Raw genomic sequence first — 54,246 nt, forward strand, 5'->3', positions numbered from 1 at the left:
ATCGGAAGAATGCCGATTCGAATCCTGCCAAACAGTGACACGCCCGCCATGTTCAAGACACTTTCATTCAAGCTGCTGTTCGCGCTGTCGATCGCCGCGCTGCTGAGCGCGTGCGCGCAGCCGGTGCAACGTCCCGACTACACGGCGTTCAAGAAGAGCCAGCCGCGCTCGATCCTCGTGCTGCCGCCGGTCAATGAAACCACCGACGTCGGCGCGACTTACGGCGTGCTGTCGCAAATGACGCTGCCGCTCGCCGAGTCGGGCTACTACGTGGTGCCCGTCGCGGTGATGGACGAGACATTCAAGCAGAACGGCCTGACGAATGCGACCGACATCCAGGCTACGTCGCCGGCGAAGCTGCGCGAGATCTTCGGCGCGGACGCCGTGCTGTATTCGAAGGTCACGCAATACGGCTCCGTCTACCAGCTGGTCGACAGCACGACGACCGTTGCCGCGTCGGCGAAGCTCGTCGACCTGAAGAGCGGCGACGTGCTGTGGCAGGGCGAGGGACGCGCGACCGGCAAGGAAGTCGGCAACAACATGAGCGTCAATGCGTTCGGGATCGTCGGGGCGCTCGTGCAGGCAGCCGTCAAGCAGGTCGCGCATTCGCTGACCGACGAAGCGCATGACGTGGCCGGGCTGACGAGCACGCGGCTGTTGTCGGCGGGCCCGCCGAACGGGCTGCTGTACGGGCCGCGCTCGCCGAAGTACGGTACCGACTGACGCGCGGCGGCTTCTCCCCAATCCTGCCGCCGGACCGAATGGCCGCTCGAACGAGCGGCCGTTCTGCTTTTGCGCGGTGACGCTGCGCGCGCTCAATGCACGCCGAACGCATCCAGCAGCCGATACCAGCTCATCGCGAGCACCAGCGCCGGCGTGCGCAGCGCCGCGCCGCCGGGGAAGTCGCGATGCCGGATCTTGTCGAACAGGTCGAAGCGGCTCGCCTGTCCGTCGATCGCCTCGGCGATCAGCTTGCCCGCGAGCGCGGTCGTGTTCACGCCGTGCCCCGAGAACCCCTGCGCGAAGTACGTGGTCGGCGTGATGCGGCCGAAGTGCGGCGCGCGGTTCATCGTGATGTCGACGAAACCGCCCCACGCGTAGTCGACCTTCACGTCCGCGAGCTGCGGGAACGTCTTCAGCATGTCGGCGCGCATCGCCGCCGCGAGATCGCGCGGCGCGCGCGTCGAATAGCTGACCTTGCCGCCCCACACGAGCCGCGTGTCGGGCGCCGGCCGGAAGTAGTCGAGCACGAAGCGGCTGTCGCAGATCGCCGCGCGGGCAGGCATCAGCGCGGCGGCGCGCGCTTCGCCGAGCGGCTCGGTCGCGATCACGTAGGTGCCGACCGGCATGATCTTCCTCGACAGCGCGGGTGCGAGCGTGCCGACGTAGGTATTGCAGGCGAGCACGACGAAGCGCGTACGCACGTTGCCGCCGCCCGTCTCGACGACGTGGCCGCCGGCCACGTCGCGCACGCGTGTCACGCAGCTGTCCTCGTGGATGCGCACGCCCGCGTCGGTGGCTGCCCGCGCGAGGCCGAGCGTGTAGTTGAGCGGATGGAGATGGCCGCTATCGGGGTCGTACAGGCCGCCGCAATAGCGGGCCGACTGCACGTAGTCGCCGAGTTCGTCGGCTTCGACGAAGTGGAAGCGGTCGTAGCCGAAGCGCTTCGCGGCTTCGTCGCGCCAGCGTTTCAGCGCATCCGCGTCGCGCTCGGTGTTGGCTGCGGTCAGATAGCCGGGCACCAGCGCGCAGTCGATGTCGTGCCGCGCGATGCGCGACTTCACGAGCGACAGCGTCTCGAGCCCCATGTCCCAGATGCGCTTCACGTCGCCTTCCGGCATGAACTGCGCGAACGTGTCGATGTCGCACGCGAAGCCGCCGATCAACTGGCCGCCATTGCGGCCGCTCGCCGCCCATCCGACCCGCGACGCTTCGAGCACGGTCACCGAATGGCCGCGCTCGGCGAGATTGAGCGCGGCGGACAGGCCCGTGAGGCCCGCGCCGATCACGCACACGTCGGCGTCGATCGTGCCGGCGAGCGGCGCGTGGCGGGTCGTATCGTTGGCGGTCGCCGCGTAGTACGACGCGACGTGCGGCTGGTTGGCGAATGTCTGCATGATCAGGAAAGCGGAGTGAAAGGGCTCAGAACAGCTCGCGTACGCGGTGGTACAGCATCCCGAGTTCGAGCGCGGGTTGTCGCCATGCATCGCCGCCGGGAAAGCGCCGGTGACGCAGGCGGGCGAACAGGTCGAACGCGTGCGTGTCGCCCGCGATCGCGCCGGCGACCGTGCGTCCGGCGATGCCGGTGAGCGCGACGCCGTGGCCGCTGAAGCCCTGGACGTAGAAGAAGTTCGGATCGATCGCGCCGAAATCCGGCGCGCGGTTGCGCGTGACGTCGACGAAGCCGCCCCACGCGTGGTCGACGCGCACGTCGCCGAGCTGCGGAAACACGCCGACCATGCGTTGCCGGATCGCTTCGGCGAGCGCCGCGGGCGATGCGCCGGCCGAATTCGCCCGGCCGCCGAACAGCATCCGGTGGTCGGCCGACAGCCGGAAATAGTCGAGGAAGAAGTTGTTGTCGCACACGGCTTCGCGCCGGGCGATCAGTGCATCGGCGCGCGCCCGGCCGAGCGGCTCGGTCGCGATGATGTACGACGCGATCGGCGCGATGCGCGCGGCGGTCGCGGCCGGCAGCACGCCGCCGGGCCCGGCGTTGCAGCACGACACGACGAAGCGGCAGCGCACTTCGCCCGACGGCGTGCGCACGACGGGCCGGGCGCCGCGCACGACGTCGAGCGCCGGCGTGTGCGCGTACAGCGCGACGCCTTCGCGGCGTGCGGCATCGGCAAGGCCGAGGCAGTACTTGAGCGGATGCAGATGGCCCGACAGCGGATCGTGCACGCCGGCCAGATAGCGCGTCGATGCAATGCGCGCGTGGATCTCGCCGGTATCGAGCCAGGCGAGCGACGGATGGCCCCAGCGCGACGTCGCGGCGTTCATCCACGCACGCAGGTCGTCGATGCGGCGCGGCTTCGTCGCGACCGTCAGGTAGCCGCGCGTGAAGTCGCAGTCGATCCCGTAGCGCGCGATGCGCTCGGCGATCAGCGCGACGCCGTCGAGCGACAGCGACCACGCGGCGCGCGCGCCGTCGGCGCCGAGCTGCTGCTCGATCACCTCGTCTTTCGCGAAACCGGTGATCGCCTGGCCGCCGTTGCGGCCCGACGCGCCCCAGCCGGGCCGCTGCGCATCGATCACGGCGACCGACAGCCCGCGCGCGCGGCAGTCGAGCGCCGTCGACAGGCCGGCGAAGCCGGCGCCGATCACGCAGACGTCGACGTCGATCGCCGCGTCGAGCATCGGATCGTCCGCCACGGGCCGCGTGGCCGTGGCTTCGTAGTACGAGTCGCGCGCGAGCGCATCGGCGCGGCGGGTGAAAGACTGCGTCATGAAACCGACTCCCTCGACAAGGCTGCAACGGCGCGCAGCCACCCGGAAAACGGCGCGGGACGCCGTGCGTGCGGCACGTCGCCCCGCGCGTGCTGCATCAGAACGAATAGATGAACTGCGTCGCGAGCAGGTCGTTGGACTTGCCGTACGACCCGTCGTTGCGCAGGAACACCTTGTTGTTCGCCCAGTCGTGCCGGTATTCGACCTTCACGGTGATCTGCTGGGTCGGATAGAACAGCAGGTCGAGCGCGACGTCCTGGCGCACCGCGCCCTTGCACTCGAAGCCCAGGCCGCCGCCGGCCTTCGACTGCGCGAGACAGTCCGCGTCGACGCCGAAGCCGTTGCTCGGGTCCATCCCGTTGCCGTTCAGCGCGATGCCGCCGCCGCCGCCGCCGTTCTTCGAGTTCGCGAGCAGGTCGTAGCGCAGCGTCACGCCCATGCGGCCGACCACCGGCGCGTTGAACTTGCGGTGCGCGAGCAGCGACAGCCCGTACCACTGCGCGAGCCCGCCGTTGAACGCCGCATGCTGCTGCCGGCCGTAGTCGACTTCGGCGTTGTACTGCACGTCGGCGAGCGTGTAGGTCGCGTCGAGTTCGCCGAAGAAGAACGAACCGTACGCGCTTGGCGCCGCGGCGCCCGGGCCGTAATGGACGTTGCCCTGATCGTCGACCGCGCTCGCCAGCGTCTGCCGGCCAATGTTGAACGACCCACCGATATCAAGCGCGCTCGACCACGTGTAGTCCGCGCGCGCGGTGAAGGTCGGCACCTTGTTGCTGGTGGTGATCGGGTCGCCGAGCGCATTGGTGCCCGTCTGCGTGACCGAACCGTAGGTGCGGTACTGCTCGTTGCCGAGGAAGAACTTCCACGCCCAGGCGCCCTTCGTGTAGTTCGCGCCGACACCGACGTAGCTGCCCGGATCGGAGAAATCGTACAGCAGGTTGTGCGTGAGGGTGAGCATCTGGTTCGATTGCTGCACTTCGTAGCCGCCGAAGCTCGGGATCAGGCCGGCGACCAGCGTCGTTTCCGCGGTGATCGGCACGTTGATCACCGCCGTGTTCAGCAGGTTGTCGGTGATCGAGCCGCGCGAGTTCTGCAGCAGCGTGATGCCGTTGCCGCGGTTCGGCATCAACGTGATCTCGGCCGACGGCGCCATCGGGCCGACGCCGAAGGTCTTCTTGATGTCGAGGTAGAGATCGCCGAACGTGCTGTTGAAGTAGTTGTACGCGTTCTCGTGGTTCGCGAACAGGAACGACGACGTGCCGGCCGCGCGGTTGTAGATGTAGGTCGGATCGATGTAGCCGGTGACCGACAGGCCGGCGAGCGGGCCGGTATTGGCCGCGTCGGTCAGCGAATCGACCTTCAACTGCTGGTTCGCGATCTGCTGCTTCATCTCGCTGACCTCGTCGTTGGTCAGCGTCGCGCGTGCCTTGCCGTAATCCGGCGAGCCCGGGTCGGCGGCGACCGCGACGGCGTTGCCGCCGCCGGCCATGCCGCCGCTCGCGCCGGACGTCGCGCCCCCCCCTGCGCCGCCCGGCTTCGCGGCGAGCTGCGCCTGCATGGCCTTCATCTGTTTCTGCAGCGCGGCGACCTGCGCCTGCAGCGCCTTGATTTCGGCGGATGTCGAACCGGCCAGCGCGATGCCCGGCAACGCGCCGGCCACCAGCAGGCAGATCAGTTTCTTCTTCATTGCGGATTCTCCTAGTCGTGCGCCTGTCAAATCGGGATCGAATCGCGCGCCCCCCTGGGGCAGCGCGTCTTGCTTGTCTGCAGTGCTTGTTATCGTCGAAGCAGGAGGCCGGCGGTCAGGCCACCGCGAACGCGGCCTTCAGGTCGGCCATCCGGCGTCGTTCGCGCGCGATCATCATCCGGTTCACGACGATCACGCCGATCGTCACGGCCGTGATGAACAGCGTCGCCAGCGCGTTCATCTCCGGGTTCAGCCCCAGCCGCACGCGCGAGAACACCACCAGCGGCAGCGTCGTCGACCCCGGCCCGGACAGGAACGCCGACAGCACCAGATCGTCGATCGACAGCGTGAACGACAGCAGCCACCCCGACAGCAGCGCCTGCGAGATCAGCGGCAGCGTCACCACGAAGAACACCTTCAGCGGCGTCGCGCCCAGGTCGAGCGCGGCCTCCTCGAGCGACTTGTTCATCTCCTTCACGCGCGACTGCACGATGATCGCCACGTACGACACGCACAACATCACGTGGCCGATCCAGATCGTCACCATCCCGCGCCCCTTCGGCCAGCCGAACATCTGCTCGAGCGCGACGAACAGCAACAGCAGCGAAATTCCCTGGATCACCTCCGGAATCACCAGCGGCGCGTTGATCATCCCGGTGTACAGCGTGAAGCCCTTGAAGCGGCCGAAGCGCGCGAGCACGAAGCCGGCCCACGTGCCGATCACGACCGACGCGGTGGCCGTCAGCAGACCGATCTTCAGCGACAGCCACGCGGCGGTCAGCAGCTCGTCGTCGTCGAGCAGCGCCGCGTACCACTTCAGCGAGAAGCCCGACCACACCGTCACGAGCTTCGATTCGTTGAACGAGTACACGATCAGGCTGATGATCGGGATGTAGAGGAACAGGAAGCCGAAGGCGAGAACGCCCGTCGACAGCGGTTTGCTCGGCTTGATCATTTCGCGTCTCCCAGTTCCTTGACCTGGTAGTACTGGAACAGCGCCATCGGCACGAGCAGCAGCATCACCATCGCGACCGTCACCGCGGACGCCATCGGCCAGTCCATGTTGTTGAAGAATTCATCCCACATCACGCGGCCGATCATCAGCGTGTCGGCGCCGCCGAGCAGCTCCGGAATCACGTACTCGCCCACTGCCGGGATGAACACGAGCAGGCTGCCGGCGATGATCCCGTTCTTCGACAGCGGCAGCGTGATGCGCGTGAACGCGACCCACGGTTTCGCGCCGAGGTCGTACGCGGCTTCGAGCAGCGTCAGGTCCATCTTCACGAGGTGCGCGTACAGCGGCATCACCATGAACGGCAGGTACGAATAGACCATCCCGATGTAGACGCCCGCGTCGCTGTGATAGAGCCGCAGCGGCGTGTGAATGATGCCGAGCGCGATCAGCGTGTGGTTCAGCAGGCCGTCGTCCTTCAGGATCCCGATCCATGCGTACACGCGGATCAGGAACGACGTCCAGAACGGCAGCATCACGGCCATCATCAGCACGTTGCGACGGTTCGGCTCCGAGCGCGCGATGTAGTACGCCATCGGGTAACCGATCAGCAGGCACAGCACCGTCGACACGGCGGCCATCTTCAGCGAGCTGAGGTAGGTCGCGATGTACAGGTCGTCCTGCAGCAGGAACGCGTAGTGCGACAGCTGCAGCGCGAAGTGCACGACGCCGTCCTTGATCTCGACGAGCGACGTGTACGGCGGGATGCCCATCACCTGGTCGGCGAAGCTGATCTTCAGCACCAGCACGAACGGCAGCGCGAAGAACACGGCCAGCCACATGAACGGCACGCCGATCGCGACGTTGCGGCCCGACGGCAGGAAGCGCGACAGCACGGAGAAGCGGCTGCGGCGTTGATGAGCCTGGGTGACAGCGGTAGCGCCGGTCGGCACCGGCGCGGAAGGCGTGGAAGCGGAGGTTCTCATCGTGGCGTCCTCACTGCGTCAGCACGACGCCGCTGGCCGGCGACCACGACACGAACACGTCGTCGTTCCACGCGGGCGCGCCGTCGTTCATCAGGTGCGAGCTCGACAGGTTCGACACCACCGTCTTGCCGCTCGGCAAACGCACGTGGTACAGCGAATAGCTGCCCATGTACGCGATGTCGGTGACGACGCCGCGCGCCCAGTTGTGCTTCGAGCCCGGCTTCTCGCGCGACACGTGCACGCGCTCCGGGCGCACCGAGATGCCGACCGGCATCCCGAGCGGGCCGGTCACGCCGTGGCTCACGTACATGCGCGCTTCGAGATCGTCGCTTTCGACGAAGATGTGATCGGGCTCGTCCTCGACGACGCGCCCCTCGAACAGGTTGGTCGAGCCGATGAATTCGGCCGAGAAGCGGCTGTTCGGGTATTCGTAGACTTCGCCGGGCGAGCCGATCTGCACGATCTTGCCTTCGCTCATCACCGCGAGGCGGCTCGCCATCGTCATCGCTTCTTCCTGGTCGTGCGTGACCATCACGCAGGTCACGTCGACCTTCTCGATGATGTTCACCAGTTCGAGCTGGGTCTTCTGGCGGATCTTCTTGTCGAGCGCGGACATCGGCTCGTCGAGCAGCAGCAGCTTCGGGCGCTTCACCAGCGAGCGGGCGAGCGCGACGCGCTGCTGCTGGCCGCCGGACAGCTGATGCGGCTTGCGCTTCGCGTACTTGCTCATCTGCACGAGCGCGAGCGCGTCGGCCACGCGCTCCTTGATCTCGTGCTTCGGCGTGCCTTCCTGCTTCAGGCCGAATGCGACGTTCGATTCGACCGTCATGTGCGGAAACAGCGCATACGACTGGAACATCATGTTGACCGGGCGGCGGTACGGCGGCAGCGACGCGAGGTCCTCGCCGTCGACGAAGATCTTGCCGGAGGTCGCCGTTTCCAGCCCGGCGAGCATGCGCAGCAGCGTGGACTTGCCGCAGCCCGAGCTGCCGAGCAGCGCGAACAGCTCGTTCTTCGCGATCGTCAGGTTCACGTTGTCGACGGCCGTGCTGTCGCCGAATTTCTTCACGACGTTTTCGATGCGCACGAACGCGTCGTTTTGCGTGCGGGGCGCCGTGGCCGGTTGGGTCTGTCGTGCAGCAGCGGAAGAGGGTATCGATTGCATGGGAGTCACCATTCGTTCTTCACGGATTGCAGGCGTGAGCGTCCCCGCGCGAGGCGCGCAACGCGACTCGCGGACGACGGCTCGTGCCGGATGGAACAGCGCGCGCGGGGCGCGCGAGCGGACGGACGTCCGCGGATCTCAGGCGGTCAGGCGTACCGCGATGCCTGCGCCGCCGTGATGCATGGCGGTCAGTGGCCCGTCTTCAACTGGGCCCACAGACGGTTCTCGAGGCGCAGGATGTCGGCCGGCATCGGCTTCATCAGCACCATCTTCTTCAGCACGTCCTCGGGCGGGTAGACGGTCGGGTCCTGCGCGACGGCCGGCGTGACGAACGGGTGCGCGGCCTTGTTCGCGGTCGGGTAGAACACCGTGTTGGTGATCGCCGCGTTGACCTTCGGATCGGACACGTAGTTGATCCACTTCATCGCGGCTTCCGGGTGCGGCGCATCCTTCGGGATCACCATCACGTCGAACCACAGCAGGCCGCCTTCCTTCGGGTTCGCGAACTTGATGTCGTACGAGCGCTTCGCTTCGGACGAGCGGCGGTGCGCGATGCCGATGTCGCCCGACCAGCCGAGCGCGACGCACACGTCGTTGTTCGCGAGATCGTTGATGTAGCCGGACGAGTTGAACTGGGTGATGTACGGGCGGACTTTCTTCAGGACTTCGAAGGCAGCCTGGTAGTCGCCGGGGTTCTTGCTGTTCGGGTCCTTGCCCATGTATTGCAGCGTGGCGGCGAACACGTCGACGGCCTGGTCGAGGAACGACACGCCGCAGCCCTTCAGCTTCTCCATGTTGGCCGGGTCGAACACCAGCGCCCAGCTGTCGACCGGCGCCTTGTCGCCGAGCGCCTTCTTCACCGCCTGCACGTTGTAGCCGATGCCGTCCGTGCCGTAGGCCCACGGCACGCCGTACTGGTTGCCCGGATCGGCGTCGGCGATCATCTTCATCAGCAGCGGGTCGAGGTTGGCGAGGTTCGGAATCTTCGACTTGTCGAGCTTCTGGTACACGCCGGCCTGGATCTGCTTGGCCATGTAGTTCGACGTCGGCACGACGATGTCGTAGCCGGAGCTGCCGGCCAGCAGCTTCGCCTGCAGCGTGTCGTCGCTGTCGTAGTTGTCGTACTTGACGTGGATACCCGTCTGCTTCTGGAAGTTCGGGATCGTGTCCGGCGCGATGTAGTCGGACCAGTTGTAGACGTTCAGTTCGTCGGCATGCGCCGACGGGCTGGCGACCGACGTGAGCGCGGCCGCGGCGGCGAGGGCGGCGACGGAACAGGCTTGGCGAAGAATGCAGGCACGCATGGTGGAATTCCCCTGGATGATGGCGGCGTGCGGCGCCCGCCGCACGCCTGTAGGCAAAAACCGTTACGAAATACCCAGTTGCTGGGCGGTGGCATCGACGGCCTTCTTCGCCTTCGACACGAGTTCATCGATTTCCTGGCGCGAGATCACGAGCGGCGGCGACAGCAGCATCCGGTCGCCGGTCGCGCGCATGATCAGGTTGCCGTTGAAGCAGAAGTCGCGGCAGATCGTGCCGACGTCGCCGCCGTTCGCGAAGCGGCGGCGTTCGGCCGGCGCTTCGGCCAGTTGCAGGCTCGCGACCATCCCGTGGCCATGCACTTCGCCGACGATCGGATGACGCGCGAAGGTTTCGCGCATCAGCGCCTGGAAGTACGGGCCGGTATCGGTCTTCACGCGCTCGACGATGCCCTCGTCGCGCAGCAGCTTCAGGTTCGCGACCGCGACGGCGGCTGCCACCGGGTGACCCGAATACGTGAGGCCGTGATTGAATTCGCCGTTGTCGATGATCGGGCGCGCGACGCGTTCGTGAATGCCGACCGCGCCCATCGGCACGTAGCCCGACGTGAGGCCCTTGGCCATCGTGATCAGGTCCGGCTCGAAGCCGAAGTGCTGGTGCGCGAACCATTCGCCGGTACGGCCGAAACCGCCGATTACTTCGTCGGCGACCAGCAGGATGTCGTACTTGCGGCAGATCCGCTGGATTTCCGGCCAGTACGTCGACGGCGGGAAGATCACGCCGCCCGCGCCCTGGAACGGCTCGCCGATGAAGGCCGCGACGTTCTCCGCACCGAGTTCGAGGATCTTCGCTTCGAGCTGCTGCGCGCGCGCGAGGCCGAATGCTTCGGGCGTTTCGCCGGCTGCCGCTTCGCCGAAGAAGTACGGCTGGTCGATGTGCACGATGTGCTCGACCTTCGACGGCATCTGCTCGTGCATGTAGCCCATCCCGCCGAGCGTGCCACCCGCGATCGTCGAGCCGTGATAGCCGTTCTTGCGCGAGATCACGTATTTCTTCTGCGGCTTGCCTTGCACGCGCCAGTACTGATGCACGAGTCGCAGCACGGTGTCGTTGCCTTCCGAGCCGCTGTTGCAATAGAAGAAGTGGTTGAAGCCGGCCGGCGTGACTTCCGCGAGCATCGCGGAAAGCTCGATCACCGGCGGGTGCGTGGTCTTGAAGAACGTGTTGTAGAACGGCAGTTCCTGGATCTGGCGATACGCGGCGTCGGCGAGTTCCTTGCGGCCGTAGCCGACGTTCACGCACCACAGGCCGGCCATCCCGTCGATCACCTTGTTGCCGTCCGAGTCCCACAGGTAGACGCCGTCGGCCTTCACGATCACGCGGCTGCCGGCACGATTGAGCGCGCCCATGTCCGAGAACGGATGGATGTGGTGCGCGGCGTCGAGCGCGCGGTATTCGGCGGTCGAGCGTGCCTGCGTCGCGCGCGGCGCGGCGGCCGTGGCGGTCGGTGCGGCCGGCTGGATCCAGGCAGATTCGTTGCGGTAAGTCATGTTTCCTCCGTGATTCCGTATGCGGTTGGCACGCTTACACGTGCAGCAGCAGATGGCGGCGTTCCCACGAGCTGATCACGCGGAAGAACGCTTCGTATTCGGTTTCCTTCAGCGCGAAATACGCCTTCAGGAACTTGTGCCCGAGGATCTCGCCGAGCGGCTCGCACGCGGCCATCAGCGTCAGCCCTTCCTCGAGGTTGCGCGGCAGCTGGTACGGCAGGCTGTAGCCGTCGCTCACCAGCGGCTCGGTCGGCTCCAGGCGCTGCGTCATGCCGAGATAGCCGGCCGCGAGCGTCGCCGCGAGCGCGAGGTACGGATTGCAGTCGACACCGGGGATGCGGTTTTCGATGCGGCGCGCGGCCGGACCCGAATGCGGAATGCGGAACCCCACCGTGCGGTTGTCGTAGCCCCACTGCACGTTGATCGGCGCGGCCATGAAGCGCGACAGGCGGCGGTACGAGTTGATGTACGGCGCGAAGATCGGCATCAGCGCCGGCGTGTACTTCTGCAGCCCCGCGAGATAGTTGTAGAACATCGACGTCGCGCCGCCGGTTTCCTGCGACGTGAACAGGTTCTGGCCCGTTTCCTCGTCGACGATGCTCTGGTGCACGTGCATCGCCGAACCCGGTTCGTCTTCCATCGGCTTGGCCATGAACGTCGCGTACATGTTGTGGCGCAGCGCGGCCTCGCGCACCGTGCGCTTGAACAGGAACACCTGGTCGGCCAGCGACAGCGCGTCCCCGTGCATGAAGTTGATCTCCATCTGCGCGGCGCCGACTTCGTGGATCAGCGTGTCGATGTCGAGGTTCTGCGATTCGCAGTACTCGTAGATGTCCTCGAACAGCGGATCGAACTCGTTGACGGCCTCGATCGAGTACGACTGGCGGCCCGTTTCGGGGCGGCCCGTGCGGCCGACCGGCGGACGCAGCGGCAGGTCGGGGTCCTTGTTCATGTCGACCAGGTAGAACTCGAGTTCCGGCGCGACGACCGGCTTCCAGCCCTTCGCCTTGTACAGGTCGAGCACGCGGCGCAGCACGTAGCGCGGCGAGATCTCGACCGGCGAGCCGTCGAAGTGCACGCAGTCGTGGATCACCTGCGCGGTCGGGTCGACCGCCCACGGAATCAGGCGGATCGTCGACGTGTCGGGCACGCACACCATGTCGGGGTCGGTCACGCCGGTCAGCGAGCCGTCTTCCGGATATTCGCCGGTGACGGTCTGCACCATCACGGCTTGCGGCAGGCGCATCGATTCGCCGGACGTGAACTTGTTGCGCGGCGTGATCTTGCCGCGCGCGATGCCGGCCATGTCGGGAATGATCGCTTCGATCTCGGTGATCCGGTGCTGCTTCAGAAAGTCTTCGATGTCTTGCATGTCTGTTCTCGTTGTCTGGTGGGCGCGCTCAGGCGAGCGCGGCGGCGGCCATGGCGCGCGTGCGGGCGGCACGGCGGGCGCGGCACGCATCGCCGAACGCGCGGAAGATCGCGCTCGACAGCGGGTCCTGCGCATGTCGCCATTCCGGATGCCACTGCACGGCGAGCGCGAACGCCGGTGCGTCGACGACGCTCACGGCCTCGATCAGGCCATCCGGCGCGACGGCCTCGACCGCGAGGCCGGAGCCGAGTTGCGCGACGCCCTGCTTGTGCAGCGAGTTCACCTGCACTTCGTCGCGGCCGCCGGCGAGCGCATGCAGCTGGCCGCCGGGCGTCAGGCGCACGACGTGCGCGGGGCCGTATTGCGTATCCATCGGCGCGTCGTCGTCCTCGCGGTGATCGGCGAAGCCGGGGACGTCGTGCACGCGCTGATGCAGCGTGCCGCCGCACACGACGTTCAGCTCCTGGAAGCCGCGGCACACGGCGAGCACGGGCACGCCCGCGACGATGGCCGCGCGCAGCAGCGGCAGCGTCGTCGCGTCGCGCGCCGGGTCGTGCTGCGTGCCCGGTGCGCTCGGTTCGCCGCCATACAGATGCGGCTCGACGTTCGAGTAGCTGCCGGTAAACAGCAGCCCGTCGACCGCGTCGAGCACGTCGGCGGTCGACTGGCGCTCGCCGAGGGCGGGCAGCACCATCGCGAGCGCCTGCGCGCCGTCGACGATCGCGGCGACGTATTTGTCGCCGACCGTATGCGACGCGTGGGCGCCGATCTGGGTGAGGTCGGCGGTGATGCCGACGAGAGGTTTCCTTTCCATGACGTCAATCAGTAATCCGTAGGGACGTGACGTGCATCGAGCCGGATGCGGCAAAACGCAGGCGCGACACGACCCCGCAGCCGGGCGCGAGGCGCACGGCCGCTGGTGAATGGGCGCAACGGGATGGCGTGGCGATCCGCGCTGCGCGCGACGATCAGGCCGTCGTTCGTTTCCTCGCGATACGCGACGCGGCAACGTATGCGCGAACGCGTTCCGTCACCGCACGGAAGATGCGGTTGGCGAATCGGCACATGAAACGAACGACGTGAAGAAAGGAGAGGCGCTACGGCAGCAGCGACGCCACTTCGTCGGTATCGACGGCGACGAATGCGCGTGCGGAAACGGCGTTGTGACGCCGAACGGAACGACGGGACAGGATGGTGTAGATCGACAGGTGAAGCAGGCGAGGACTATGCCAGCCGCAACTGCCGTCGGAAGCGGGAACGGCGCTGCGCAAACTTCGCACATCGCCTCGATCCCACCTCACCAGAGGGCCACGGACTCTCACGATTACACTCGACTGGTTTGTTGAAAGTATTGAACACCTGATCGTTTCGACGCACGGGGCGTTTAAAATAATCGAGGCGCCGGTCCTGCGTCATTTACATTGACGGGCATCAATTGTTGCGTTGCGATAACGCTTTTCGATGCCTATGAAAGCCTGATGACGCCGACCTGAGAGCCAGCATATACGAGCCAATAACGGCGTCAAATGTTTTTTAACGGTCCTGCATCAGGGCTTTCCCGAGCAGTGCGAACAAAAGATTCGCAAAAGGAATAATCGGCATGCCGTTCATTATTTCGAACGGCTTTCAGGGTTTTCCCCGCTGATGTGCGGCATAAAGTGATTAGAATATTCAACGGCTGTCCCATGCGTCGTTTCACTTTGTCATCGCACTTATCGTGTCCGAAACCGAATCGATGTCCACCGAAGTCGCCGAGCGCCTGCGTTTCGTGCGCAACAAGCATGGCCTGTCGCAGCGCGAACTCGCGAAACGCGCCGGCGTCACCAACGGCACGATCTCGCTGATCGAACAGGGCCGCGTGAGCCCGTCGGTCGGCTCGCTGAAGAAACTGCTCGAATGCATCCCGATGAGTCTCGCGGAGTTCTTCACGTTCGAGCTCGTCGAATCGCGCGCGGTCGTGTCGCGCCGCGACGAGATGCCGAACCTCGGCAACGAGTCGCTCGCGTTTCAGCTCGTCGGCGCGAACGTGAAGGATCGCAACATGTGCATCCTGCGCGAGACCTACCAGCCGCTGGCCGACACGGGGCCCGAGATGCTGGTGCACGCGGGACACGAGGGCGGCGTCGTCGTGTCGGGCCGGCTCGAGTTGACCGTCGACGGCGCGACGTGGCTGCTCGACCCCGGAGACGGCTACTACTTCGAAAGCCGTTTGCCGCATCGTTTTCGCAATCCCAGCGCGGAACTGATCTGCGAGGTCGTGTCGGCCAATTCGCCGGCGACCTTCTGACCGCGCGTCACCGCATTCGCTGCAGGCCGGCCGCATGCCTCGCGCGCGGCGCGCCGCATCGCGAATGCCACAACATTGAGGCATCCTGATGAACAAGTTGACTTTCGCTGACTGGCAACACAAGGCGGCGTCGCTCGAGATCGAAGGGCGCGCATTCATCGATGGCGCGTCGCGCGACGCACATGGCGGCAGGACGTTCGACTGCGTGAGCCCGATCGACGGCCGCGTGCTGGCGAAGGTCGCCGATTGCGGCGAAGCGGACGTGAACGCGGCCGTCGCGGCAGCCCGCCGCGCATTCGACGCAGGCGTATGGGCCGGCCTGAACCCGCGCGCGCGCAAGGCCGTGCTGCTGCGCTGGGCCGCGCTGATGCGCGAGCATCTCGACGAACTGTCGCTGCTCGAGACGCTCGACGCGGGCAAGCCGATCGGCGACACGACGACGGTCGACGTGCCGGGCGCCGCGTACTGCGTCGAATGGTTCGCCGAGGCGATCGACAAGGTCGGCGGCGAGGTCGCGCCGGCCGATCATCATCTCGTCGGTCTCGTCACGCGCGAGCCGGTCGGCGTGGTGGCCGCCGTCGTGCCGTGGAACTTCCCGATCCTGATGGCCGCATGGAAATTCGGCCCCGCGCTCGCGGCCGGCAACAGCGTCGTGCTGAAACCGTCGGAGAAGTCGCCGCTGACCGCGATCCGCGTCGCGCAGCTCGCGTTCGAGGCCGGCATCCCGGCCGGCGTATTCAACGTCGTGCCGGGCGCGGGCGAACCGGGCAAGCTGCTCGCGTTGCATCGCGACGTCGACTGCATCGCGTTCACGGGCTCGACGGCGGTCGGCAAGCTGATCATGCAGTATGCGGCGCAGTCGAACCTGAAGCGCGCGTGGCTCGAGCTCGGCGGCAAGTCACCGAACATCGTGCTGCCCGACTGTCCCGATCTCGACCGCGCGGCGCAGACGGCGGCCGGCGCGATCTTCTACAACATGGGCGAGATGTGCACGGCCGGCTCGCGGCTGCTCGTGCATCGCGACATCAAGGACGCGTTCATCGAGAAGCTCGTCGCGGCCGCCCGCGCATACGTGCCCGGCAATCCGCTCGATCCGTCGGTGTCGATGGGCGCGATCGTCGACGGCATCCAGCTCGAACGCGTGCTCGGCTATATCGAAGCGGGGCGCGGCGAGGGCAGGCTCGTCACGGGCGGTGCGCGCGTGAACGCGGAAACGGGCGGCTTCTATGTCGAGCCGACGGTGTTCGAGGTGAAGCCCGACGCGAAGATCGCGCGCGAGGAAATCTTCGGGCCCGTGCTGTCGGTGATCGTGTTCGACGACGTCGACGAGGCCGTGCGGATCGCGAACGACACCGAATACGGGCTGGCCGCGGCCGTGTGGACGTCGAACCTGACGACCGCGCACGACGTGTCGCGCCGGCTGCGGGCGGGCACCGTGTGGGTGAACTGCTATGACGAGGGCGGCGACATGAACTTCCCGTTCGGCGGCTACAAGCAGTCGGGCAACGGCCGCGACAAGTCGCTGCACGCGCTCGAGAAGTACACCGAACTGAAGTCGACGCTGATCCGGCTGCGCTGACGCGCGGCCGGGCGCGGGCGTGTCGCCGTCCGGCGACGCGCCCAGCCTTCGGTGCGCGTTACGCGGTGCGCAGCGCGGGATGGAAGCCGGCGGCTTCGATGATCGACTGCACGCGCTCGGCGCCTTGCGCCGAGTCGACCTTGACGATCTTCGCCGCGACGTCGATGTCGAGCTTCGCGGCGGGGTCGGCGGCCGTCACCGCGCGCGTGATTGCGTTGGCGCAGCCGCCGCAGGTCATGTCCTGGACTTCGAATTCCATCGTGTTCTCCCGGATGGATGGTTGACGAATACGTGCAGCATGAAGCTTGCCATGGTGGGAAGGTCAAGCGCCGCACGCAACGAGGTGTACGGCATCAGCCATTTGTAATGCTGAAGTCTGACGAATCGCGATTCGTGTGCGCGCGTCAGTCCGAATTTTTCCCGATTGACGGCCATCCATTGTCGACGAAATCTGGCGGAGCCTTGCGCGGCAACGGGCGTGTCACGTCGATCGCGTACGATCTCCATGTTCGGAGTAAGGGTACTCCGAGGTGAAAATGCGAATCGATCTTAGTATCGATTCCCTTCGATATTTCCGTTCATTACGCACATGACCCGTTTCGCTATCGGTTTCGCACTGGCCCTGCTGGGCGCCTTGGCCACGTCCGCCTTCGCGGCCGACGACGTCGTCAACCTGACGCTGAAGGACCACAAGTTTTCGCCCGATGGCGTGACGATCCCCGCCGGCAAGAAAGTGAAATTCGTCGTGAAGAACCTCGACGCGACGCCGGCGGAATTCGAGAGCGACGACTTCAAGGCGGAGAAGGTCGTGCCGGCCGGCAAGTCGGTCGAGATCCTGGTCGGGCCGCTGAAGGCCGGGACCTACGAGTTCCACGACGAGTATCACGAAGCGCAGTCGAAGACGCACCTGACCGTCAAGTAAGCCGATACCGACATGCTGTCTACTGCCCTGATCGTCTTTCGTGAAGTGCTCGAGGCCGCGCTGGTGGTCTCGATCGTGATGGCTGCCACGAACGGCGTGCCGCGGCGCGGCTGGTGGGTGGGCGGCGGGCTGGTCGGCGGCGTGGTCGGCGCCGGCCTGATCGCGGCGTTCGCCGACGTGATCTCGCAATGGGCGTCCGGCATGGGCCAGGAAGTCTTCAACGCGGGCGTGATGTTCGTCGCGACGCTGATGCTCGCGTGGCACTGCATCTGGATGAGCCGGCACGGTCGCGAAATGGCGCTGCACATGGGCGAGGTCGGCCGCGCGGTCGCGGCCGGCAGCCGGCCGCTGACGGGGCTCGCGATCGTGGTCGGCGTCGCGGTGCTGCGCGAGGGCTCCGAGGCCGTGCTGTTCCTGTACGGGATCGCCGCGGGCGATCCGGGCCAGACGCCGCAGATGATCGCCGGCGGGCTGCTCGGCGTGCTCGGCGGTGCGGGGCTCGGCTATGCGATGTACGCGGGCCTGCTGCAGATTCCGTTGAAGCGCCTGTTCTCCGTCACCAACGGGCTGATCGTGCTGCTCGCCGCGGGCATGGCGAGCCAGTGCGTCGGCTTCCTGCTGGCGGCCGGGCTCGTGCCGTCGTGGGGCGATGCGGTCTGGGACACGTCGTGGCTGCTCAAGGAAACGAGCATCGTCGGCAAGGCGCTGCATACGCTGATCGGCTATACCGCGCGCCCGGCGGGGATCCAGATCGCCGCGTACGTCGCGACGCTGGTGGCGATCCTCGTGCTGGCACGGTTCGTCGGCCGGCCGCAGGAGACGGTGAGGCCGCCGCGCGCCGCGGCGTGAGTGTTTCCGGGTTTCCCGGTTCGAATGAAACAAGGGGCGTCATGGACGCCCCTTTTTCATGTGCGGTGCGCGATGCACCTGCGCGGCCTTGCTGACGGCGGCGCGCGGATGCGCGCGTTGCGTGCGTCAGCTGTGGTTGTCGATCCACGCGCGCGCCCATTCGAGCCCGGCATCGCGCGCGTCGTCTTCGGTGTCGAACACGCCGAGCACGCCCGACGCCTCGACGAGCCGATTGTTCTGCGTGATCGTGCCGCTTGCCGCGAAGCGCTCGGGCTGCATGATCTCGTCCTGCTGCAGGATCGCGTGGCCCCAGATCTGGTAGCCGTGGTAGGTCTGCGCTTCCATTATCGAGTCACCTCCGCCGCGCGGCCGTGCGTGCCGACCTGCAGCACGTTGCCGTCCGGCGTGTATTGACGCGGGATGTTGGAGAAGGTGGGCGCGTGCGTCGCATCCGGTGCGGCGGGTTGCATCACCGTGAGACGCCCGGGTGCCGGCTGCGCAACCGGGCGCGGCGCGGCCGGCGTGTCGGGCGCGCCGGCGGCCGGGCGGTGCGGGCCGGCCTTCACGGCCTGCGCGACGCGGCGCTTGTGCGGTTTCGCCGCGGCTTTCGGCGTGGTGGCGCTCGCGTGCTTCTCCGCGCTCTTGCCGGTGCGTGCGTCGGCGCTTGTGTGGGCGGCCGGCATACGGGCATCCGGCATACGGGCATCCGGCGTACGGGCATCCGGCGTACGGGCGTCCGGCGTACGGGCAGCAGGCTGCCGCGCCTCGGGCGGGTTCCAGACCTCGACATAGTGCTCGGCGGCCCAGCCCGTCGACGCGAACGTCAGCGCCAGCAATCCGCATCCAAACAGTCTTACCATTGTCTCTCCGTCATATTCGTTGCGGCGCGCGTCCGGCCGGGGCCGTGCCTCTGCACTCGGGGAAGCCGGCTCAGGAGAACACCTCGAGCCCGTGTTTCTCGACGATCTGGAGCATGCGCGCGGCGATGCCGCTGGGCCGCTTGTCGCCCTGTTCCCATTGGCGGATCGTCGAGGTCGTCGTGTTCAGGTAGAGCGCGAACACGCTCTGGCTGACGTTGACGGACTTGCGAATGCGGGCGATCGCTTCCGGATCGAACTGCGGGGCGGCCTCGATGCAGAGATCGTCGTATTCCCGCATCGTCTTCTTGTCGATCAGTCGCGCACGATAAAGGCCGGACGCGGCGCTGTGGATCGCCTCCGTTGCGTCGCTCTTGAATCGACTCTTAGCCATTGCACATCTCCACCCACTCTTTCAGGGTAACCAGCGTCGCGATGTCGCTGTCGGTGTGTCGGCCGACATCCGCGGCGAGCTTTCTGAAGGCGCGCAGTTCGCGTGCGTCGATGTTCTCGCGGTCGCATTTCGCGAACAGGAACACGAACACCCACGTGTGCCCGACCTTGCCCAGCACGATCCCGCGCTGCCGATTGCCGCCGAGGCGCTTCTTCCACACGTTGCCGCCGAGATCGATGCCCTGGCCGCGGGCCAGATCCCGCACCGCGCGGCAGAGCTCGTCATCGGCGATTCCCGCTTTCCCGGCTGCCGTGTGAAACCACTTCGTCTTGAAGACGCGTCGTACGGAAGCAGACATGTCGAGCCGGTCGAGTTAGCACAGGATTATATACCACTACGTGGTACATATTTCGACCTGGCCGAATGGCCGACCTCGCATCCGCATACGGTCGGGACGGCCCGGCGAGGGGCCATCCCGACGTCCGGCCTTACTCCACCGTCACCGATTTCGCGAGGTTGCGCGGCTTGTCGACGTCGGTGCCGCGTGCACACGCGGTGTGATACGCGAGCAGCTGCAGCGGCACGACGTGCAGGATCGGCGACAGCTGACCGTAGTGCTCAGGCATCCGGATCACGTGCAGGCCGTCGTCGTTGACGATCTGCGTATCGGCATCGGCGAACACGTACAGCTCGCCGCCGCGCGCGCGCACTTCCTGCATGTTCGACTTCAGCTTCTCGAGCAGCGTGTCGTTCGGCGCGACCGTGACGACCGGCATCGCTTCCGTGACGAGCGCGAGCGGCCCATGCTTCAGTTCACCGGCCGGATAGGCCTCGGCGTGGATGTACGAGATTTCCTTCAGCTTCAGCGCGCCTTCGAGCGCGATCGGGTAGTGCAGCCCGCGGCCGAGGAACAGCGCGTTTTCCTTGCGTGCGAATTCCTCCGACCACGCGATGATCTGCGGCTCGAGCGCGAGCACGCTGTTCAGCGCGGCCGGCAGGTGGCGCAGCTCCTTCAGGAATTGCGCTTCCTGCGCGGCGTCGACGTGCCCGCGCAGCTTGCCGAGCGTCGCGGCCAGCACGAACAGCGCGACGAGCTGCGTCGTGAACGCCTTCGTCGACGCGACGCCGATCTCGGTGCCCGCGTGCGTGAGGAACTGCATTTCGGTCAGGCGCACCATCGCGCTCGTCGCGACGTTGCACACCGCGAGCGTATGCGTGTGGCCGAGCGACTGCGCATGCTTGAGCGCCGCGAGCGTATCGGCCGTCTCGCCCGACTGCGAGATCACGAGCACGAGCTGGCGCGGGTTCGGCACCGACTCGCGGTAGCGGTATTCGCTGGCGATCTCGACCTGGGTCGGGATCTTCGCGATCGATTCGAGCCAGTATTTCGCGGTGAGGCCCGAGTAGTAGCTCGTGCCGCACGCGAGGATCAGCAGGCTGTCGATCTCCGCGAACGCGGCGGGGGCCGCATCGCCGAACAGCGTCGCGTCGAAGGCGTCCGTCTGCGGCACGGTGTCGCCGATCGCGCGCGGCTGCTCGAAGATTTCCTTCTGCATGAAGTGGCGATAGGGTCCAAGCTCGACCGCGCCGCCGTACGCGCTGACGACGCGGATTTCGCGCTGCACGGTGGCGCCGTGACGGTCGACGATCGTCACGCCGTCGAGCGACAGCTCGCACACGTCGCCTTCCTCGAGGAACGTGAAGCGGTCGGTGCTGCCGGCGAGCGCGAGCGCATCGGATGCGAGGAAGTTCTCGCCGTCGCCGTGACCGACGACGAGCGGCGAACCCTGGCGCGCGCCGACGACGGTGTGCGGCTGGTCCTTGTGGATCACGGCGATCGCGTAGGCACCGTGCAGCTGCTGCACGGCCTCGCGCACCGCGTCGAACAGGTTGCCGCGATACAGGCTGTGCACGAGGTGCGCGATCACTTCGGTGTCGGTCTGCGACACGAATTCGTAGCCCTTCGCGCGCAGCGTTTCGCGCAGCGGCTCGAAGTTCTCGATGATGCCGTTGTGCACGAGCGCGAGCGCGTTCGACGAGAAGATCGGGTGCGCGTTGTGCGTGACGGGCGCGCCGTGCGTGGCCCAGCGCGTGTGCGCGACTCCCGTCGTGCCTTCGAGGTGCGTCTCGCGAACCTGCGTGTCGAGATCGGCGACGCGTGCGACGCTGCGCGCGCGCTTCGGGGCGCCCGGCTCGAGCACGGCGACGCCGCACGAGTCGTAGCCGCGGTATTCGAGGCGCCGCAGACCTTCGATCAGCACCGGAACGATATTACGTTGCGCAACTGCGCCGACAATGCCGCACATGAATGGTCAATCCTGTAAGTCGACGCGGGCGCCGCGGGGCGCCCGCAAAAGGTTCAGCTCTTCTTCTTGACCGGCCGGACGTAGCCGCTCTTCGCGGTCTGCGTCTTCTCGTTCAACGCGAGGACGCCTTCGGCCACGTCCTTCCAGATCGTCGTGCCGGCGGCGATCGTCACGCCGCGGCCGACCCGCACGGGGGCAACCAGCTGCGTGTCGGAGCCGACGAACACGTCGTCCTCGATCACGGTGCGGAACTTGTTCGCGCCGTCGTAGTTGCAGGTGATCGTGCCAGCGCCGATGTTCACGCGCGCGCCGATGTCGGCGTCGCCGATGTACGTGAGGTGGTTCGCTTTCGAACCGTGACCGATCACCGCGTTCTTCACCTCGACGAAGTTGCCGACGTGCGCTTCGTCCGCGAGCTGCGCGCCGGGGCGCAGCCGCGCGTACGGGCCGATCACGGTGTTCGCGCCGAGCGCGGCGCCGTCGATGTGCGTGAACGCGTCGATGCGCGTGCCGGCGCCGACCGACGCATTGCGGATCACGCAGTTCGCGCCGATCGTCACGTTGTCATCGAGCGTCACGTTGCCTTCGAACACGCAGTTCACGTCGATCGACACGTCGCGCCCGCAGCGCAGCGTGCCGCGCACGTCGATGCGCGCCGGATCGGCGAGCGTGACGCCGTCGACGAGCAGCGCGTCCGCCACGTTGCGCTGGTGAATGCGTTCGAGCTCCGCGAGTTGCGCCTTGCTGTTCACGCCGAGCGTTTCCCATTCCTCGTCGGGCTGCGACGTGACGACCTCGAAGCCGGCCTCGATCGCGAGTTCGACGACGTCGGTCAGGTAGTACTCGCCCTGCGCGTTTTCGTTCTTCAGCGCGCCGAGCCACATCGACAGCTGCGCCGTCGGCGTGACGATGATGCCGGTGTTGATCTCGGCGATCTTCAGCTCTTCCGGCGACGCATCCTTCTGCTCGACGATGCGCGTGACGAAGCCGGACGCGTCGCGCACGATGCGGCCGTAGCCGGTCGGGTCGTCGAGCGTGACGGTCAGGATCCCGTAGCGGCCCTCGCGTGCGGCATCGACGAGACGCTGCAGCGTCGACGCGCGCGTGAGCGGCACGTCGCCGTACAGCACGAGCGTCGGTTGCGCGGGATCGAGCAGCGGCAGCGCCTGGCGGACCGCATGGCCGGTGCCGAGCTGCTCGGCCTGTACCGCGAACTGGACGTCGGGCGCGGCGACCGCGGCCTGGACCTGCTCGGCGCCGTGGCCGACGACGACGACGAGCCGGGACGGCTGCAGTGCGCGCGCGGTGTCGATGACGTGGGAGAGGAGCGGCCTGCCGGCCAGGGGGTGAAGCACTTTCGGCAGCGCGGAACGCATGCGCTTGCCGGTGCCTGCCGCCAAAATCACGATATTCATGGCGCCAGCTTGTCAGAGGAGTTCGAAGCCGTCCATTTTAGCATGCGGCCCCCGCCGTTCCGGGCCTGCCGCGGCGGGCGCGCGACGCCGGAAAGGGCGGCCGGCGCCCGGTTCCGGCGGGTGTTCCGGCCCTGCTTACAGGTCGTCGAACTGGACGATCGAGATCGGTTTGGACGCGCCCGGCGTCGCGGTGTCGTCGCCCGATGCGCACGGTTCCTCGTCGAACGCGATGTCGCCCTGCGGGTCGGCTTCGCCCGTCGCGCGCAGCGACTGGAACGGGTACAGCGTCGTGTCCATCAGGTGCGACGGCACGACCTTCGCGAGCGCGTTGAACATGTTGTCGACGCGGCCCGGGAAGCGCTTGTCCCAGTCGCGGATCAGCGCCTTCATTTCCGCGCGCTTCAGGTTCGGCTGGCTGCCGCACAGGTTGCACGGGATGATCGGGAATTCGCGCAACTCCGCGTATTTCTCGAGATCGGTTTCCTTCACGTACGCGAGCGGGCGGATCACGATGTTCTTGCCGTCGTCCGACTGCAGCTTCGGCGGCATTCCCTTCAGCTTGCCGCCGTAGAACATGTTCAGCAGCAGCGTCTGCACGATGTCGTCGCGGTGATGGCCGAGCGCGATCTTGGTCGCGCCGAGCTCGCCGGCCACGCGGTACAGGATCCCGCGGCGCAGCCGCGAGCACAGCGAGCAGGTCGTCTTGCCTTCGGGCACGAGCCGCTTGACGATGCTGTAGGTGTCCTGGTTCTCGATGTGGAACGGCACGCCGACCTGCTTCAGGTATTCGGGCAGCACGTGCTCGGGGAAGCCCGGCTGCTTCTGGTCGAGGTTCACCGCGACGATGTCGAAGTCGATCGGCGCGCGCTCGCGCAGGCGCAGCAGCACGTCGAGCATCGCGTAGCTGTCCTTGCCGCCCGACAGGCACACCATCACCTTGTCGCCCTGCTCGATCATGTTGTAGTCGCCGATCGCCTGGCCGACCTGGCGCACGATCCGCTTGAACAGCTTGTTGTTCTCGTACGCTTCCTTCTGCTCGCGGCGCGTCAGCGCGGGGCGGCCGGTTTCGGCGGTCGTGGCGTCGGCCGCCGTGTCGTTCATGTGGGGGGCGTTCATGCGCGCTCCTCGTCCTTGATGCGAAAGACTTCGACGCCGACGGCGTCGCAGTCCGGATAGGCGTCCGGTTTCTCGGTACGGACGCGTACCGCGCGCACGGCATCGTGCGCCAGCAGGTGCGCGGCGATCGAATCGCACAGCGTCTCCTGCAGGTGGATGTGGCCGCGCGCCACGCATTGCGCGACGCTCTGCTTCATCAGATCGTAGTCGACGACTTCGTGCAGCCGGTCGTCGACCGGGGTGGACAGCGCGAGCGGCACGAACAAGTCGACGTTGATGACGACGCGCTGCTCGCCGCGCTTCTCGTGTTCGAAGGCCCCGATGTTGATGTGCACCTCGTAGTCGCGCAGGTAGAGCCTGCGGCAATCCGCGAGGCGGGGGTGCAGGAGAGCGGAAAACATGGTCGTCCCAGTCAAATTGGCGTGCGCGCACGCAAAGCGGCGCGGGCGGCGGCGGTCAGGCCGCGCCCGCGCGGTTCATTCATTCGGGCCGGCGGCCGGCGGCACTAGGTGCTCGCCGCCGTCGACGGTCAGCGTCGCGCCCGTGACGCCGGGCGCGCTCGCGAGATAGCACGCGGCCGCCGCGATGTCGTCCGCGTGCGGCGCGTGGCCGCGCACGAGCGCCGCGACCCGCACCTTCGGTGCGAGCGCCAGCGCGAGCGCCGACGTCGCGCGGTTCAACGCGGCCTGCATCAGCGCGTGCGACAGCTGCGCCGGTGCGGGGTGAAACAGCGCCTGATCCAGTACGTGGATCGCGCACGCGCGCAGCGCTTCGTGCTCGCGCGCGGCGTCGGGCGTCGCATCGGCGAGTGCGCGGGCCAGCGCGAGCGGCGCGGTCACGTTGCGCGCGAGCGCGGCGGCGAGCGACGCGCCGTCCACCGTGTGCGCGTCGTCGGCGCCTGCGCTGGCGCTGACGAACACCGCGCATGCGGGCCGGCCGAGCGCTTCGCCGCACGCGGCGACGAGGGCCGCGGCATTGGCCTCCAGGGCCAGATCGGCGTCGAGCACGGCCGCGCTGCCCAGGGCGCCCGTGACGAGCACCACGCGTGGGGTCGACGTATCGGCTGAAACGGTCATTTACAATGCCGGGATGAACCCGAAAGCTCACGAACCCGCTAGTTTACCTGCTCCCGGCCCTGACGCGCTCGCGCAGTCCGAAACCCTTGCCGCGCAACTGCGCGACGCGATCGCGGCGGCCGGCGGCTGGCTGCCGTTCGACCGTTTCATGGAGCGCGCGCTGTATGCGCCGGGCCTCGGTTACTACAGCGGCGGCGCGCGCAAGTTCGGGCGCCGCGCCGACGACGGCAGCGACTTCGTCACCGCCCCCGAACTGTCGCCGCTGTTCGCGCAGACGCTCGCGCAACCGGTGGCCGAGGCGCTCGCGGCGAGCGGCACGCGCCGCGTGATGGAATTCGGCGCCGGCACGGGCAAGCTCGCGGCCGGGCTGCTCGCGGCGCTCGACGCGCCGGGCGTCGAGCTCGACGAATACCTGATCGTCGACCTGTCCGGCGAGCTGCGCGAACGGCAGCGCGACACGATCGAAGCCGCGGTGCCGGCGCTGGCCGCCAAGGTGCGCTGGCTCGACGCGCTGCCCGAGCGGTTCGACGGCGTCGTGGTCGGCAACGAGGTGCTCGATGCGATGCCGGTGCGGCTGTTCGCGAAGGCGGATGGCGCATGGCGCGAGCGCGGCGTCGCGCTCGACGCGCGGCACGCGTTCGTGTTCGACGACCGGCCGGTCGGCGCGGCCGGCCTGCCGGCGGTGCTCGCGGCGCTCGACGTCGGCGACGGCTACGTGACCGAAACGCACGAGGCGGCGCTCGCGTTCACGCGCACCGTCTGCACGATGCTCGGCCGCGGCGCGGTGCTGCTGGTCGACTACGGTTTCCCCGCGCACGAGTACTACCACCCGCAGCGCGACCGCGGCACGCTGATGTGCCACTACCGCCATCACGCGCACGACGACCCGTTCGTGTACCCGGGCCTGCAGGACATCACCGCGCACGTCGAATTCACCGGCATCTACGAGGCCGCGATCGCCACCGGCGCCGAGCTGCTCGGCTATACGTCTCAGGCGCGCTTCCTGTTGAACGCGGGCATCACCGACGCGCTGGCCGCGATCGATCCGTCCGACATCCACGCCTTCCTGCCGGCCGCGAACGCGGTGCAGAAGCTGATCTCGGAAGCCGAGATGGGCGAGTTGTTCAAGGTGATCGCGTTTTCGCGCGGGATCGACGGCACGCTCGACGCGTTCGCGCGCGGCGACCGCTCGCACGCGCTCTGACGAGGCATCCCTCATGTTGCGCTGGCTGATGGCGTCGTTTGTCGCGGTGATGATCCTGACGCGCTGCTGGCCGTGGCTCGGCAAGCTCGGCATCGGCCGGATGCCGGGCGACGTCACGCTGACGCTCGGCGGGCGGCGCTACCCGTTCCCGTTCATGTCGACGCTGGTGCTGACGATGCTGGTATCGATGGTGGCGCGGCTGCTCTGAGCCGCAGGCGGCGCGTCGCGGCCGGGCCGCGGCGCGCGCATGACGGCTCGCGCCTTACAGTTCGATTTCGCCGAGAATCCGGTGCGCGAGCGCCTTCGCTTCCTCGAACGCTTCTTCCTCGCTCGAACTCGTCGTGTGAACGTCGTAGCGCATGTTCTCCGTCTCGTCGCCGTCGTCCCGCGCGAGGATCACGTAGCCCTGAAACTCGCCGTTGTCCGCGCGGTGCGTATGCGCCTTGGCCGTATAGATGCCTTTGGTGAACGTGTTCGTGTCCATCGTGCCTCTCCCGCAATAGGACGCTTCATCGTAGCACTGCGGCGCAGCATGGTGAGTGCGGTTTATCGGTGACCGATCAGCGACCGGTCACCGTTCCTTCAACGTCCCTTCAACCTTCGAGCAGCGCGACGACCTCGTCGAGCGTCGGCGCGTGCGCGCCCGTGTGCCGGCACGCGGCGGCGCCGGCCGCCAGCGCGAACGCGAGATGCTCGCGCCAGCCGCGCTGCGGCGCGGCCATCAGGCTGAACAGCAGCCCGCCGATCGACGCGTCGCCCGCGCCGACCGTGTCGGCCACCTCGACGCGCGGCGGGCTGGCTTCGTGCACGTCGCCGTCCGCGTAGAGCGTCGCCGCCTGCGCGCCGCGCGTGACGAGCACGGCCGCCCGCGGATTCAGCGCGCGCACCGCCGCGATCGCGTCGGGGCCGTCGCCGCCGAACAGGTGCCGCAGGTCCTCGTCGGACACCTTGATCAGGTCGGCGAGGGCGGCCATCTTCTCGAGCGTCGGCCGGTACGCGGCCGTCATCAGGTTCCGGCAGTTCGGATCGAAGCTGATCTTCACGCCGCGCGCGTGCAGGTCGGCCGCGAGCGCGGCCAGCGTGCCCGCGAGCGGTTCGCGCACGAGGCTGATGCAGCCGAAATGCGCCCATTTCACGTGTTCGGTCCAGCCGGCCGGCAGCCGGGCGGGATCGAATGCGAGGTCGGCGCTCGCTTCGCCGATGAAGAAGTACGCGGGCGGGCGCGTCTCGTGGACGATCGCGAGCAGCGGCGGCCGCGCGACGCGCTGCAGGAAGCGCAGGTCGAGCCCGGCCGCTTCGCTCGTGTGCCACAGCACGTCGGAGAAGCAGTCTTCGCCGATCGCGCCGGCGAGCGCGCTCGGCACGCCGAGCCGCGCGACCGCGCGCGCGACGTTCCAGCCGGCGCCGCCCGGCACCGACGTCCACTGCGCATCGCCCGCGCGCACCATGTCGGTCAGGATGTCGCCCGCCGACACGAAAGCCGGAAACGTGCCGCCGCTCATTGCGTCGGCTCGCTGCGTTGCGCGCGCGCGAGGGTCGCGAGCACGTCGTAGCAGGCGCCCATCGTGTGATAGTCGGTCTTGCCGGCCGGGCTTTTCTCGTCGCTGTACTTGCGGTTGTCGCAGGTGAGGATCCGGTACCACGCGCCGTAGCGGTGATCGACGAAATGCGCCCAGCTGTAGCGCCAGATCTCGTCGTACCAGTCCCAGAAGCGTTCGCTGCCGGTGCGCGCGCCGAGCATCGCGGCCGCCGCGAAGGTTTCCGCCTGCACCCAGAAATACTTGTTGTGGTCGCAGATCGTGAAGTCGGGGCCGAAGCCGTAGTACAGGCCGCCGTGATCGGCGTCCCACGCGTGCGTGAGCGCCGCGTCGAACAGCTCGGCCGCGCGCGGCGCGAGCCAGTCGAGCGGGCGGTGCCGCTCGAGGATCAGCAGCAGCTTCGCCCATTCGGTCTGGTGCCCGGGCTGGAAGCCCCACGGACGGAAGATGTTCGAGCTGTCTTCCTTGTTGTAGTCCCAGTCGATCGACCAGTCCGCATGGTAGTGCTCCCACACGAGGCCGCCCGACAGCGCGGCCTGGCGCTGCGTGATGTGGGTGGCGAGCTTTTCCGCGCGATCGAGGTAAGTGAGGTGGCCGGTCGCCTCGTACGCGGCGAGCAGCGCTTCCGTCATGTGCATGTTCGCGTTCTGGCCGCGATACGACGACACGTTCCAGTTCGCCGTCGCGTCGTCCGCATACAGGCCCGCGGCCGCATCCCAGAAGCGGTGCTCGGCGAGTTCGTAGGTGGCGGCGATCAGCGGGCGCGCTTCGTCGATGCCGGCCATCGTCGCGTGCGCGGCCGCGAGCAGCACGAACGCGAGCCCGTAGCAGTGGCGCGTGCCGTCGAGCGTCGCGCGCTTCGCGCCGTCGCGCCAGTCGAGTTCCCAGTCGTAGCCCTGCAGCGTGTCGTCCCAGTGCGCGTCGCGCAGGAAGCGCAGCCCGTGGCGCGCGTAGTCGAGGTGACGCGGATCGCCGAAATGGCGGTACGCCATCGCGTAGTTGAAGACGAACCGGCAGCTGCTGACGAGGTGGCGCGACGTGCGGTTGTAGATGCTGCCGTCGTCGCGGAAGTAATGGTAGAAGCCGCCCGTCGGGTCGAAGGCGTGGGTCGCGTAGAAGCGCAGCGTGTCTTCGATGTGCGACAGCAGGAACGACGGATCGCGAAAGCTCGCGACGAACGGTGCGGCTTGCGTGTGGGCGGCCGGCGCGGCCGTGCAGGGTTGGACCGGAGGCATGTTCATGATTCGGTGGCCGTTACGGTATCGAGTGCCGGGGAGCCGGCGGGCTGGCTGCTGGCCCGCACGATCAGCTCGACGGGCAGGGAAATCTCGGTGCGCTCGGGCGCTTCGGCGAGCAGCAGCTCGACGCCGCGGCGGCCGAGCGCTTCCTTGTCGACCGCGAGCGTCGTGAGCGGCGGGCTCGCGTGCGCGGCGGCCGGGATGTTGTCGAAGCCGACGATCGCGATGTCGTCCGGAATCCGCAGGCCGCGCGCGGTGCACACGCGCTGCGCGGCCAGCGCGGCCGCGTCGTTGTACGCGAACACGGCTTCGGGGCGCGGGCCCGGCGCGTCGAGCAGTTGCTCCATCGCGCGCGCGGCGCCCGTGTCCGGGTCGAGCCCCGCGTCGATCGTCACTTCGTAGGCGGGATCGAACAGCCGCCCGGCTTCGAAGAACGCGCGCCGGTAGCCGATCGCGCGCTGCGCGATGCTGTAGTGCGCGGGCGAGCCGCCGATGAAGGCGATCCGCGAGCGGCCGGTGGCGAGCAGGTGGCGCATCGCGAGCGCCGCGCCCGTCGCGTTGTCGATGTTGACCGAGCGCAACCCGGGCGCCCACAGGTCGATCAGCACGAGCGGCCGGCCGGTGGCGGCGAGCGCCTCGATCGTCTCGGGCTCGATGAAGCCGGCCACCGCGATCGCGTCGGGCGCGTGCGGACGCATCTGGCGCAGTACGTCGTCGTTCGGGCCGACCGTGAGCAGCGTCGGCACGATGCCGCGCTCGCGGCAGGCGTCCTCGACGCCGTGCAGCACGTGCGAGAAGAACGGGCTGGCCGGAAAGCGGTTGTGCTGGCGGTGCAGCAGGAAGGTGAGCCGGCGGATGCGCGGCCGCAACTGCGCGGGATCGTAGCCGAGCTGCTGCGCGATCTCGACGATGCGCGCACGCGTCGCTTCGGACAGGCCCGGCTGGTTTTTCAGCGCGCGGGAGACGGTGCCGATCGAGACCTCTGCCGCCCGCGCCACATCGCGAATGGTCGTACCCATCGTTCGGGGTCCGGTTTGTTTAGGGTGAAAGCGATTGTATAGTAAAACACATCGCCGAATTCGGGCCGGATAACCGGGGAATACCCGAAAATAACGGGTTTTTAAGCGCTAATCTGCGAAAACGCCGTTACTAAAAATACTAAACAAAACGCGAAAAAGGCAAGGTGCGTGTGCGGGTATCGGGCGGCATCGACGGTGCCGCGGGAAACAGCGGAAGGAGCGCGGGCCGGCGGCGCGCATGAAGGCGTGCTGCCCCGTGGACTTCGCGCGCGACGATGAGGGCCGGCGGCGCAACCGCCGAACCTTGCGTCGCACCGGCATCGGTTTCCTCGCACGGTGCGCAGGCGTCTAGCTGTTCCGTGCGTCCGCGGCAGCGCGCGGTTCAGCCTGCCGCCACCGCCACGGCCGGCGGTTCGCCGCGATGGCGCAGCGCGGCGCGGCCGGCATCGAGATCGACGACCGCGAGCCCGTCCGGCTGCTGCTTCGCCCGCCGCTTCGCGAGCGCCGCGACCGACGCGATCTCGTCGCTGCCGTAGCGTTTGGCGCCGTGCGCGCCGGCCGGCACGCCGACCGCGCCGATCGCCATCGTCACGAAGCCGAAGAACGCCGGGTTGCCGTGGCGATCCTCGCCGCGCAGCCCGCCCGCCTGCCGGTCGGCCTGCGTGTAGAAGAGCTGCGCGCCGTCGTTGAAGCGCGCGATCGCGTCGGCGGCGCGCTCGCGCCAGTCGTCGCGCTGGAACAGCACGAGGAAATCGTCGCCGCCGACGTGGCCGAGAAAGTCGCGCTGCGGGTCGCACACGCCGGCGAGCACCGTCGCGGCGAATTTCAGCACTTCGTCGCCCTGCCAGTAGCCGTACTGGTCGTTGAACGGCTTGAACTGGTTCAGGTCGACGTAGCACGCATGAAAGCCGGCGTCGCGCTGGAGCAGGCGGTCGATGTGCGCGCTGATCGGGATGTTGCCGGGCAGGAACGTCAGCGGATTCGCGTAGCGCGCGGCCTCGATGCGCATCTCGGTCACCGCGCGCACGAGGCTCTCGCCGGTGCCGAGCCCGACATAGCGGCCGTGGTCGGTGATCACGAAGCCGTCCGCGAGATAGCGCTGGTCGTGGCTCGCGAGCAGCATCGCGAGCTGCTCGAAGGTGGTCGCGACGTCGATCATCAGCGGCGCATCGTTCGCGAACTGCAGGCACGGCTTCTTGCCGAACACCTCGCGGTGATACGGCAGCGCGAAGCGGTCGATGAAGCCGCGCCGATTCACGAGCGCGACCGGCCGCCCGCGTTCCACGAGCGCGACCGCGTGCAGGTCGGGCATCCGGTTGAACAGCTCGAGCACGTCGTTGCTGGTCGCGTCGCGCGGCAGCGCCGGGGCGGGCACGAGCATCTTCCCGGCGATCGTGCCGGCCGGCCGCACCGCGCGCGTCACGCCGGGAAACACCGCGATGTGCGGCGCGCGGATCGCGTCGCGCGCGGCCGGCGCGACCACCCGCGACGGCTGCGCGTTCGGCCGGCCGAGCAGGAAGCCCTGCACGCAGCAGATGCCCATGTCGCGCACGACGATCAGGTCGCATTCGTTCTCGATGCCTTCCGCGATCAGCTGCGCGCCGCTCGCCTGCGCGAAGTGCTGCATCGCCTTCACCGCTTCGAACTTGAGCGGGTCGCGCGCGATGTCGTGGATGAAGAAACGGTCGATCTTCACGACGTCCGGATGCAGGCGCAGCCACAGGTTCATGCTCGCGTTCGCGGTGCCGTAGTCGTCGAGCGCGAACTGGATGCCGGCGTCGCGCAGCGACGCGACCGCCGGCCCGATGTGCGCGACGTCGGGAATCGCGTTCTGCTCGGTGAGCTCTATCACGATGCGCTCGGCGCCGACGCGCGCACGGCCGAGAAACTGGCGGGTGCGCTCGCGTTCGCTGGCGAGCGTGAGGATCGTGCCCGCGCTGAAATTGAGGAACAGCTTGCCGTCGCAGCCGAGCGCCGCGAACGCGTCGAGGCAGGTGAGCGCGGCGGCCCGTTCGAGCGCGATGGTTTCGCCTTCGCGCGCGGCCTGCGCGAACAGCGCGGCGGGTGGTTCGAGGTCGGTGCCGCGCGGGCCGCGGATCAGCCCCTCGTAACCGACGACCGTCCCCGACCCGAGGTCGACGATCGGCTGGAACACGGCGGCGAGCGCGCGATCCGCGATCAGGCGCGTGGTGCGGGCGACAGCGGAATCGGAGGGAAGCGCGGGCATGGGCGAGGGCAGCCGAATCGACGGGACGCCCGACTTAACGGCATCGCTCGCGGAGAATTGAATGAAGATTTCGTGACGCGATGGGCGTTGTTGGTGCATCGCGCCGCGAGCGCGTTGGGGTGTGGCTGGAAGGGGCGGAAGGCAGGAGGCCGCCAGCGGCGGCCATCCGGCCCCCCGGAGACACGTCAGCGCTTGCCGGTACTCAACGCGCCCGACGTGGCCGTCGCATCACCCTCGTCCTGCTCGCCGCTCGTGTCGCGCGCGCCCCAGCGCTGCGCGAGCGCCGCGCACGCCATCAGCTGGATCTGATGGAACAGCATCAGCGGCAGCACGATCGCGCCGACCGCGTTCGCCGAGAAGATCACCTTCGCCATCGGCACGCCGGCCGCGAGGCTCTTCTTCGAGCCGCAGAAGATGATCGTGATCTGGTCGGCTCGGTTGAAGCCGAGCCGCTTGCTGACGAACGCGGTCAGCAGCAGCGCGATCGCGAGCAGCACGAGGTTGACGGCCAGCAGCCCGCCGAGCGCGCGCGGCGGAATCTGGTGCCACAGCCCCTCGTTGACGGCCTCGCTGAACGCGACGTAGACGACCAGCAGGATCGAACCCTGGTCGACGAAGCGCAGCACGCCGCGATTGCGGTCGATCCAGCCGCCGATCACGGGCCGCAGCAACTGGCCGGCGATGAACGGCACGAGCAACTGCATCACGATGCTGCCGACGGTGCTCCACGGCGACGCGGCGGCGGCCGATTGCGACGTGATCATCAGCCCGACGAGCGCCGGCGTGACGAAGATCCCGAGCAGGCTCGACGCGGATGCCGCGCACACGGCGGCCGGCACGTTGCCCTTCGCGATCGACGTGAACGCGATCGACGACTGGACCGTCGACGGCAGCGTGCACAGGAACAGCACGCCCGCATACAGCGTCGGCGTGACGAGCGGCTGCAGCACGGGCTTCAGCGCGAGGCCGAGCAGCGGGAACAGCGCGAACGTGCTGAGCAGCACGACCGCGTGCAGCCGCCAGTGGGTCGCGCCGGCGACGACGGCTTCGCGCGACAGTTTCGCGCCGTGCAGGAAAAACAGCAGGCCGACCGCGATGTTGGTCGCCCAGTTGAACGCATGGGCGGCCGGGCCGCGGCAGGGCAGCAGGCTCGCGAGCACGACGGTGCCGACCAGCGCGAGCGTGAAGTTGTCGGGAAGAAAACGGGGACGGGCCATCGGGAACTCGATTCGGAAACAGCACGGGCGGCAAAGGCGCGCGTCGCGCGCGCGGATGGCGTCATTGTCGCGGTTGGCGATTCACTACACAAATTCATTGTGAGAATCGATTGATGAATCTGTTGCATGCAATAGCGTCCGCCACACCTGTCCGGCCTCACGCAAAACAGCAGAAGAATGTTCTGTCGCGATCGCGCCCCGAAGTGAAAAAACCTAGCAGTAACATGGTGTTACACCGATGCCGGCGACATAACACTTTTTGGCTCGACACACTTTCCGCCCGCTCATAAATTACTGCTGAAAGCCTTGGGTCGGCCGAAAGGAGCCGACGGCGGGCGTCGATGGGCACGGAACGATGACGGAACGGGTGAAACGGAAGATCGGACGATGGGTGGCAGGCGTGCTCGGCACGCTGCTGATGCCGCTCGCGCTCGCCCAGCCGCCCCATGGCGGTCACGGGTTCGGCGGCCACGGCTTCGGTGGCGGCGACATGCGCGCGTACGGCCAGGCGGCCGCCGGCGGTCCCGTCTGGCGCCGCGCCGCGCCGCCTGCCGGCGTACGTCCCGGCGGCGTCAGCGGCTCCGGCTCCCGCTGGGGGCTGCGCCCGACGCCGTCGTACGGCCATTACGCCGCGCAAAGCCCGTATCGGCCGATCAGCGCCGAGGTCCGCCAGATGCCGCGCCCGCCGGGCGGCGGCAACGTCCCGCTGCGCGCCGGTTCGATCCGCGCCGACGTCGCCCGCTACAACGAGGAGCGCGGCGGTCGTCCGATGCCGCCGCCCCGCTCGCAGGAAGAGCCTGCGCACTCGCCGTTTTTCTCCCCGTTCTACCGAAACTGAGCGCCCCGGCGCGCGTCCCCCCGCCGGCTGATGCGAATTCGCCACAGTCGCGCGCAGATTTCCGCTGATTTTCCCGCCGCATTGCGCTATCTTTCGCGCCCGGCACGCGCATGCCACGCCGCCGCCCGCCCGTGCGACCGCGTTCGCGCCGGGCCGCCGCCGTGCATCCGGCCATGGATACGTTCCGCGAAGTTAAGGCTGGCGCTATACCAGCAATAAGTGTGCGCAATTTTGACCGGACGAATGATCCGTAAAGATGGCTGCGCCCCATACGACGCAAGCACTCGGCTCCAAAAAACAACGCTCGCGCCACTTATCGACTATTCGACAAAACCTGGAGATCCCATGAAAGCATTCGCTCGCCGTGCGTCGCGCACGTCCGTCAAGCTGATCGCCGCAGCCGCCTGCGTGGCGGCCGCCGCACCCGTCCATGCGCAGTCGAGCGTCTCGCTCTACGGTCAGGTCGACGAATGGGTCGGCGCCACCAAGTTCCCGGGCGGCAATCGTGCGTGGAACGTGTCGGGCGGCGGCATGTCGACGTCGTACTGGGGCCTGCACGGCGCGGAGGACCTCGGCGGCGGCTACAAGGCGATCTTCACGATGGAGAGCTTCTTCCGCGCGCAGAACGGCCAGTACGGCCGCTTCCAGGGCGACACGTTCTTCGCGCGCAACGCGTACGTCGGCATCAGCTCGCCGTACGGCACGGTGACGGCAGGCCGCCTGACGACGCACCTGTTCCTGTCGACGATCCTGTTCAACCCGTTCTACGACTCGTACACCTTCTCGCCGATGGTGTACCACGTGTTCCTCGGCCTCGGCACGTTCCCGACCTATCCGAGCGACCAGGGCGCGGTCGGCGATTCGGGCTGGAACAACGCGCTGTCGTACACGTCGCCTTCGTTCGGTGGCCTGAATTTCGGCGCGATGTACGCACTCGGCAACCAGGCCGGCGACAACCGTTCGAAGAAGTGGAGCGCGCAGTTCAACTATGCGAACGGCCCGTTCGCGGCGACCGCCGTCTATCAGTACGTGAACTTCAACAACGGCCCGCAGGATCTGAGCGCGCTCGTGACCGGCATGAAGAGCCAGGGCATCGCGCTGGTCGGCGCGACCTACGACCTGAAGCTCGTGAAGCTGTTCGGCCAGTACATGTACACGAAGAACGACCAGGTCGCGGGCAGTTGGCACGTGAACACCGCGCAGGGCGGCGTGTCGGTGCCGCTCGGCGTGGGCAACGCGATGGCGTCGTATGCGTACTCGCGCGACGCGGGCGGCCTCGACCAGACGCGCCAGACCTGGGCCGTCGGCTACGACTATCCGCTGTCCAAGCGCACCGACGTCTACGCGGCCTACATGAACGACCACATCAGCGGCCTGTCGACCGGCAACACGTTCGGCGCAGGCATCCGCGCGAAGTTCTGACGCGCAAGCGCGATCGGCGCGCCGGCCGCGCGCGTCAATCGCGCGTTTTGGCTGCATGTTTTCCCGCCCGAAACGGCGCCGCCACCCGCGGCGCCGTTTTGCCTTTCTTGACCTTTCTGTTTCCTCGCCTTTGTTACCCTATCTCGTAATTGGTTGATTCCCCCGGGATTGCGAGCTAGTTCGATGGATACCCTCGTCAGCATGAATGTGTTTCGCTACGTCGTCGAAGTGGGCAGCTTCGTCGGCGCGGCGGAGCGCATGCAGATGTCGGCGGCGATGGCGAGCAAGCACGTGATGCACCTCGAGCAGCAGCTCGGCGCGCGGCTGCTGCATCGCACGACACGACGCGTCGCGCCCACCGAGGCCGGACGTGAATACTATGAGCGCCTCGTGCAGGCGCTGTCCGAACTCGACGAAGCCGGTCAGGCCGTCGGCGCCGCGAGCGTGGTGCCGCAGGGCCGGCTGCGCGTGACGTCGCTGTCCGCGTTCGGGCTGCGGCACGTGATGCAGGCCGTCACCGATTACGCGGGTCGGTTCCCGGACGTGACGGTCGACATGACGCTCTCCGATCGCGTGGTCGACCTGATCGAGGAAGGCTACGACGTCGCGGTGCGCGCGGCGCCGAACGGCCTGAAATCGTCGTCGCTGGTCGCGCGCCAGATCGCGACCGCGCACATCCTGCTGGTCGCGTCGCCCGAGTATCTCGAGAAGCGTGGCACGCCGCAGACGATCGCCGACCTCGCGAACCACAACTACCTGCGGCGCGATTCGAATTCGACGATGCTCGATTCGCTGGTCATCGACGCGGCCGCCGCGTCGCGCGTGAGCCTGAACGGCAACCTGATCGTGAACCATCTCGAAGGGCTGCGCGCGGCCGTGCTCGCCGGCGCGGGCATCGCGCTGCTCGGCACCGAAGTCGTCGGCGACGACATCGAGTCGGGCCGGCTCGTGCCGGTGCTGCTCGATTCGGTGCCGCCGCACGAGGCGCCGATCTACGCGGTGTACGCGAGCCGTCGTCACGTGTCCGCGAAGGTGCGCTCGTTCGTCGACTTCCTGGCTGCGCGCTTCGAAGGGCAGTCGTTGTGCCCGTCGATCGAAGCGCGTCTGCGCGTGCTGCCGATCACGCGGATGAAGCGCGCGGTCTGACCCGCATCGTCCGCCGCGGCGGGGCAATAAAAAAAGCGCGAACCGCTGCGGTTCGCGCTTTTTGCCTGGCTCGACGATTTCGCGTCGATGGCGGCCGCGATGGCCGCCGCCTCCGTCAGCGCGGGATGCCGAGCCGCGCCTTCGCGTCGTCGTATTCGCGCTTGAGCCGTTCGACGAGCGCACCCACGCTCGGCAGGTCGTCCATCAGGCCGACGCCCTGGCCCGCACCCCAGATGTCCTTCCACGCCTTCGTCTTGTCGCTGCCGAAATTCATCTTGGTCTTGTCGGATTCCGGCAGCGCGTCCGGATCGAGGCCGGCCTTCTCGATGCTCTCGCGGATGTAGTTGCCGTGCACGCCCGTGAAGAGGTTCGTGTAGATGATGTCCGACGATTTCGCGTTCAGGATCGCGTGCTTGTAGTCGTCGATCGCGTGCGCTTCCTGCGTCGCGATGAAACGCGTGCCCATGTACGCGAAGTCGGCGCCCATCGCTTGCGCGGCGAGGATCGAGCCGCCGTTCGCGATCGAGCCGGACAGCACGATCGGACCGTCGAAGATCTTGCGGACTTCGCCGACCAGCGCGAACGGCGACGTCGTGCCCGCGTGGCCGCCCGCGCCGGCCGCGACGAGGATCAGCCCGTCGACGCCGGCTTCGAGCGCCTTCTGCGCGTGGCGCAGGTTGATCACGTCGTGCAGCACGATGCCGCCGTAGCTGTGCACCGCGTCGACGATCTCGCGCGCCGGTGCGCGCAGGCTCGTGATGAAGATCGGCACCTTGTGCTCGACGCACACGCGCACGTCGTGTTCGAGCCGCGCGTTCGACTGGTGGACGATCTGGTTGACCGCGATCGGGCCGATCACCGCATCGGGATGTTTCGCCTTGTGGTCGGCGAGTTCCGACTGGATCTGCGTGAGCCACTCGTCGAGCAGTTCGGCCGGGCGCGCGTTGAGCGCAGGGAACGAGCCGACGATGCCCGCCTTGCATTGCGCGAGCACGAGTTCGGGGTAGCTGACGATGAACATCGGCGACGCGATGACGGGGAGCGTCAGGTTCTGCAGGACGGTGGGCAATGCCATGTGATGTCTCCAGTCTCCGGGGGCGTTGCGGTCGGACGGTGATTCGAGTGTAGCTGTGGAATGCGTTCGTTCATATTAATACGAACGGTCGTGCGATTCTACGCGAGCTTAACAAACTGCGCGGTGTGCCGGCAATCGAGTGAGTGTTCTCTTTCTATGGTTTCGGGTGCTTACCCCGCTGTGAAGACGCGCCGGCGCTCCTAAAATAGCCGCCATAACAAACCAACGAGAAACAAACCATGTCGTTTGAGGCGTTTGCACCGTTTCGCGTGACGGTGCAGGACACCGACATTTTCGGTGTCAAAGGAGGCACGGGGCCGCCGCTGCTGTTGCTGCACGGCCATCCGCAGACCCACATGATCTGGCATCGCGTTGCCGCGACGCTCGCGGATCACTTCACGGTGATCGCCACCGACCTGCGCGGCTACGGCGCATCGGGCCGGCCGCCGAGCGACGCGCGGCACACGCCGTATTCGAAACGCGCGATGGCGGCGGACCAGGTCGCCGTGATGCGGCATTTCGGCTTCGAGCATTTCCACGTATGCGCGCACGATCGCGGCGCGCGGGTCGCGCACCGGCTCGCGCTCGATCACGCGGATGCCGTCGAGCGGATGATGCTGCTCGACATCGCGCCGACGCTCGCGATGTACGAGAAAACCGATCGCGCGTTCGCGACCGCGTATTTCCACTGGTTCTTCCTGATCCAGCCGGCGCCGCTGCCCGAGACGCTGGTCGGCGCGCACACCGATGCGTACATCGAGCGCGTGATGGGCAACCGGTCGGCCGGGCTGGCGCCGTTCGCGCCGGAGGCGCTCGACGCGTACCGGGCGGCGCTCGCGCAGCCGGGCGCCGTGCACGCGATGTGCGAGGACTACCGCGCGTCGGCGACGATCGATCTCGAGCACGACCGTGCGGATCTCGAACGCGGCAACAAGGTCGCGTGCCCGCTGCGCGTGCTGTGGGGCGAGCACGGGATCGTCGGCCGCTGCTTCGATCCGCTCGACGAATGGCGGCGCGTCGCGCGCGACGTCAGCGGCCGTGCGCTCGACTGCGGGCACTACATTCCCGAAGAGGCGCCGGCCGCGCTGATCGACGAACTGCTCGCGTTCTTCGACGCGCGCGACGCGGCTGCGTGACGGTGCCTGCAGGCGGCCGGCGCGGGTCGCCCGCGCCTCGGCGGGGCGTGCCGCTCGCGGCTCAGCGGTGCGCGTGCTCGTCTTCGACGAGCGGCGGCAGGCGGCGCGGCACGGGCGTCGATTTCACGATCGCGGTGCTCGTCTCCGCGCGCTCCGTCACCTTCGACAGGATGTCGTCGAGATGCTCGATCGTGCGCAGGTAGAGCCGGCAGATGAAGCAGTCGTCGCCGGTGACCTTGTCGCATTCGACGAATTCGGGAATCCGCCGCAGCAACTCCTCGACCAGATGCAACTGGCCCGGCAACGGCTTCACGCGGACGATCGCCTGCAGCGTGTAGCCGAGCGCGCGCGGGTCGAGCTCGACGGTGAACGCGGCGATCACGCCTTGCGCCTCGAGCCGCCGCACGCGGTCGGCGGTCGCGGGCGCCGACAACCCGATCTGCCGGGCGAGTTCGCTGGTCGCGATGCGGGCGTCGTCGGCCAGCGCGGCGACGATCGCGCGGTCGGTCGCGTCGAGCGACGCGACGGCAGGCGGGGAAAGGCGTTTCGGCATGATTGCTTTGCTTTCGAAGGTGAATCTGCTGATTCACTTCAGTTTAGCCGTGGTTGCGGCGAAAGCAAGTTTCTAGAATCGAAGTCATCCACTCTCTTCAACGGAGTTCCTGATGGCCACGAATGAAATTCGCCGCGGCGCCGCCGAGATGATCGTCGCGATGCTGATGTCCGGCACGATCGGCTGGCTCGTGATGTCGTCGCAGCAGCCGCTGACCAATGTCGTGTTCTTCCGCTGCGTATTCGGCACCGCGACGCTCGCGATCGTCTGTGCGGCGTTCGGTTTCCTGCGCCGCTCGCTGTTCTCGCCGCGGATGCTCGTGCTCACGATGTTCGGCAGCCTCGCGATCGTCGCGAACTGGCTGCTGCTCTTCGCCGCCTATTCGCGCGCGTCGATCTCGATGGCGACCGCTGTCTACAACACCCAGCCGTTCATGCTCGTCGCGCTCGGCGCCATCGTGTTCCGCGAGCGGATCACCGCGTCGACGGTCGCGTGGCTCGTGCTCGCGTTCGCGGGGCTGGTGTTCGTGGTGCGCGTGGAGCCGGCCGTGCTCGCGGTGCCCGGCGAATACCTGGAAGGGGTCGCGCTGTCGCTCGGTGCGGCGTTCCTGTATGCGATCTCGTCGATCATCACGAAGCACCTGAAGGGCACGCCGCCGCATCTGCTCGCACTGCTGCAGGTCGGCCTCGGCGTCCTGCTGCTTGCGCCGTTCGCACACTTCGACACCTTGCCGGCGACGGTCGGGCAATGGGCCGACCTGATCGTGCTGGGCATCGTCAACACCGGGCTGATGTACGTGTTGCTGTACGGCGCGGTCCAGAAGCTGCCGACCGCGATGACGGGCGCGCTGTCGTTCGTCTATCCGGTCGTCGCGATCGTCGTCGATCGCGTCGCGTTCGGGCAGACGCTCGCGTGGACGCAGGTGGTCGGCGCGCTCTTGATCCTGCTCGCGGCGGCCGGCGTGAACCTCGGCTGGCGCATCGTGCCGGCGCGTCGCACGGCGGTCGGCAACTGATACGGTCAGACGATTCGGCGCCGTGGCGGGCTCATGCAGCGGCCGTCGAAGGGGCGAGCCGGGAACGGAGATTGCGCTTGAAACGACGCCCAGCGGACGCCGCGCGCACTCGGAAAAGCGCTGTAAGAAGTTGTAGGGAAACACCCGATGCGATGCGGCCGCGTCGCTCGTATGATGCGGGCTGTGACGTTGATCACGTTCACAGGATTCCGATCTCGATGCCGTTCGCCCGTGAGGCTGAACGGCTTTTTTTTATGTCTCGCTGCCTGCGATCAGGCGCCGCCGTGCGTCGAGCCGCGCGAGCAGCGCGCGCCGCGCGTCGTCGTCCGACGTACGCCATCCCTTGATCTCGCCGCGCGTGCGCAGGCAGCCCGCGCACCAGTCGGTGCGCGGATCGATCCGGCAGACGTCGGTGCACGGCGACGCGACCGGCATCGTCACGTCGCTCATGCGGGCTCCCGCAACGCGACGTCCGCGACCGGCGCGCCGGTGAGCGACACGAGTTCGTGCGGCGACAGGTTGAACACCGCGTGCGGATGGCCGGCGGCGGCCCACAGGCTGTCGAGCGCGAGCAGGTCGGCGTCGATCAGCGTGACGGGTTCGACCAGATGGCCGATCGGGCAGACGCCGCCGATCGCATAGCCGGTGTTGTCGCGCACGAACTTCGCGTCCGCGCGGCCGACCGGGCCGACCTGTTCGGCGACCTTCCTTTCGTCCACGCGGTTGACGCCGCTCGCAATCACCAGCACGGGCGCGCCGTCGGCCTGCCGGCGAAACAGGATCGACTTTGCGATCTGCGCGACCGAGCAGCCGAGCCCGGCCGCGGCCTCGGCCGACGTCTTGCCGGTTTCGGCGAGCATCACGATGCCTTTCGCATGGCCGCGCTCGCGCAGCAGCAGCGCGACGCGTCGCGCGGAATCGGGGAGGGAATCGAATGAAGCGGGTGTCGTCATGTTGATGAATCCGTGGAGTGGCGCGATCAGACGCAGTTCGCGGCGTCGGCCGCGCTCCGTGCTTTCGCGAGCAGTGCACGACCGGCGCGCGACACGTTCGCGCGGCCGATCGCGTTCGAGATGAAATCGCCGGCGGCGACGACCTGCGCGAGGTCGATGCCGGTTTCGATGCCGAGGCCCTGCATCAGGTACAGCACGTCCTCGGTCGCGACGTTGCCGGTCGCGCCCTTCGCGTACGGGCAGCCGCCGAGGCCCGCGACCGATGCGTGAAAGATCTCGATCCCTTCGAACAGCGCCGCGTAGATGTTCGCGAGCGCCTGGCCGTAGGTGTCGTGGAAGTGACCCGACAGCCGTTCACGCGGGAACACGCGCGTGACGGCCGACAGCACTTCGCGCGTGCGCTTCGGCGTGCCGACGCCGATCGTGTCGGCGATGTCGATCTCGTCGCAGCCGAGCGCGGCGAACCGTTCGACGACGTCGACCACCGACGCGACCGGCACCTCGCCCTGGTACGGGCAGCCGAGCGTGCACGACACGCTGCCGCGCAGCCGCAGGCCCGCATCCTTCGCGGCTTTCGCGACGGGCTCGAAGCGCGCGATGCTCTCGGCGATGCTGCAGTTGATGTTCCGCTGCGAGAACGCCTCGCTCGCCGCGCCGAAGATCACGACTTCGTCGGCCCGTGCCGCGACCGCATTCTCGAAGCCCTTCAGGTTCGGCGTGAGCACCGAGTACACGGTGCCCGGGCGACGCTCGATGCCGGCCATCACGTCGGCGCCGTCGGCCATCTGCGGCACCCATTTCGGCGACACGAACGACGCGGCCTCGACGTTGCGGAAGCCGGCGCGCGACAGCCGGTCGACGAGCGCGATCTTCACGTCGGTCGGCACGAAGGTCTTCTCGTTCTGCAGCCCGTCGCGCGGGCCGACTTCGACGATCTTGACGGCGGTGGGGAACGTCATGGTTGTCTCCTGGTTTCTCTCTTTGTGGCGGAATTCAGTAGCCGCGCGCGTAGTCGACGATGCCGCTGACGGGCGCGCCGCGCTCGAACGCGCGGATCTTGCCGGCGATCTGCTCGACGGCTTCCGCGCGCAGCGTCTCGGCCGAGCTGTGCGGCGTGATCGTGATGCGCGGCGTACGCCAGAACGGATGGTCGTCCGGCAGCGGTTCGTGCTGGAACACGTCGAGCGTGGCCGCGGCGACCTGGCCGCTCGCGAGCGCGTCGAGCAGGTCGGCTTCGACGAGATGCGCGCCGCGCGCGACGTTGACGACGTACGCGCCGGGCGCGAGCCGCGCGAATGCGCGCGACGACAGGATGCCGTCGGTGTCGCGCGTGCTCGGCAGCAGGTTGACGAGCACCTTCGCGCCGTCGATGCACGCGTCGAACGCGCCGTCGCCGGCGAAGGTCGTGACGCCGTCGAGCTGCTTCGCGCTGCGGCTGTAGCCGCGCACCGGCACGCCGAGGGCGGCGAGCGCGCGGGCGACCTCGGCGCCGAGCACGCCGAGCCCGAGGACCGCGACGGTGAAGTTCGCGCGCGCATGCGGCTCAAGCGGCTGCCAGCGGCGCTCGCGCTGCTGCAGGTCGTATTCGTCGAAACGGCGCAGGTAGCGCAGCACCGCGTGCGTCACGTATTCGACCATCTGCTGCGCCATGCCCGAATCCTCGAGCCGCACCAGCGGCACGTGCGCGGGCAGCGTGCCCGGATGCGCGCGGTCGAGCGCGAGCAGCGCATCGACACCCGCGCCGAGGTTGAAGATCGCGCGCAGGCCGTCGCGCGGCGCGAACAACTCGCGCGGCGGGCGCCACACGAGCGCGTAGTCGGCGGCAGCCGTATCGCCCGGCTGCCACGCGCGCAGTTCGGCTTCCGGCAGCGCACGCGCGATCTCGTCGCGCCATGCGCCGGCTTCCTGATGCGGCGAGTAGAACAGGATCTTCATTGCGTGAGGGCGCGCGCGCCGGCAAGGCGCGCCGCGGGAACGGCAAGCGAAGCCGGGTGCAGCGCACCGGCGGACGTAGCGGACATCGGGCGTCTCCTGACGAGCGGCCCGGCGCGTCGGCGCGGGGACCGGTTCCGTGTGAAGCTGACGGGAAGCCCACATTCTACGGTTTCGCGGCACATCGCGCCGTCGTGCGGGACGGCGCGGCCGGTGCGGGCCGCCGTCACGCGGCCACCGGCCGCCACCGCGCCACCGGTCGTGCAAAAGCAAAGCACAAAATATTGGTTCGGCCGCCGCGTACCCGGCGCCACAATCGAACCTCGTCTTCAAGCAAGCGAGGGCAATCATGCGCGCATGCAGCAAATCGGCGTGGCCGCCGCGGCTCGTCACCGTTCCGGGCCTGCACGGCAGCGAAGGCGCCCACTGGCAGACCTGGCTCGAGCGGCAGTTCCCGCGCTCGTTGCGCGTCGAGCAGCACGACTGGGATGCGCCCGATCTCGCGGGCTGGGCGCAATCGGTGCGGGCGCTGCTCGATCGCGAGCGCGGCCCGTTCGTGCTCGCCGCGCACAGCTTCGGCTGCCTCGCGGCCGCGCATGCGCTCGCGCAGTGGCCGCACGTGGGCGATGTCGCGGGCGTGCTGTTCGTCGCGCCGGCCAGCCCGAAGAAATTCACGTTTGCCGGGCCGTTCGACGCGCGCCGGCTCGCGGTGCCGTCGATCGTGATCGGCAGCGAGACCGATCCGTGGATGCCGCTCGCCGATGCGCGCACGCTCGCGCAGCGCCTGGGCAGCGCGTTCGTGAACCTCGGCGACGCCGGGCACATCAACACCGCGGCCGGCTTCGGGCCGTGGCCGCGCGCGAAATACTTCATCGACACGCTGGTGCATTGCGCGGCGCCGCTGCGCTTTCGCGACGCCGACGACGGCTTCGAGGCCGCGCTCGTTGATCGCGCGCTCGCGCACGCGGTCTGACGGGCTGGCCGCGCGGCGCAGGCTGCGCGGCGGCTGCCGCGGCATGTCGCGCCGATGACGCGCCGGCCTGAAGCCGGCCGGCGCTGAATCGCTCGGCCGGCCGTTCTCGATGTGGCTCGCGAAGCGGCGCGCGAACGTGCCGTTTGCGCCGCCGTCCACCCAACCGTCACGTCATACCCGTCACGCCTCCGCACGAGCGCCTGCTGCTCTGCGCGAGCGGTGCCGACTCCTGTCAGGTTACGAAGGAATCAACTCGGCGACGAGGCGGCGGCGCTCGATGCGGCCGCGTTCGTGGCGGGCTTCGCATCGTCGTCGTCATCGGGCGGGTAGTGCACGACGGGCGGCGCGAGCGGCGCGGCATCGGATGCGGCGGCGTTCGCGGGCGCGTCGCTGTTGAACGCGCTGGCGGCGCCGCTCGATGCGCCGGCCTGCGGCGCGGCGTCGGTCGCGTGAGCGTCGGGCGGTGCGTCGTCGCTGCAGGCGGCGACGAATACGGCGGCACACAGAACGACGGCGACGGAAACGCGACGCATGACTTCTCTCTCCTGGCAGGCTGATCGGGAAACGTTTTCGAGTATGCCGCCGCGATGCGACGTTTCGGTGAATCGTTGGCGATCGGGGCGCGATCGCGACATGTTTTCGTCAGGCCGACCGCGCGCCTTCGCGGCGATCCGCCTGCACGCATGGCGGAATTTTCCAGCAGACGCGGATGCTGCGCGCATTTACACGGCGCGCAACATCCCAACCCGGCCACCGCGAAGCGGCCGCCATGCGCGCCATTGGTGATGCGACCGGCAACTTGCGATCGACGGGCGGCCGGTTTCGCCCGAAAACCGGGCGTTATTGCCGCTTCGTCAGTGAACTGCCAGCCGCGCGTCAGCGTGGCGTCATGAACGCGCGATCTCGGGCGCCCGAGCCTGGCGATCGCTTGTGCGCGCCGCGGCCCGGCGCGGGCACTCTGCAGGGGCGCGGCTTCCCGCGGTGTCGCGGCACCTGAATTGCTCGTTTGCCGATCCGCGTGCCGACTGCGCTGCCATCCGGGCACGAGCGGCACATCCGCGTCCCTCCACCATGGAGCGAGCACAAGCCATGTCCAGCGATCGATCCGATTCTCCGTCCGCCGAACCGGCGCGCGATGCCGCCCCGTCGCCGCTCGGGGCCGGCCATCCCGTGGCGCCGTCGTTGCCGCACGATACGCCGTCCAGCGCCGCGCGGCGCCGCTTCCTGCAATCCGCGGCGGCTGCCGCGACCGTCAGCGCCGCATCGCACGTTCATTCGCAGCCGCCGCACGCGGCAGCGCAGCCGGCCGCGCCGCGCCGCGATACGGCGCCGGCGCAGCCCGTGCGTCTCGACATCAACGGGCGCGCGTACACGCTGCAGCTCGAACCGCGCGTGACGCTGCTCGACGCGCTGCGCGAATACGCCGGCCTCACGGGCACGAAGAAGGGCTGCGACCGCGGGCAGTGCGGCGCGTGCACGGTGCTCGTCGACGGGCGGCGCATCAACGCATGCCTGACGCTCGCGGTGATGCACGAAGGCGAGCGGATCACGACCGTCGAAGGGCTGGCGCGCGACGGCGTGCTGAGCCCGGTGCAGCGCGCGTTCGTCGAATACGATGCGTTCCAGTGCGGCTACTGCACGTCCGGCCAGCTCTGCTCCGCGACCGCGCTGCTCGACGAGTTCGCGGCCGGCGCCGGGAGCGCCGCCACCGACGACGTGCGGCGTCGCCCCGCGCGCCTGTCCGACGACGAGATCCGCGAGCGCATGAGCGGCAACCTGTGCCGGTGCGGCGCGTACCCGAACATCGTCGCCGCCGTGCGCGCCGCGCATGCGGCGCACGGCTAGCCGACGGAGGGCACCGCAATGGAAGCGATCTCCTACGAGCGCGCGACCGACGTCGCCGGCGCCGTGCACGCGGCGCAGCGGCCCGGCACGGCCTTCATCGGCGGCGGCACGAACCTGCTCGACCTGATGAAGGGCGGCGTCGCGCGGCCCGTCACGCTCATCGACATCACGCGGATCGCGGGCCTCGATACGGTCGATGCGTTGCCCGGCGGCGGTATGCGCATCGGTGCGCTCGTGCGCAACAGCGATGCGGCCGATCATCCGCGCCTGCGCGCCGGCTATCCGCTGCTGTCGCAGGCGTTGCTCGCCGGGGCGTCCGCGCAATTGCGCAACATGGCGACCGTCGGCGGCAACCTGATGCAGCGCACCCGCTGCCCGTATTTCTACGATCCCGCGTTCGCGCAGTGCAACAAGCGCGAGCCGGGCAGCGGCTGCGCGGCGATCGGCGGCCACAACCGGATGCACGCGATCCTCGGCGCCAGTCCGCACTGCGTGGCGGTGAACCCGTCGGACATGAGCGTCGCGCTCGCCGCGCTCGACGCCGTCGTGCAGGTGAGCGGCCCGCGCGGCGCACGGCAGATTCCGATCGCGTCGTTTCACCGCTTGCCGGGCGATCGTCCCGATCTCGACACGACGCTCGAACCGGGCGAGCTGATCACCGCGGTGGACTTGCCGCCGCCGCGCTTCGCCGACCATGCGCACTATCTGAAAGTGCGGGATCGCGCGAGCTACGCGTTCGCGCTGGTGTCGGTCGCGGCCGCCTTGCGGATGGACGGTCCGCACGTTGCCGACGCGCGGATCGCGCTGGGCGGCGTCGCCCACAAGCCGTTGCGGGCGCTGGAGGCGGAAGCGCATCTCGCGGGCCGCACGCCGACCGACGCGACGCTGCGCGAGGCGGCCGCGCTGGCGTTGCGCGATGCGCGGCCGCTCGACGGCAATGGATTCAAGGTCGCGCTCGCGCAGCGGGCGATCGTCCGTGCGGTCGCAACGGCAGCCGCCACGACGGGAGGTGTCGCATGAACACGTTGATGGGACAGCCGCTCGACCGTGTCGACGGCGTACTCAAGGTGACGGGCGGCGCGCACTACGCGGCCGAGTTTGCCGATGCGCGGCTCGCGCACGCGGTGCTCGTGACGAGCACGATCGCATCCGGGCGCATCGAATCGATCGATGCGGCGCGGGCCCGCGCGATGCCGGGCGTGCTGATCGTGATCACGCACGAGAACGCGATGCGGCTGCCCGACGGCGGCCGGCCGCCGCTGTCGCCGCCCGCCGGGCGCCGGCTCACGTTGTTGCAGGACGACACGGTGCGCTACAGCAACGAGCCCGTCGCGGTCGTCGTCGCCGAGACGCTCGAGCAGGCGACCGACGCCGCGAACGCCGTGCAGGTGCGCTATCGCGCGAGCGAGGCCGTGCTCGATTTCGCGCAGGCGAAGCACGGCGCGCGCGTGCCGCCGAAACAGCAGGGGCGTGCGATGGACACGCAGCGCGGCGACCTCGATGCCGGCCTGCGCGAAGGCGCGGTGCGCATCGACGCAACCTATACGACGCCGATGCAGCACCACAACCCGATCGAGCCGCACGCGACGATGGCGCGCTGGGACGGCCCGATGCTCACGCTGCACGATGCGACGCAGGGCGTGTCGGGCACGAGCGCGGCGGTGGCCGCGGTCTTCGGCATCGCACCGGAGCAGGTGCGCGTGATTTCGCCGTTCCTCGGCGGCGGCTTCGGCTGCAAGGGTTCGTCGTGGTCGCACGTGTCGTTGTGCGCGATGGCGGCGAAGCAGGTCGGGCGCCCGGTTCGGCTCGCGCTGACGCGGCCGCAGATGTTCGGCCCGGTCGGCGGGCGGCCGTTCACCGAGCAGCGCATCGTGCTGGCCGCGCGCCAGGACGGGACGTTGACGGCGATGCGCCACGACACGATCGCCACCACGTCGACGTTCGAGGACTGGATGGAGACCTGCGGGATGCCGTCGCGCATCCTGTACGCGGTGCCGAACCACGCGACCACGCACCGGATCGTGTCGCTGAACGTCGGCACGCCGACGTTCATGCGCGCGCCCGGCGAGGCGTCCGGCTCGTTCGCGCTGGAATCGGCGATGGACGAGCTTGCGTGGCGGCTCGGCATGGATCCGGTCGCGCTGCGGCTCGCGAATTACGCGGAAGTCGATCCGCAGGACGGCAAGCCATGGTCGAGCAACGCGCTGCGCGAATGCTACCGCGTCGGCGCGCAGCGCTTCGGTTGGTCGCGCCGAGCCGGCGCGCCGCGCACGATGCGCGACGGCGACACGCTGATCGGCCTCGGGATGGCGGCCGCCACGTATCCGGCGAACCGCAGCGAGGCGTCGGCGCGTGCGCGGATCTTGCCGGACGGCACGGCCGAAGTCGCGTCGGGCACGCAGGACATCGGCACCGGCACCTACACCGTGATGACCCAGGTCGCGGCCGATGCGCTCGGTTTCGCGCCGCGGAACGTGCGCTTCGTGCTCGGCGATTCCAGCCTGCCGCGCGCGCCGGTATCGGGCGGCTCGCAGTCGGCGGCGAGCGTGGCGCCGGCCGTGCGCGAGGCCGCGTGGCAGGCGCGCGCGAAGCTGATCGCGCTGGCGATCGCCGATCCGGGGTCGCCGCTGCACGGCGCCGCGGCCGATGACGTGACGGTCGACAACGGCTGGATCGTGCATCGCGGCGCGCCGTCGCGGCGCGATCCGGCCGCGGCGGTGCTCGCGCGCGCGGGCGGTCGACCGATCGACGCGCAGGCGACGACGAAACCGGGCGACGAGAAGTCGCGCTACGCGTCTCACTCGTTCGGCGCGGTGTTCGCGGAAGTGCGCGTGGACGCGGAGCTCGGCACGATCCGCGTCCCGCGCATCGTCGGCGTGTACAGCGTCGGGCGTCTGCTCAACGCGAAGACCGCGCGCAGCCAGTTGATCGGCGGAATGGTATGGGGACTGGGTACCGCGCTCGAGGAGGGTTCGCATCTCGACGTGCGCCACGGCCGCTTCACGAACGCGAATCTTGCCGAATATCACGTGCCCGTGAACGCGGACATCGGCGCGCTCGACGTGAGTTTCGTCGACGAAAGCGACACGCATTTCAATCCGCTCGGCATTCGCGGCATCGGCGAGATCGGCATCACCGGCGTGCCGGCCGCGATCGCCAATGCGGTTTATCACGCAACCGGCGTGCGGGTGCGCGACTTGCCGATCACGCTCGACAAGGTGGCGATGCCGACGCGTGCGTGAGCCGCGACGTCAGCGCCGCGGCGTCCTGCGCCGCACTTCGCTGCGCAGCCAGTCGAGCCAGGTGCGGATCGCCGCTTCGTGCGGATGGCCGGGGCGCCATACGACGTAGTGCGCATACACGTCGGCGATGCGCACCGTCGACACGCGCACGAGCGTGCCGTCCGCGAGTTCGGGCTCGATCAGCGAGCGGCGCGCGAGCGCGACGCCGCGGCCTTGCCGCGCCGCGTCGATCAGCGCGTTCGTATCGCTGAAACGGGGCGCGCGCGCGGATTCGGTGAGGTCGAGCCGCGCGGCCTGGAACCACGGTTCCCACGGTTGCGCGGGATGGCGCAGCAGCGTCGCGCGGACGAGGTCGGCCGGCGTGCGCGGGGCGATGCCGTCGCGATTGCGGTAGGCGGGGCTCGCGACCGGAAAGATCGTCTCGTTCATCAGCTTCTCGGCGACGACGCCGGGCCAGGTGCCAGGCCCGTAGCGCAGCGCGACGCCGATGCGGTCGCGCTTGCGCAGCGGCGCGAGCGCCACGTCCGGATGCAGCGCGATCGAGATGTGCGGATGCGCGGCGGAGAAGCGCGGCAGGCGCGGCGCGAGCCAGCGCTCGGCGACGCTCGGCAGCACGCTGACGTTCAGCGTCACGTCGCAGGTGCGCGGGCGGCGGCGCACCGCCAGCGCGGGTTCGAACGCGCGTTCGAGCACGCTCAGGCCCTGGCGAACCTGCAGTGCGAGGGCATGCGCGGCGTGCGTCGGCGTCGCGCCGTTGCGCTCGCGCGTGAACAGCGGATAGCCGAGCTGCGCCTCGAGCGCGCGGATGTGCTGGCTGACCGCGCCTTGCGTGAGCGCGAGCTCGTCGGCCGCGCGCGTGAAGCTCTGCAGCCGCACGGCGGTTTCGAACGCGCGCAGCGTCTGCAGCGGAGGGAGGTGGATGCGTCGCATACGGGTATTAGTAACACTAATGTCCGAGCACGACAATTCATCGTTTGCCGCGTATCGGTACGCGTTCCTACACTCGGTTCCGTCTTCCACAGCCCCATCGGGCCACACCGCCATGAACGCCTATCGTCTCTACCTTTCGCCGGGCGCCTGCTCGCTTGCCGCCCACATCGCGCTGGAGGAAACCGGCGCGCCGTTCGACGTCGAAATCGTGTCCGTGCGCGAACAGCAGAACCTCGAAGCGCGCTATCTCGCGATCAACCCGAAGGCGCGCGTGCCCGTGCTCGCGATTCCGGGCGAGCCGCGCGTGCTGACCGAAACGCCGGCGATCCTCACGTATCTCGCGCGCCGCTATCCGGACGCGCAACTGCTGCCGCTCGACGATCCGCTGCGCGAGGCGCGCTGCCACGAATGGCTCGCGTGGCTGGTCGGCTGGGTGCACGGCGTCGGGTATGGCGCGCTGTGGCGGCCGGGGCGCTTCATCGACGATCCGGCGCTGCACGGCGCGATCAGCGCGCATGGGCGCGGCACGATCGAGGCCGCGAACGCGTCGATCGAAGCCCTGCTGGCCGACGGGCGCACGTGGGCCGAGCCGGGCGCGCATTCGATCGTCGATCCGTTCCTGCTCGTGCTGTATCGGTGGGGCGTCGCGATCGGGCTCGACATGACGCGGCATCCCGCATGGACCGCTCATGCGCAGCGCGAGGCCGAACGGCCGGCCGCGCGGCGCGCGCTGGCGCGCGAGGCGGCCTGACGGGGGAGCGGGCGTCGCGGGTCCTTGCCGCGACGTCCGAGTGAAACGGGCGGCGGTTATTTCGCCGCGAACAGCGGATAGGTCGCGCCCGCGACCAGCGCGGCCGCGAGCCACACCACGCTCCACGAACTCGCGGCGAGCAGCGGCGGAATCGCGAGCGGCGTCGCGAACAGTCCGAGGTAGACGATCGTGTTCGCCATCCCGAGCGCGGTGCCCGCGTGGTTCGCGCCCGCGAGCGTCGCGAGCTCCGTGTACGCGACGCCATGCCACGCCGACACGCAGATGCCGGCGAACACGAGAATCGCGACGATCGCGGCGAGCGGCACATGCGGGCTGCCGGCCGTCGCCGCCGCGAGCAGCGTGAACGACCCGGCCGCGACGAACACGGAGCCGCGCAGGTACGCGCGTCGATTGCCGTGCCGGTCGGTATGGCGGCCGCTCCACACCCGCATCACCATCGCGCCGAGCTGCAGCGCGACCATCGCCGCGCTGATGCCGACCAGGCCGAGCCGGCCGAAGTCGTGCAGGAACACCGTCGCGAACGTGAGCACCGCGAATTGCGGCGCGCACAGCAGGCCGATGCCGAGCACGATGCGCCACACGGGGCCGCTCGCGAGCGGGTTGCGCGCGTGGCCGGCGGTCGGTGGCCGTTGGGCGATGCGGCGCGTCGCGACGGGCGCCGCGGCCGGCTCGGCAGGCGGTTCGTGCAGCCAGCGCCAGGTGAGTGCGGCCGATCCCGCACACAGCAGCATCAGCGCCCCGAACACCGCGGCGAAGCCGGCATGCGACGCGAGCGACGGCAGCAGCGCCGCGCCGAGGCCGCCGCCGAGCGGCACGGCCGTCTGGCGGATGCTCATCGCGAGCCCGCGTTCGCGCTCGCCGAACCAGCGCATCACCGCGCGTCCGCTCGAGCCGTTGACGCTGCCGCCGAGCAGGCCGACGCAGCACATGGCCGCGACGACCCGCATCAGCGGCGGCGCCGCGTGCGCGGTCGGGACGACCGTGCCCACCATCAGCGCGAGCATCGCGGCCGTCGCGACGAGCCCGGTCAGCAGCACGCGGCGGTCGCCGAAGCGGTCGGCGGCGATGCCCCACGGCAGCTCGGACAGCGCGACGCCGAAGCCGAGCGCGCCGAGCACGAGGCCGAGCGCGCCGTTGTCGAGGTGATAGGCCGAGCGCATCCACACGGCCGTGGTCGGAATGCCGGCCGCGGCGGCCGAAAAACTCATGTTCGCGGCGACGCCGGCGGCCAGCACGCGCCAGCGATGGGCCGGCCCGCGCACGTCGCGGGCTGGCGAAGCAGGAGAAACGATGCACGAAGTGTCCATGACGGCAGGCCCGGTTCGAAGTTGACGTCCACAGTCTGGCGGCCTACATTCATCCTGAAAATCGGAAAGTTTTTGATGAATCGTTCGATGAAACAGGATGGTTGAAATGCCAGGACAAGACCTGCCGCGCGACGGCGGCGAGCCGCTCGCGGGGGCCGATGCCGCGCTGGCGCGGCCCAACTTCGATGTCGCGGCGCTGCGCAGCCTCGTCGCGGGCGTGGATCTCGGCAGTTTCGCGAAGGCGGCCGACCGCGTCGCGCGCTCGTCGTCGGCGGTGAGCGCGCAGATCCGCAAGCTCGAGGAGCAGGCCGGCACGCCGTTGTTCGTGAAGGCCGGACGCGGGCTCGCGCTGACCGACGCCGGCAACGCGATGCTGCACTACGCGCGGCGGATGATCGAGCTGAACGACGAAGCGGCCGCGGCCGTGCGTGGCGTGAATCTCGACGGCTGGGTGCGCGTCGGGTTGCAGGAGGATTTCGGCGAAGCGATCCTGCCCGACGTGCTCGGGCGGTTCGCGCGTGCGCATCCGAAAGTGAAGATCGAGGCGCGCGTGGCGCGCAACGCCGATCTGCTCGACCGGCTCGACGCGAACCAGCTCGATCTGGCGCTCGTGTGGGGCGATCCGGCGTCGGCGGCGCTCGTGTCGCGGGCGGGGATCGACAGCGAAGCGATCGCGCAGGTGCCGATGCAATGGATCGGCGCGGCGGCGGGTGGTGGTGTCGGTGTGCCGGATGGCGGCGGGGATGCCGGCGTGACGGGCCGTGTCGACGAAACCGGCGGTCGCGCCGTGCACGCGACGGGCGAGCCGTTGCCGCTCGTCGTGTTCGACCGGCCGTGCCGGTTCTTCGGCGCGGCGACCGATGCGCTCGACCGCGCGGGGGTGCCGTGGCGCGTCGCGTTCACGACGCCGAGCCTGGCCGGGCTATGGGCGGCCGCGGCGGCCGGCCTCGGGCTGACGGTGCGCTCGCATTACGGGCTGCCCGCGTCGGTGCGCGTGCTCGATGCGGCGTCGTGCGGGCTGCCGGCGCTGCCTGGCCTGCCGCTGATCCTGCTGCGGCGCACGTCGTCGGCGACGCCGACGGTCGACCGGCTTGCGCGGATCGTGACGCAGGCGGTGCGGGGGGCGACGGGGGCGGAAGGCGCGGCGTTGGCGGCCTGACGACACATTCGCGATGGTCACTGCCGGTTATCCGACAGCCCCTCTGCCGATTGGCCGAATGGATCGATCGGGCGAACCTGACTACAGTGATGATCATCTGAAACGGAGGTCATCATGCAAAAAGCGAATGTTCCCGGTGCCGGCGCGATCGATCCTGCGCATCGGACGGATGGTTCGATCCGCAGTGACGGGGAACCCGCCGATCAGTCCGCGCCTGCCTCGCTACCCGTTCGGTTCGGGGTCCTGCAGGGACAGGTCCGGATCGCGGACGACTTCGATGCGCCG

Annotated in this window: 56 protein-coding genes (2 of these 56 running past the window's edge); 20 read left to right on the plus strand and 36 right to left on the minus strand. The window is 68.6% G+C overall.

Features of this window, described 5'->3' with window-relative positions:
- Together H0X91_RS07245 and H0X91_RS07250 are read left to right on the plus strand one after the other, a co-directional pair.
- Nucleotides 1-38, plus strand: the 3' end of a protein-coding gene (locus H0X91_RS07245; protein ID WP_034201258.1) for a DUF4810 domain-containing protein. Its footprint begins 394 nt before the window's first position; 38 of the gene's 432 nt are visible here — the last part of the coding sequence; its start codon lies off the left edge, out of view; its stop codon occupies nt 36-38.
- Between the two features lie 10 nt (nt 39-48).
- The gene (locus H0X91_RS07250) at nt 49-723 is read left to right on the plus strand and encodes a DUF799 domain-containing protein (RefSeq protein WP_006492460.1); all 675 of its coding nucleotides are present in this window, start codon (nt 49-51) and stop codon (nt 721-723) included.
- A 92-nt stretch (nt 724-815) separates the two neighbouring features.
- Here H0X91_RS07250 and H0X91_RS07255 read toward each other — a convergent pair whose 3' ends face one another.
- From H0X91_RS07255 to H0X91_RS34945, 11 genes are all read right to left on the minus strand, one after another.
- A complete protein-coding gene (locus H0X91_RS07255; RefSeq protein ID WP_048986148.1) occupies nt 816-2,117 on the minus strand; it encodes an NAD(P)/FAD-dependent oxidoreductase in 1,302 nt (433 codons plus the stop codon).
- A 25-nt stretch (nt 2,118-2,142) separates the two neighbouring features.
- A complete protein-coding gene (locus H0X91_RS07260; RefSeq protein ID WP_196432927.1) occupies nt 2,143-3,447 on the minus strand; it encodes an NAD(P)/FAD-dependent oxidoreductase in 1,305 nt (434 codons plus the stop codon).
- 97 nt (nt 3,448-3,544) lie between these two features.
- Nucleotides 3,545-5,134 (minus strand): DUF3138 family protein, encoded by a 1,590-nt coding sequence (locus H0X91_RS07265; protein ID WP_034201261.1) that lies wholly within the window; start codon nt 5,132-5,134, stop codon nt 3,545-3,547.
- Nucleotides 5,135-5,249: 115 nt separating this feature from the next.
- Nucleotides 5,250-6,089 (minus strand): ABC transporter permease subunit, encoded by an 840-nt coding sequence (locus tag H0X91_RS07270; RefSeq protein ID WP_006485612.1) that lies wholly within the window; start codon nt 6,087-6,089, stop codon nt 5,250-5,252.
- Nucleotides 6,086-7,072, minus strand: a complete 987-nt coding sequence (locus H0X91_RS07275; RefSeq protein ID WP_006495489.1) for an ABC transporter permease subunit — start codon at nt 7,070-7,072, stop codon at nt 6,086-6,088. The genes H0X91_RS07270 and H0X91_RS07275 overlap by 4 nt, the downstream gene beginning before the upstream one ends.
- A 10-nt stretch (nt 7,073-7,082) precedes the next feature.
- Entirely contained in the window at nt 7,083-8,237 is a 1,155-nt protein-coding gene (locus H0X91_RS07280; RefSeq protein ID WP_006495488.1) for an ABC transporter ATP-binding protein, read from the minus strand.
- A 188-nt stretch (nt 8,238-8,425) separates the two neighbouring features.
- Entirely contained in the window at nt 8,426-9,541 is a 1,116-nt protein-coding gene (locus tag H0X91_RS07285) for a polyamine ABC transporter substrate-binding protein (RefSeq protein ID WP_006485616.1), read from the minus strand.
- Between the two features lie 63 nt (nt 9,542-9,604).
- Nucleotides 9,605-11,047: an aspartate aminotransferase family protein gene (locus H0X91_RS07290; RefSeq protein WP_006495487.1), complete on the minus strand. Its 1,443-nt coding sequence runs from the start codon at nt 11,045-11,047 to the stop codon at nt 9,605-9,607.
- Nucleotides 11,048-11,081: 34 nt separating this feature from the next.
- On the minus strand, nt 11,082-12,419 hold the full coding sequence (locus H0X91_RS07295; RefSeq protein ID WP_006485614.1) for a glutamine synthetase family protein: 1,338 nt from the start codon (nt 12,417-12,419) through the stop codon (nt 11,082-11,084).
- A gap of 28 nt (nt 12,420-12,447) precedes the next feature.
- On the minus strand, nt 12,448-13,233 hold the full coding sequence (locus H0X91_RS07300) for a gamma-glutamyl-gamma-aminobutyrate hydrolase family protein (protein WP_196432928.1): 786 nt from the start codon (nt 13,231-13,233) through the stop codon (nt 12,448-12,450).
- 283 nt (nt 13,234-13,516) lie between these two features.
- Nucleotides 13,517-13,699 (minus strand): hypothetical protein, encoded by a 183-nt coding sequence (locus tag H0X91_RS34945; RefSeq protein WP_006488040.1) that lies wholly within the window; start codon nt 13,697-13,699, stop codon nt 13,517-13,519.
- A gap of 455 nt (nt 13,700-14,154) precedes the next feature.
- Between H0X91_RS34945 and H0X91_RS07305 the strand changes: the two genes are divergently transcribed.
- The gene (locus H0X91_RS07305) at nt 14,155-14,706 is read left to right on the plus strand and encodes a cupin domain-containing protein (RefSeq protein WP_034178391.1); all 552 of its coding nucleotides are present in this window, start codon (nt 14,155-14,157) and stop codon (nt 14,704-14,706) included.
- Between the two features lie 88 nt (nt 14,707-14,794).
- Nucleotides 14,795-16,285 carry an aldehyde dehydrogenase gene (locus tag H0X91_RS07310; RefSeq protein ID WP_196432929.1) on the plus strand — a complete coding sequence of 497 codons (1,491 nt, stop codon included), beginning with the start codon at nt 14,795-14,797 and terminating at the stop codon, nt 16,283-16,285.
- 58 nt (nt 16,286-16,343) lie between these two features.
- On the opposite strand, the gene H0X91_RS07315 is transcribed toward H0X91_RS07310, so the two are convergent.
- Nucleotides 16,344-16,544, minus strand: coding sequence for a heavy-metal-associated domain-containing protein (locus H0X91_RS07315; protein ID WP_006477591.1), 201 nt, complete (start codon nt 16,542-16,544; stop codon nt 16,344-16,346).
- A 330-nt stretch (nt 16,545-16,874) separates the two neighbouring features.
- Here H0X91_RS07315 and H0X91_RS07320 point away from each other — a divergent pair, with 330 nt between their 5' ends.
- Both H0X91_RS07320 and H0X91_RS07325 read left to right on the plus strand, forming a co-directional pair.
- Entirely contained in the window at nt 16,875-17,207 is a 333-nt protein-coding gene (locus tag H0X91_RS07320; RefSeq protein WP_048984829.1) for a cupredoxin domain-containing protein, read from the plus strand.
- Nucleotides 17,208-17,219: 12 nt separating this feature from the next.
- Nucleotides 17,220-18,056: an FTR1 family iron permease gene (locus H0X91_RS07325; RefSeq protein WP_196432930.1), complete on the plus strand. Its 837-nt coding sequence runs from the start codon at nt 17,220-17,222 to the stop codon at nt 18,054-18,056.
- Between the two features lie 126 nt (nt 18,057-18,182).
- Here the strand turns inward: H0X91_RS07325 and H0X91_RS07330 are convergent, their stop codons facing one another.
- The 9 genes from H0X91_RS07330 to H0X91_RS07370 all read right to left on the minus strand — a co-directional run bounded on the left by H0X91_RS07330 (nt 18,183) and on the right by H0X91_RS07370 (nt 25,220).
- Nucleotides 18,183-18,401, minus strand: coding sequence for a hypothetical protein (locus H0X91_RS07330; RefSeq protein ID WP_006477594.1), 219 nt, complete (start codon nt 18,399-18,401; stop codon nt 18,183-18,185).
- The gene (locus H0X91_RS07335; RefSeq protein ID WP_196432931.1) at nt 18,401-18,916 is read right to left on the minus strand and encodes a hypothetical protein; all 516 of its coding nucleotides are present in this window, start codon (nt 18,914-18,916) and stop codon (nt 18,401-18,403) included. The genes H0X91_RS07330 and H0X91_RS07335 overlap by 1 nt, the downstream gene beginning before the upstream one ends.
- A gap of 70 nt (nt 18,917-18,986) precedes the next feature.
- The gene (locus H0X91_RS07340; protein ID WP_062884271.1) at nt 18,987-19,307 is read right to left on the minus strand and encodes a helix-turn-helix domain-containing protein; all 321 of its coding nucleotides are present in this window, start codon (nt 19,305-19,307) and stop codon (nt 18,987-18,989) included.
- Entirely contained in the window at nt 19,300-19,665 is a 366-nt protein-coding gene (locus H0X91_RS07345) for a type II toxin-antitoxin system RelE/ParE family toxin (protein WP_058901869.1), read from the minus strand. Before H0X91_RS07345 ends, H0X91_RS07340 begins: the two co-directional genes overlap by 8 nt.
- Nucleotides 19,666-19,795: 130 nt before the next feature.
- On the minus strand, nt 19,796-21,613 hold the full coding sequence (gene glmS, locus H0X91_RS07350) for a glutamine--fructose-6-phosphate transaminase (isomerizing) (RefSeq protein WP_006495479.1): 1,818 nt from the start codon (nt 21,611-21,613) through the stop codon (nt 19,796-19,798).
- A 53-nt stretch (nt 21,614-21,666) separates the two neighbouring features.
- Entirely contained in the window at nt 21,667-23,028 is a 1,362-nt protein-coding gene (glmU, locus tag H0X91_RS07355; protein WP_062911141.1) for a bifunctional UDP-N-acetylglucosamine diphosphorylase/glucosamine-1-phosphate N-acetyltransferase GlmU, read from the minus strand.
- 135 nt (nt 23,029-23,163) lie between these two features.
- A complete protein-coding gene (gene ttcA / locus H0X91_RS07360) occupies nt 23,164-24,144 on the minus strand; it encodes a tRNA 2-thiocytidine(32) synthetase TtcA (protein ID WP_034178390.1) in 981 nt (326 codons plus the stop codon).
- Nucleotides 24,141-24,545 carry a dihydroneopterin aldolase gene (locus tag H0X91_RS07365; protein WP_006488695.1) on the minus strand — a complete coding sequence of 135 codons (405 nt, stop codon included), beginning with the start codon at nt 24,543-24,545 and terminating at the stop codon, nt 24,141-24,143. The genes ttcA and H0X91_RS07365 overlap by 4 nt, the downstream gene beginning before the upstream one ends.
- A 75-nt stretch (nt 24,546-24,620) precedes the next feature.
- On the minus strand, nt 24,621-25,220 hold the full coding sequence (locus tag H0X91_RS07370; protein WP_196432932.1) for a Rossmann fold domain-containing protein: 600 nt from the start codon (nt 25,218-25,220) through the stop codon (nt 24,621-24,623).
- A gap of 13 nt (nt 25,221-25,233) precedes the next feature.
- Between H0X91_RS07370 and H0X91_RS07375 the strand changes: the two genes are divergently transcribed.
- Complete coding sequence (locus tag H0X91_RS07375; RefSeq protein ID WP_058901868.1) at nt 25,234-26,424, plus strand: class I SAM-dependent methyltransferase; 1,191 nt, start codon at nt 25,234-25,236, stop codon at nt 26,422-26,424.
- A gap of 13 nt (nt 26,425-26,437) precedes the next feature.
- On the plus strand, nt 26,438-26,632 hold the full coding sequence (locus H0X91_RS07380; protein WP_006484654.1) for a DUF2905 domain-containing protein: 195 nt from the start codon (nt 26,438-26,440) through the stop codon (nt 26,630-26,632).
- A 54-nt stretch (nt 26,633-26,686) separates the two neighbouring features.
- Here H0X91_RS07380 and H0X91_RS07385 read toward each other — a convergent pair whose 3' ends face one another.
- The 6 genes from H0X91_RS07385 to H0X91_RS07410 form a co-directional block, all read right to left on the minus strand.
- The gene (locus H0X91_RS07385) at nt 26,687-26,908 is read right to left on the minus strand and encodes a hypothetical protein (RefSeq protein WP_006484657.1); all 222 of its coding nucleotides are present in this window, start codon (nt 26,906-26,908) and stop codon (nt 26,687-26,689) included.
- Nucleotides 26,909-27,017: 109 nt separating this feature from the next.
- Nucleotides 27,018-27,926, minus strand: a complete 909-nt coding sequence (locus H0X91_RS07390; RefSeq protein WP_006495474.1) for a carbohydrate kinase family protein — start codon at nt 27,924-27,926, stop codon at nt 27,018-27,020.
- On the minus strand, nt 27,923-29,203 hold the full coding sequence (locus H0X91_RS07395) for an AGE family epimerase/isomerase (protein WP_034201266.1): 1,281 nt from the start codon (nt 29,201-29,203) through the stop codon (nt 27,923-27,925). Before H0X91_RS07395 ends, H0X91_RS07390 begins: the two co-directional genes overlap by 4 nt.
- On the minus strand, nt 29,200-30,219 hold the full coding sequence (locus tag H0X91_RS07400) for a LacI family DNA-binding transcriptional regulator (RefSeq protein ID WP_006482178.1): 1,020 nt from the start codon (nt 30,217-30,219) through the stop codon (nt 29,200-29,202). The genes H0X91_RS07395 and H0X91_RS07400 overlap by 4 nt, the downstream gene beginning before the upstream one ends.
- A 382-nt stretch (nt 30,220-30,601) precedes the next feature.
- A complete protein-coding gene (locus H0X91_RS07405) occupies nt 30,602-32,446 on the minus strand; it encodes an EAL domain-containing protein (protein ID WP_080322958.1) in 1,845 nt (614 codons plus the stop codon).
- Between the two features lie 185 nt (nt 32,447-32,631).
- Complete coding sequence (locus tag H0X91_RS07410; protein WP_006482179.1) at nt 32,632-33,663, minus strand: bile acid:sodium symporter family protein; 1,032 nt, start codon at nt 33,661-33,663, stop codon at nt 32,632-32,634.
- A gap of 355 nt (nt 33,664-34,018) precedes the next feature.
- On the opposite strand from H0X91_RS07410, the gene H0X91_RS07415 reads away from it, so the two are divergent.
- The 3 genes from H0X91_RS07415 to H0X91_RS07425 all read left to right on the plus strand — a co-directional run bounded on the left by H0X91_RS07415 (nt 34,019) and on the right by H0X91_RS07425 (nt 37,069).
- Nucleotides 34,019-34,501, plus strand: coding sequence for a hypothetical protein (locus tag H0X91_RS07415; protein ID WP_034201267.1), 483 nt, complete (start codon nt 34,019-34,021; stop codon nt 34,499-34,501).
- A gap of 345 nt (nt 34,502-34,846) precedes the next feature.
- Complete coding sequence (locus H0X91_RS07420) at nt 34,847-35,923, plus strand: porin (protein ID WP_006488646.1); 1,077 nt, start codon at nt 34,847-34,849, stop codon at nt 35,921-35,923.
- Between the two features lie 183 nt (nt 35,924-36,106).
- Nucleotides 36,107-37,069, plus strand: coding sequence for a LysR family transcriptional regulator (locus H0X91_RS07425; protein WP_006488650.1), 963 nt, complete (start codon nt 36,107-36,109; stop codon nt 37,067-37,069).
- A 115-nt stretch (nt 37,070-37,184) separates the two neighbouring features.
- On the opposite strand, the gene H0X91_RS07430 is transcribed toward H0X91_RS07425, so the two are convergent.
- A complete protein-coding gene (locus H0X91_RS07430) occupies nt 37,185-38,144 on the minus strand; it encodes an NAD(P)H-dependent flavin oxidoreductase (protein WP_006488640.1) in 960 nt (319 codons plus the stop codon).
- Between the two features lie 239 nt (nt 38,145-38,383).
- Between H0X91_RS07430 and H0X91_RS07435 the strand changes: the two genes are divergently transcribed.
- Nucleotides 38,384-39,280, plus strand: a complete 897-nt coding sequence (locus H0X91_RS07435; protein WP_058901866.1) for an alpha/beta fold hydrolase — start codon at nt 38,384-38,386, stop codon at nt 39,278-39,280.
- Nucleotides 39,281-39,341: 61 nt separating this feature from the next.
- On the opposite strand, the gene H0X91_RS07440 is transcribed toward H0X91_RS07435, so the two are convergent.
- A complete protein-coding gene (locus H0X91_RS07440; RefSeq protein ID WP_006495467.1) occupies nt 39,342-39,833 on the minus strand; it encodes an Lrp/AsnC family transcriptional regulator in 492 nt (163 codons plus the stop codon).
- A 112-nt stretch (nt 39,834-39,945) separates the two neighbouring features.
- Here H0X91_RS07440 and H0X91_RS07445 point away from each other — a divergent pair, with 112 nt between their 5' ends.
- Nucleotides 39,946-40,848: a DMT family transporter gene (locus tag H0X91_RS07445; RefSeq protein WP_006488637.1), complete on the plus strand. Its 903-nt coding sequence runs from the start codon at nt 39,946-39,948 to the stop codon at nt 40,846-40,848.
- Nucleotides 40,849-41,100: 252 nt separating this feature from the next.
- On the opposite strand, the gene H0X91_RS07450 is transcribed toward H0X91_RS07445, so the two are convergent.
- The 4 genes from H0X91_RS07450 to H0X91_RS07465 are packed head-to-tail and all read right to left on the minus strand — an operon-like array spanning nt 41,101 to nt 43,736.
- The gene (locus H0X91_RS07450) at nt 41,101-41,298 is read right to left on the minus strand and encodes a DUF1289 domain-containing protein (RefSeq protein WP_062884274.1); all 198 of its coding nucleotides are present in this window, start codon (nt 41,296-41,298) and stop codon (nt 41,101-41,103) included.
- The gene (locus H0X91_RS07455; protein WP_062884275.1) at nt 41,295-41,801 is read right to left on the minus strand and encodes a YbaK/EbsC family protein; all 507 of its coding nucleotides are present in this window, start codon (nt 41,799-41,801) and stop codon (nt 41,295-41,297) included. The genes H0X91_RS07450 and H0X91_RS07455 overlap by 4 nt, the downstream gene beginning before the upstream one ends.
- Before the next feature lie 26 nt (nt 41,802-41,827).
- Nucleotides 41,828-42,760 (minus strand): hydroxymethylglutaryl-CoA lyase, encoded by a 933-nt coding sequence (locus H0X91_RS07460; RefSeq protein ID WP_060214923.1) that lies wholly within the window; start codon nt 42,758-42,760, stop codon nt 41,828-41,830.
- 34 nt (nt 42,761-42,794) lie between these two features.
- A complete protein-coding gene (locus H0X91_RS07465; RefSeq protein WP_006495464.1) occupies nt 42,795-43,736 on the minus strand; it encodes a 2-hydroxyacid dehydrogenase in 942 nt (313 codons plus the stop codon).
- A gap of 346 nt (nt 43,737-44,082) precedes the next feature.
- Between H0X91_RS07465 and H0X91_RS07470 the strand changes: the two genes are divergently transcribed.
- The gene (locus H0X91_RS07470; RefSeq protein WP_006488647.1) at nt 44,083-44,706 is read left to right on the plus strand and encodes an RBBP9/YdeN family alpha/beta hydrolase; all 624 of its coding nucleotides are present in this window, start codon (nt 44,083-44,085) and stop codon (nt 44,704-44,706) included.
- Between the two features lie 248 nt (nt 44,707-44,954).
- Here H0X91_RS07470 and H0X91_RS07475 read toward each other — a convergent pair whose 3' ends face one another.
- Nucleotides 44,955-45,239 carry a hypothetical protein gene (locus tag H0X91_RS07475; protein WP_060265576.1) on the minus strand — a complete coding sequence of 95 codons (285 nt, stop codon included), beginning with the start codon at nt 45,237-45,239 and terminating at the stop codon, nt 44,955-44,957.
- Nucleotides 45,240-45,795: 556 nt separating this feature from the next.
- Here H0X91_RS07475 and H0X91_RS07480 point away from each other — a divergent pair.
- The 3 genes from H0X91_RS07480 to H0X91_RS07490 are packed head-to-tail and all read left to right on the plus strand — an operon-like array spanning nt 45,796 to nt 49,793.
- The gene (locus H0X91_RS07480) at nt 45,796-46,551 is read left to right on the plus strand and encodes a (2Fe-2S)-binding protein (RefSeq protein ID WP_058901864.1); all 756 of its coding nucleotides are present in this window, start codon (nt 45,796-45,798) and stop codon (nt 46,549-46,551) included.
- 18 nt (nt 46,552-46,569) lie between these two features.
- Nucleotides 46,570-47,571 carry an FAD binding domain-containing protein gene (locus H0X91_RS07485; protein WP_058901863.1) on the plus strand — a complete coding sequence of 334 codons (1,002 nt, stop codon included), beginning with the start codon at nt 46,570-46,572 and terminating at the stop codon, nt 47,569-47,571.
- Nucleotides 47,568-49,793: a xanthine dehydrogenase family protein molybdopterin-binding subunit gene (locus tag H0X91_RS07490; protein WP_062884278.1), complete on the plus strand. Its 2,226-nt coding sequence runs from the start codon at nt 47,568-47,570 to the stop codon at nt 49,791-49,793. The genes H0X91_RS07485 and H0X91_RS07490 overlap by 4 nt, the downstream gene beginning before the upstream one ends.
- Nucleotides 49,794-49,802: 9 nt before the next feature.
- Here H0X91_RS07490 and H0X91_RS07495 read toward each other — a convergent pair whose 3' ends face one another.
- Nucleotides 49,803-50,723 (minus strand): LysR substrate-binding domain-containing protein, encoded by a 921-nt coding sequence (locus tag H0X91_RS07495; RefSeq protein WP_062911146.1) that lies wholly within the window; start codon nt 50,721-50,723, stop codon nt 49,803-49,805.
- Nucleotides 50,724-50,835: 112 nt separating this feature from the next.
- On the opposite strand from H0X91_RS07495, the gene H0X91_RS07500 reads away from it, so the two are divergent.
- Nucleotides 50,836-51,474 carry a glutathione S-transferase family protein gene (locus H0X91_RS07500; protein WP_006493377.1) on the plus strand — a complete coding sequence of 213 codons (639 nt, stop codon included), beginning with the start codon at nt 50,836-50,838 and terminating at the stop codon, nt 51,472-51,474.
- 56 nt (nt 51,475-51,530) lie between these two features.
- Here the strand turns inward: H0X91_RS07500 and H0X91_RS07505 are convergent, their stop codons facing one another.
- The gene (locus H0X91_RS07505) at nt 51,531-52,802 is read right to left on the minus strand and encodes an MFS transporter (RefSeq protein WP_058901860.1); all 1,272 of its coding nucleotides are present in this window, start codon (nt 52,800-52,802) and stop codon (nt 51,531-51,533) included.
- Between the two features lie 106 nt (nt 52,803-52,908).
- Here H0X91_RS07505 and H0X91_RS07510 point away from each other — a divergent pair, with 106 nt between their 5' ends.
- Together H0X91_RS07510 and H0X91_RS07515 are read left to right on the plus strand one after the other, a co-directional pair.
- Nucleotides 52,909-53,961: a LysR substrate-binding domain-containing protein gene (locus tag H0X91_RS07510; protein ID WP_006495456.1), complete on the plus strand. Its 1,053-nt coding sequence runs from the start codon at nt 52,909-52,911 to the stop codon at nt 53,959-53,961.
- 114 nt (nt 53,962-54,075) lie between these two features.
- Nucleotides 54,076-54,246, plus strand: the 5' portion of a protein-coding gene (locus tag H0X91_RS07515; protein WP_006484075.1) for a hypothetical protein. 39 nt of this gene lie beyond the right edge of the window; 171 of the gene's 210 nt are visible here — the first part of the coding sequence; it begins with the start codon at nt 54,076-54,078; its stop codon lies beyond the right edge, outside the window.

The organism is Burkholderia sp. 9777_1386 (assembly GCF_015712265.1).
GTDB lineage: Bacteria > Pseudomonadota > Gammaproteobacteria > Burkholderiales > Burkholderiaceae > Burkholderia > Burkholderia cenocepacia.

Bases quoted from the DNA above. Each gene is read 5' to 3' on its own strand.
- H0X91_RS07345 (WP_058901869.1), bottom strand. From the start codon at position 19,665: ATGTCTGCTTCCGTACGACGCGTCTTCAAGACGAAGTGGTTTCACACG.
- H0X91_RS07435 (WP_058901866.1), top strand. From the start codon at position 38,384: ATGTCGTTTGAGGCGTTTGCACCGTTTCGCGTGACGGTGCAGGACACC.
- H0X91_RS07415 (WP_034201267.1), top strand. From the start codon at position 34,019: ATGACGGAACGGGTGAAACGGAAGATCGGACGATGGGTGGCAGGCGTG.
- H0X91_RS07375 (WP_058901868.1), top strand. From the start codon at position 25,234: ATGAACCCGAAAGCTCACGAACCCGCTAGTTTACCTGCTCCCGGCCCT.
- H0X91_RS07420 (WP_006488646.1), top strand. From the start codon at position 34,847: ATGAAAGCATTCGCTCGCCGTGCGTCGCGCACGTCCGTCAAGCTGATC.
- H0X91_RS07315 (WP_006477591.1), bottom strand. From the start codon at position 16,544: ATGGAATTCGAAGTCCAGGACATGACCTGCGGCGGCTGCGCCAACGCA.
- H0X91_RS07260 (WP_196432927.1), bottom strand. From the start codon at position 3,447: ATGACGCAGTCTTTCACCCGCCGCGCCGATGCGCTCGCGCGCGACTCG.
- H0X91_RS07445 (WP_006488637.1), top strand. From the start codon at position 39,946: ATGGCCACGAATGAAATTCGCCGCGGCGCCGCCGAGATGATCGTCGCG.
- H0X91_RS07425 (WP_006488650.1), top strand. From the start codon at position 36,107: ATGGATACCCTCGTCAGCATGAATGTGTTTCGCTACGTCGTCGAAGTG.
- H0X91_RS07495 (WP_062911146.1), bottom strand. From the start codon at position 50,723: ATGCGACGCATCCACCTCCCTCCGCTGCAGACGCTGCGCGCGTTCGAA.
- H0X91_RS07395 (WP_034201266.1), bottom strand. From the start codon at position 29,203: ATGAACATGCCTCCGGTCCAACCCTGCACGGCCGCGCCGGCCGCCCAC.
- H0X91_RS07390 (WP_006495474.1), bottom strand. From the start codon at position 27,926: ATGAGCGGCGGCACGTTTCCGGCTTTCGTGTCGGCGGGCGACATCCTG.
- H0X91_RS07480 (WP_058901864.1), top strand. From the start codon at position 45,796: ATGTCCAGCGATCGATCCGATTCTCCGTCCGCCGAACCGGCGCGCGAT.
- H0X91_RS07265 (WP_034201261.1), bottom strand. From the start codon at position 5,134: ATGAAGAAGAAACTGATCTGCCTGCTGGTGGCCGGCGCGTTGCCGGGC.
- H0X91_RS07380 (WP_006484654.1), top strand. From the start codon at position 26,438: ATGTTGCGCTGGCTGATGGCGTCGTTTGTCGCGGTGATGATCCTGACG.
- H0X91_RS07455 (WP_062884275.1), bottom strand. From the start codon at position 41,801: ATGACGACACCCGCTTCATTCGATTCCCTCCCCGATTCCGCGCGACGC.
- H0X91_RS07255 (WP_048986148.1), bottom strand. From the start codon at position 2,117: ATGCAGACATTCGCCAACCAGCCGCACGTCGCGTCGTACTACGCGGCG.
- H0X91_RS07370 (WP_196432932.1), bottom strand. From the start codon at position 25,220: ATGACCGTTTCAGCCGATACGTCGACCCCACGCGTGGTGCTCGTCACG.
- H0X91_RS07475 (WP_060265576.1), bottom strand. From the start codon at position 45,239: ATGCGTCGCGTTTCCGTCGCCGTCGTTCTGTGTGCCGCCGTATTCGTC.
- H0X91_RS07490 (WP_062884278.1), top strand. From the start codon at position 47,568: ATGAACACGTTGATGGGACAGCCGCTCGACCGTGTCGACGGCGTACTC.
- H0X91_RS07300 (WP_196432928.1), bottom strand. From the start codon at position 13,233: ATGGAAAGGAAACCTCTCGTCGGCATCACCGCCGACCTCACCCAGATC.
- H0X91_RS07365 (WP_006488695.1), bottom strand. From the start codon at position 24,545: ATGTTTTCCGCTCTCCTGCACCCCCGCCTCGCGGATTGCCGCAGGCTC.
- H0X91_RS07385 (WP_006484657.1), bottom strand. From the start codon at position 26,908: ATGGACACGAACACGTTCACCAAAGGCATCTATACGGCCAAGGCGCAT.
- H0X91_RS07285 (WP_006485616.1), bottom strand. From the start codon at position 9,541: ATGCGTGCCTGCATTCTTCGCCAAGCCTGTTCCGTCGCCGCCCTCGCC.
- H0X91_RS07250 (WP_006492460.1), top strand. From the start codon at position 49: ATGTTCAAGACACTTTCATTCAAGCTGCTGTTCGCGCTGTCGATCGCC.
- H0X91_RS07270 (WP_006485612.1), bottom strand. From the start codon at position 6,089: ATGATCAAGCCGAGCAAACCGCTGTCGACGGGCGTTCTCGCCTTCGGC.
- glmS (WP_006495479.1), bottom strand. From the start codon at position 21,613: ATGTGCGGCATTGTCGGCGCAGTTGCGCAACGTAATATCGTTCCGGTG.
- H0X91_RS07400 (WP_006482178.1), bottom strand. From the start codon at position 30,219: ATGGGTACGACCATTCGCGATGTGGCGCGGGCGGCAGAGGTCTCGATC.
- H0X91_RS07290 (WP_006495487.1), bottom strand. From the start codon at position 11,047: ATGACTTACCGCAACGAATCTGCCTGGATCCAGCCGGCCGCACCGACC.
- H0X91_RS07405 (WP_080322958.1), bottom strand. From the start codon at position 32,446: ATGCCCGCGCTTCCCTCCGATTCCGCTGTCGCCCGCACCACGCGCCTG.
- H0X91_RS07280 (WP_006495488.1), bottom strand. From the start codon at position 8,237: ATGCAATCGATACCCTCTTCCGCTGCTGCACGACAGACCCAACCGGCC.
- H0X91_RS07450 (WP_062884274.1), bottom strand. From the start codon at position 41,298: ATGAGCGACGTGACGATGCCGGTCGCGTCGCCGTGCACCGACGTCTGC.
- H0X91_RS07430 (WP_006488640.1), bottom strand. From the start codon at position 38,144: ATGGCATTGCCCACCGTCCTGCAGAACCTGACGCTCCCCGTCATCGCG.
- H0X91_RS07335 (WP_196432931.1), bottom strand. From the start codon at position 18,916: ATGGTAAGACTGTTTGGATGCGGATTGCTGGCGCTGACGTTCGCGTCG.
- H0X91_RS07440 (WP_006495467.1), bottom strand. From the start codon at position 39,833: ATGCCGAAACGCCTTTCCCCGCCTGCCGTCGCGTCGCTCGACGCGACC.
- ttcA (WP_034178390.1), bottom strand. From the start codon at position 24,144: ATGAACGCCCCCCACATGAACGACACGGCGGCCGACGCCACGACCGCC.
- H0X91_RS07330 (WP_006477594.1), bottom strand. From the start codon at position 18,401: ATGGAAGCGCAGACCTACCACGGCTACCAGATCTGGGGCCACGCGATC.
- H0X91_RS07320 (WP_048984829.1), top strand. From the start codon at position 16,875: ATGACCCGTTTCGCTATCGGTTTCGCACTGGCCCTGCTGGGCGCCTTG.
- H0X91_RS07325 (WP_196432930.1), top strand. From the start codon at position 17,220: ATGCTGTCTACTGCCCTGATCGTCTTTCGTGAAGTGCTCGAGGCCGCG.
- glmU (WP_062911141.1), bottom strand. From the start codon at position 23,028: ATGAATATCGTGATTTTGGCGGCAGGCACCGGCAAGCGCATGCGTTCC.
- H0X91_RS07295 (WP_006485614.1), bottom strand. From the start codon at position 12,419: ATGCAAGACATCGAAGACTTTCTGAAGCAGCACCGGATCACCGAGATC.
- H0X91_RS07410 (WP_006482179.1), bottom strand. From the start codon at position 33,663: ATGGCCCGTCCCCGTTTTCTTCCCGACAACTTCACGCTCGCGCTGGTC.
- H0X91_RS07275 (WP_006495489.1), bottom strand. From the start codon at position 7,072: ATGAGAACCTCCGCTTCCACGCCTTCCGCGCCGGTGCCGACCGGCGCT.
- H0X91_RS07340 (WP_062884271.1), bottom strand. From the start codon at position 19,307: ATGGCTAAGAGTCGATTCAAGAGCGACGCAACGGAGGCGATCCACAGC.
- H0X91_RS07305 (WP_034178391.1), top strand. From the start codon at position 14,155: ATGTCCACCGAAGTCGCCGAGCGCCTGCGTTTCGTGCGCAACAAGCAT.
- H0X91_RS07485 (WP_058901863.1), top strand. From the start codon at position 46,570: ATGGAAGCGATCTCCTACGAGCGCGCGACCGACGTCGCCGGCGCCGTG.
- H0X91_RS07505 (WP_058901860.1), bottom strand. From the start codon at position 52,802: ATGGACACTTCGTGCATCGTTTCTCCTGCTTCGCCAGCCCGCGACGTG.
- H0X91_RS07310 (WP_196432929.1), top strand. From the start codon at position 14,795: ATGAACAAGTTGACTTTCGCTGACTGGCAACACAAGGCGGCGTCGCTC.
- H0X91_RS07500 (WP_006493377.1), top strand. From the start codon at position 50,836: ATGAACGCCTATCGTCTCTACCTTTCGCCGGGCGCCTGCTCGCTTGCC.
- H0X91_RS07510 (WP_006495456.1), top strand. From the start codon at position 52,909: ATGCCAGGACAAGACCTGCCGCGCGACGGCGGCGAGCCGCTCGCGGGG.
- H0X91_RS07470 (WP_006488647.1), top strand. From the start codon at position 44,083: ATGCGCGCATGCAGCAAATCGGCGTGGCCGCCGCGGCTCGTCACCGTT.
- H0X91_RS07460 (WP_060214923.1), bottom strand. From the start codon at position 42,760: ATGACGTTCCCCACCGCCGTCAAGATCGTCGAAGTCGGCCCGCGCGAC.
- H0X91_RS07465 (WP_006495464.1), bottom strand. From the start codon at position 43,736: ATGAAGATCCTGTTCTACTCGCCGCATCAGGAAGCCGGCGCATGGCGC.